The sequence below is a fragment of the Pauljensenia sp. UMB3104 genome (assembly GCF_030217285.1).
Lineage (GTDB): Bacteria > Actinomycetota > Actinomycetes > Actinomycetales > Actinomycetaceae > Pauljensenia.
Genome location: NZ_JASONN010000014.1, coordinates 1 through 50061, shown reverse-complemented (window position 1 = coordinate 50061; position 50061 = coordinate 1). Strand labels below are relative to the sequence as shown.

The following is a 50061-nucleotide window of genomic DNA, read 5'->3' as shown; positions in this document are numbered from 1 at the left end:
GAATACCGGGATCAGGCCCTACAGGAAGCCGCATAACGGCTACCATTAAACGCGTCCAAGTTTCGGGGCGCAGTTCAGGACGAGGTCGGGGCTGAGAAGGCTGCGTGTCTGTCCCTGTGCGGTTGGTGGGAATAACCGCGTTACTTGGCCAGGCGAGCCAGGGCAGGGGTGGTCTGGTCGGTCATGAGCACTCGCATGCGAGCAATCGCGAGCGAGGGGTTGACCTCGAGGCCGGAGAGCATCCACTGTCCCATGTGGGCGGTGGTCGCCAGGGCGAAGTGCTGGGCGACGACGTCGCGCGCTGTGGCCGAGGCGGAGCCGGGCAGGCGGGACTCGATGAGCTCCTGGATGTGAGAGGCCAGGAACGCCCACAGGTCGTTCGGCTCGATGGTCTTCATGGCCGAGGCGGTCTCGTCGCGATGGTTGTGCATCCAGGTCATGGTGGCCTCGATAGCGTCGAGCCATTCTCCCGAACTGGCGGTCAGGCGGGATGTGACTTCCTCGCGGAAAACCCAGGCGTTGAGGTCGCTCAGTGAGTTGAAGTGGTAGTAGAACGCTTGACGGGTGACCCCAGCGGAACGTGTCAGCGCGCTGACAGAGATCTTTGACAGGGGGGTCTGGGTCAGTGCCTGACGCAGTGCAGTGCCAAGCTTTTCGCGGGCATCGATCGGGGGTGCCATCTGTATCCTTCCTTCGACGGTTATGAGTAAACCATAACCAGTTACGAAGAAACTATCTACTCGAAAACTACTTGCCGGCTGTGTAACCGACCACGCTGTCAGTTTCTCATATATTGTTGTCAGCGCCCGTCTGAGGGCTTGTCGGTGGATGTGACAGTGCACTTCACAATTGATTTCGCGCCCTGCGATGGACGCGGGCATCACGTCACTGCGACTGTGCCGACGTGACACAATGTTCGTGTGATGAAGTCCTATCGAGACGAGGCGATCGTCCTGCGCACCCACAAGCTGGGCGAAGCGGATCGCATCATCACGCTCCTCACCGCTGAGCATGGCCAGGTGCGTGCCGTTGCCAAGGGCGTGCGCAAGACGACCTCCAAGTTCGGTGCGCGCGTCGAACCTTTCTCCGTCATCGACGCCCAGCTCCATCGTGGCCGCACCCTCGATACTCTGACCCAGGTTGCGTCCATCGCCCAATACGGTGACGCGATCGCCGCCAACTACGACCTCTACCTCGCGGCCACCGTCATCGTTGAGACCGCCGAACGCCTCACGACGGATGCGCAGGACGGCACGCATTCCCAGTACTTGCTCCTCCTCGGCGCGCTCAACGCCCTCGCGAGGGGACGCCACGACCCGACCCTCGTTCGTACCTCGTACACGCTGCGCGCTCTCGCCCTGGCCGGATGGGCGCCCTCCTGTTTCGACTGTGCCGTGTGCGGCACCCAGGGACCCCACTCCTCGTTCTCCATCCCCGACGGAGGCACCGTCTGTGACACCTGTCGTCCGCCCGGTGCCTCCTCGCCCGCGCCCGACACGGTGGCCCTCCTCGGCCAACTGCTCAGCGGCGACTGGGAGCACGCCGACCGCTGCGAACCCTATGCGCGCACCGAGGCCTCGGGCCTCATCTCCTCGTACACTCAATGGCATCTGGAACGCCGCCTGCGCTCGCTGAGCGTCATCGATAGGAGTCATCCATGACAGATCTGCGCCCCACTCCTATGGACCGCGCCCCGCAAGACCCCACCGCGCCCCTGCTCGGCCCGGGCCAATGGCACCGCGAGGCGCCCGTCTTTCGCAAGGGAGAGGCCCCCGCGCACGTCGCCCTCATCATGGACGGAAACGGGCGTTGGGCCAACAGTCGAGGCTTGGCGCGCACCGAAGGACACCGCGCCGGGGAGTATGCCCTCATGGACACCATCGCCGGTGCGATCGACGCGGGCGTGCGCTACCTGAGCGTCTACACCTTCTCGACCGAAAACTGGAAACGCTCGCCCGCGGAAGTCTCCTTCATCATGAACTACGCCTCCGACGTGCTCGCCCGCCGCACCGACCAACTGGCCCAGTGGGGAGTGCACGTGCGCTGGAGCGGGCGCCGACCCAAGCTGTGGAAGAGCGTCATCAACGCGCTGGAAAAGGCCGACCGCGCGACCTCACACTGCAAGACACTCGACCTCATCATGTGCGTCAACTACGGCGGGCGCGCTGAGCTTGCCGACGCCGCCAGATCCATCGCCGAGGACGTCGCGGCCGGGCGCCTGAGTCCGCGCGGCGTCACCGAAAAGACGCTGTCGCGCCACCTCTACCTGCCAGACGTTCCCGACGTCGACCTCATGATCCGCACGTCGGGCGAACAGCGCCTCTCCAACTATCTGCTGTGGCAGATGGCGTATGCGGAAATGATGTTCGTCGACACGCCCTGGCCGGCCTTCGACCGTGAAGAGCTGTGGGGGTGTCTGGAAGAGTTCGCGGGCCGTGACCGCCGCTTCGGCGGCGCGATCGACCGTGTCGCTAGCTCCTAGCCGTTATCCGCGCTCTCCGCTGCGAGCGCGGCGTTCACTGTGTGGCGCTTGCGGCGGCCCCACGCAATCTTCGCGGCGATCAGCATGGCGATGAGGGCGAGGCCCGCCCACCCCCAGGGGGAGCCTGCAACTGCGCGGATCGCGGCCGCAAAGACCGCGAGTGTGCCCAGGCCATACAGGAGAGCCCAGAGGATGCACCCCGGGATCATCGCGAACGTGTAGGTGCTCCAGCGCATGCGTACGAGTCCTGCGCCCGCGTTGACGGCGGTCTGGATGCCGACCGTCAGGAAGCACAGGGGAATGACGATGATTCCCCACTTGTCCAGGATGGCCGCGCCCTTGCGGGGAATGGGGCCGTCGAACCAGCGTGCGACGGCGCCGACGAAACCCTGACGCCCGTTCGCTCGAACCGCGCCCGAGGCGGCACCTCGCGCCAGCCAATAGGTGAGCTGGGCGCGGAAGAGAACGACCACGAAAAGGAATACGAAGAGCCAGATGCCCTCGCGTGCGAAGGCGGGGACCATGGAGTCGATACCGGCGGCAAACATGACGCTCCCAGAGTGAGGCTCAGCAAACGAAGCCTATCCTAACCTGCGAGGTGGGGTGTAGAAAAGGCCTGGGAGTGTATCCACCTCCCAGGCCTCTTCGTGCATGTATCGCGCCGTTAGCTCTTGGCGCGGCAGGAGCCGCAGACGCCAAACAGCTCGAGCGAGTGCTCAACGTCGCTGAACCCGTGCGCGGTGGCGACGGACTCCACCCACGACTCGATCTGCGACTGCTCGATCTCCTCGGTGAAACCGCATTCGCGGCACACCAGGTGGTGATGATGATCGTGCGTCGTACACGAGCGGTAGAGGGCCTCGCCGTCGGAGGAACGCAGCGTGTCAACCCGTCCGTCCTCCGCGAGGCTCTGGAGCGAGCGGTAGACGGTCGCCAGCCCCACGCGCTGCCCCTGACCGTGCAGATCTTCGAAGATCTGTTGGGCGCTGCGGAAATCGCTGACGCGCGTGAGCTCGTCGAGGACTGCTTGACGCTGCTTCGTCATGCGCTGCATGGTGTTCCCTCCGTCGTCATGCGTCTGCGTGAGCGGTCTGTTCGTGCTCAGGGTGCTGGTTGTGGCCTCGTGCCGCGCGAATCCTGCGCACCCTGCGGACACGATCCACAATAGCCCTGATCCCGAAACCAATCGCGTACAGAGCGATGGCTCCCACAACGATTGTTGCGCCGGGGGAGAGGTCGACGAAGTAGGTCAGGGACAGGCCTGACGTGCAAATGATGACGCCCAGAGCCATCGCGATGCCCATCGTTGAGCGGAATGAACGCGCTCCCAGCTGTGCGATGGCGACCGGGATGACCATGAGGGCGCTGACGAGCAGCGATCCGACGACGCGCATTGCGACGGCGACAGTCAGCGCCGACAGGACTGCGATGAGGAGGGACAGCGTGCGCACGGGCAGACCCGTCGAGCGCGCGAAGTCCTCGTCGTTGGTCACCGAGAAGAGCGCGGGAGCCAGTCCCACGCCGAGGGCCACGATCGCGATCCCGAGGATCGTGATGAGCGTGATGTCGCTCCATCGCACCGTCGAGATTGACCCGAAAAGGTAGGAATTGAGCTGCGCGGAGGTGCCTCCCGCCAGGCCGATCAGCAGGACACCGCCCGCGATGCCGCCGTAGAACAGCATGGCCAGGGCCGTGTCCCCGGACGTACGACCGCTCTGGCGCACCAGCTCAATCGTGATCGCGCCGAGCAGTGAGATGATCACCGCACCCGGGATCGCCCACGAGTCGGCCGGACTCACGTTTGCGAACGTGCCGACCAGCCAGCCGAGCGCGACGCCGGTCAGAGAGATGTGCCCGATGCCGTCTCCGAGCATCGCGAGCCTGCGGTGCACGAGATACGTGCCGATGATTGGGGCGGTGAGGCCCACGATGAGGGCAGCCAGCAGCGAACGCTGCATCATCGGCGAGGACAGGAGGGTCGTCAGTGCGTCAATCATGCGTCGCTCCCGTCTAGATTCCGCTCACGAGGCCGTGGTCGGTCGGCGCGGCCCCGGGTTCGATGGTGGGGTGGCAATGGTCGCCGCCACCGTGGTGTTGTTCGTGGTCGTCCTCGATGTGGGGCGGGCCGTCGTAGGAGACGTGACCCGCGCTGATGTGCAGCTCTCGGTCGAGGAGGGGGCCGAGCTCGCCGAGCTCGTGCAGGACGATGAGGATCGTCGTCCCCTCCGCCTTGGCCTCGGCGACAATCTGCGCGAGGCGTGCGCGCGAGGCCGCGTCAATTCCGGCCATTGGCTCATCCATGATGAGCAGCTCGGGACGGCGAACGAGGGCGCGGGCGATGAGGACGCGCTGCGCCTGTCCGCCCGACAGAATATTCAGGGGGGAGTGAGCGCGGTGAGCCATGCCGACGCGTTCGAGGGCGGCCAACGCCTTCGCGGTGTCGCCCGGAAGCGCCCACAGTCGACGAGGTCCGAGCAGCCCGGAACGAACGACCTCGATCGCGCTGGCGCTGATCGCGCCGCCCGAGGAGATGCGCTGGGGCACGTAGCCGATCCTGTTCCAGGGGACGCGGCGACGGGTGGTGACCGAGTGACCAAAGAGCCGGGCGTCGCCGCTGGTGATGGGCGCCGTGCCGAGCAGGGCCTTGAGGGTCGTGGACTTGCCGGAGCCGTTCGACCCCGTGATCGCGACGGTCTGGCCCGCGGGAATGCTCAGCGAGATGCCATGCAGGATCAGGTCTGTATCCCAGGCCACGTGCAGATTATCGAGACGCACGACGGCGGTCGCCTCCGCGTGGGAGGCTCCCGCCGTCGTGGGAGTGAAAGTCGTTGTCACTGGCAGTCAAGAGCTTTCGTCAGAGCATCAATGTTGGAGTTCATCGTTGCAGCGTAGTCCTTGGATGCGTCGGTCTGGGATTCGATCGGATCCAGGACGGCCGTCGTGATGCCGAGGTCGTCGGCCAGGGTCTGGGCGACCTTGGGGTCGATGAGGGCCTCGGTGAAGATCGTCGTCACGCCCTGGTCCTTTGCGATCTGGGCGATCTCGGCCAGGCGTGCGGGGGAGGGGGAGGACTCGGGGTCGAGGCCGGAGATGCCCACCTGGGTCAGGCCCGTGCGATCCGCGAGGTATCCGAACGCGGTGTGGGCGGTCACGAAGGTCTTGACCTTGCAGGTCGAGGTCCTGGAAACGAGGGTATCGCCCAGCGTGGTCAGTTCCTCGGAGAGGGCCTTCGCGTTGGCCTTGTAGGTGTCCGCGTGGGCGGAGTCAGCCTCGGCGAGCTTGTCGCCCACCAGCGTCGCGGCCTTCGCCATGCGCACGGGGTCCAGCCAGAAGTGCGGGTCCGCGCTCATGTCGTGGTGGTGCTCGTGGCCTTCGTGGTCATGACCTTCGTGGTCGTGGCCTTCCGCCTCGCCGGACTGGGCCTCGTCGGTGCCCTCTTCCTCTTCCTCGGCGGGGTGGTTCGCATCCGTACCGGCTTCAACGAGCTCTGCGGCAGGGGAGACGTCAATGACGGTCTTGGGGGCCTGCTGCTCGATCGCCTCGTCGACCGCACCCTGGAAGCCCGCGAGGTAGACGACCGCGTCCGCGGAGGACAGGGAGTCGACCATCTTGGGGGAGAGCTCAAGGTCGTGAGGCTCTGCGCCGTCCGGGGTCAGCGAGGTCACGGTGACGTGGTCGCCGCCGATCTTCTCGGCTAGGTACTTCAGGGGGTAAAAGGACGCCATGACGGTCAGGGTCTCGTCCTTGGAGGAGCTACCAGAGGATGAGGCCGTGGAGGTACAGGCGGACAGGGCGAGCGCAGTGGCGGCTGCGCAGGCGGCAGCAAGGATTCTCTTCGACATGAGAATCATTCTCTTTGCAATTGAGAATCTTTGTCAAGTCATTCTCGGAGATCGGACCCCGTTGCGAGTGCTAGTGCGCGTGCCCGGTCGATCCTCGCACGATCAAATCGGGCGAGAAGACGTAGTCGGCGTGCGTGGGCACGTAGTCGGGCGTATGCAGGGCTTCGAAGAGGCTGCGCACCGCCGATGAGACGATCGATGGGACGGGCTGATGGATCGTTGTCAGCGCCGGATCCAGGTGACCCATGAGGAACGAATCGTCGAAACCGATCACCGAGATGTCGCCCGGGACTGACAGGCCGAGTGAGGTAATCGTGCGGATTGCGCCGAGGGCCTGGAGGTCAGAGCCGGTGATAATCGCTGTGGCGCCGCGCTCGAGGAGCGCGTGCGTGTGGGCGGCTGCGGCCTCGTACGTGTAGAAGGTTTCTTCGATGATGGGGAAGTGGTCACCGATCAACTCGCCCATCACCTGGGTAAAGGCCTCGGCCTTGCGCAGGGCCGGGACGATGTGTGTGCGTCCCGTCAGGAGTGCGATACGCGTATGTCCCAGCTCGTGCAGGTGCGTCACTGCTGCGCGGATGCCGAGCGCGTCCCCTGTCGAGAAGTCGGGTGCGGGGACCTCCGGTCGGGCGCCATTGATCGTCACGAAAGGGATCTCGCGTGCTGCGGCGTCGTGGTACGGCGCGAGGTCTGAGAGTAGATCTGCGTGTCGGCCTGAGACGAAGATAAGGCCGTTCACGCGGTGTTCGATGAGTGAGGAGAGGTGATCGAACTCGGACGTCGCTCCCGGCGTCTGCGACCGGATGAGGCAGATGCCGCCCGCGCGAGAAATCTCTTCCTGGAGGTGGTGGGCGAAGGACGCGAAGATCGGATTGGTGAGCTCCGGCACGATGACGCCGATCGTTGGTGTGCTCGGTGTGCGCTCGGCGGCGGGGCGATCGTATCCCAGCTCGTCAATCGCGGTCAGGACCCTGCGGCGGGTGTCTTCGGAGACCTGTCCGACGCCGTTGAAAACGCGTGAAACAGTTGCGGTTGAGACGCCCGCGTGCATGGCAATATCGGCCATGCTCGTGCGATTTTTCGTCATCGACTCAACGCTCCTTTGGGTCTTCGCGCGCGGCTGTTTCCTTATAAATGTAACAGCTTGCACACAATTGCGAAAATTGTTGCAGAAACAAAATCGGGGGTATTACAGTGAGTCCTGTAGCTGGTCGCTGATGGTGGCGACCACCTGACCAACACAGGAGTAATAATGCGACGTGGCATCGCAGCACTCGGCGTCATCGCGGCGGCTACCGCCCTGGCCGCCTGCAACAACGGCACGACGTCCTCTTCCTCGTCCTCTGACAACAGCAACGATGCGGCGGCAACGCTGACGATCTGGGCGGATGACACCCGCTTCACGCAGGTTGAGACCATCTCCCAGGACTTCACCGCTAAGACTGGCGTGAAGGTGGATGTCGTTCAGAAGTCCGAGTCGGACATGGACCAGGAGTTCACCACCCAGGTCCCCACCGGCAACGGCCCCGACCTGATCGTCATGGCCCACGACAAGCTGGGTGCGCTCGTCTCTAACGGTGTCGTCGCTCCCGTTGACCTGGGTGAGGCTAAGTCCCAGTTCGCCGACGTGGCGGTCAAGGGCGTGACCTACAACGGCCAGACCTACGGCGTTCCCTACGCCATCGAGTCCGTTGCCCTGGTGCGTAACAACGCGCTCACCAAGGACGAGCCCAAGACCTACGACGACATGATCGCCTCGGGTAAGACTGCCGGCAAGCAGTACCCCTTCGTCATCCAGATGGGCACGGAGGGCGATCCCTACCACTTCTACGGCTTCCAGACCTCCTTCGGCGCCCCGGTTTTCAACACGAACGCTGACGGCGAGTACACCTCCGAGCTGGCTATGGGCGGCTCCGGCGGCACCGATTTCGCCAACTGGCTCAAGGCTCAGGGTGACGCGGGCATCATCGCTCCGTCCATCACCGCCGACATCGCCAAGCAGGCCTTCCTCGACGGCCAGGCCCCCTACACGGTGACCGGCCCCTGGAACGTCGCCGCCTTCCGTGAGGCCGGCATGGACGTGTCCGTCCTGCCGATCCCCTCGGCTGGCTCGCAGGCCGCTCAGCCCTTCGTTGGCGTCCAGATGTTCTACCAGAGCGCCAAGTCCGCCAACCCGGTTGCTGCCAAGCAGTTCTTCAACTACCTGGCCACCCCCGAGGCTCAGACTGAGATGCAGAAGCTCGGCGGTCGCGCCTCCGCGATGCCCTCCGTTGCGCAGGCTTCGGACGATCAGGACATCAAGGACTTCTCGAAGGTCGCCGAGTCCGGTGCTCTCGCTCCCGCGATCCCCGCAATGGGTTCCGTGTGGAACTTCTGGGGCCAGACCGAGGCCAACATCGTGAGCGGCGCCGAGGCTCCTGCCGACGGCTGGGCGACGATGATCACCAACATCAACAACGCGATCGCCTCCAAGTGATCGTGAGCGCCGGGCGCTAGCCGCCCGCGCGCAACGCGCTCGCCTCCGGTGAGCACCGCCTCACACCCGACCGCCTCCCACGCGGCGGGCGGGTGTGAGGCCCTCTGATAGCAGCGCCGCTTAGCGGCGCGCGGCACCACCGGTGCCACCTTCTGTCGCCAGTCGGGGGCAGAACCAAGTCGCAATGACGCGCGAACGCGCACGTGTGGAGGACACGATGTCTGAGCCAGTGAAGGCTGCGGAAAAGAAAAAAGAGGGGCCCAAGACCTCTCATGCAAATGATGTGACCAAGCGTGGTTTCTTCGTCAAGCTCATCCTGATGATGCTGATTGACGCCCTGGGACTCTACGGAGTCTTCACCGCCTACATGGTGAAGTCCTGGATCGTCCTCGGTGTTCTCGCCGCGCTGCTCATTGTCGTGAACTGGATTTACTTCTCCAAGCGGATGATCCCCGCGAAGTACCTGGTTCCCGGCATGGTGTTCCTGCTCATCTACCAGGTGTTCGTCATGGGATACACGGGTTACGTGTCCTTCACGAACTACGGTCAGGGACACAACTCGACCAAGGAAGACGCGATCTCCGCCATCCTGAAAGCCTCCGAGCAGCGCGCCCCCGGTGCGGTTAACGTGACCGCCGCGGTCGTTGAGGATGGCTCCGGCCTCGGCCTCGTCATCGCAGATCCGACCACCGGTGCGCTCAAGGAAGGCAACCCCGACACTCCTCTGCGTGATGTTCAGGGCACTGTCTCCGCCGGCATGATCTCCGACGTCCAGGGCTACAAAGTCCTCAAGGTTGCGGACATTCTCAAGCGCCAGACCGACGTCGCCGGGCTGACTGTTCCCGTCTCCTCCGACCCGAACGACGGATACTACAAGACCGATGATGGTGCGACCGCCTACCTGGCCAAGTCGACCTACGCCTACGATGCCCAGGCTGATACCCTCACTGACACTGCCACCGGAACCGTGTACACGGCCGATAACAAGACCGGTGTCTTCGTCGATTCCGCCGGCAACGAGCTCACCCCCGGCTGGCGCGTCTTCGTCGGCTTCAGTAACTACAAGAACATGGTGACCAGCAATGACCTGGGCGGCCCCTTCCTCAAGGCGCTCGTGTGGTCCTTCGTGTTCGCCGCTGCATCGGTGCTCTCCACCTTCGCGCTTGGCCTCATCCTGGCCCTCGTCTTCTCCGACAAGCGCATCAAGGGCCGCAAGGTCTACCAGTCCCTCATGATCCTGCCCTACGCCTTCCCGGCCTTCCTGGCCACCCTGGTGTGGAAGGGCATGCTCAATACGGACTTTGGCTTCATCAACCAGGTCTTCCTCGGCGGCGCACACATTCCGTGGCTCGATAACGGCCTGCTCGCCAAGGTTTCGATCCTTGGCGTGAACCTGTGGCTGGGCTTCCCCTACATGTTCCTCGTCTGCCTCGGTGCCCTGCAGTCGCTGCCGGGCGACATCGAAGAGGCTGCGAAGATCGACGGCGCCTCCGGCCTGCGCACCGTCTGGTCCATCAAGCTGCCCCTGGTGCTGCAGTCGACCGTGCCGCTGCTGATCGCCTCCTTCGCGTTCAACTTCAACAACTTCTCGCTCATCTACATGCTGACGGGTGGCGGGCCGAACTACCCGGGCCTGTCGGTGCCCGTCGGTGAGTCCGACATCCTGATCTCGATGGTCTACAAGATCGCCATTGACTCCGGATCCCCGAACTACGGCCTCGCCTCGGCCATGTCCATCGTCATCTTCATTGTCGTGGGCGTGATTGCGTGGCTTGGCTTCCGTCAGACGAAGACCCTTGAGGAGCTGTGATGAGCGCTGCAACCGTTTCTAAGAAGCATGATGGAAGCACCCTCAAGGGTGCCCGCTGGTGGGCCGAGGTCGGCTGGCGTCACATCGTCGCCATCCTGACGATCGTCTACTGCGTCGTCCCGCTGCTCTACGTCCTGTCGGTATCCCTGAACCCCGGCGCGACGCTGACCGGTTCGAACTCGCTGTTCTCGAAGTTCTCGCTGGAGAACTTCCAGGCGCTGGGTAGCGGCAAGTACGCCATGTACTGGTCGTGGATTCTCAACTCCCTGATCGTGTCCACCGCGACCGCGATTGGTACGGTCCTCATGGGTGCCGCGGCCGCCTACGCGTTCAGCCGCTTCCGCTTCAAGGGCCGTCGCGCGACCCTGACCGGCCTGCTGCTGGTGCAGATGTTCCCGCAGATGCTGGCCTTCGTGGCCCTGTTCCTGCTGCTCCTGGGCATCCAGGACATCTTCCCGGTGCTGGGTCTGAACTCCAAGCTCGGTCTGATCTGCGTCTACCTGGGTGGCGCGCTTGGTTCGAACACGTTCCTGCTCTACGGCTTCTTCAACTCGATCCCGCGTTCGCTCGATGAGGCGGCCATGATTGACGGCGCGACCCATGCGCAGACTTTCTGGACGATCATCATGCCTCTCGTGCGTCCCGTCCTCGCGGTCGTCGGCCTGCTGAGCTTCATTTCCTCGCTCGGTGACTTCGTTATCGCCCGCGTGGTCCTGCAGGATCAGAGCCAGTTCACGCTGGCGGTCGGCATGTACATGTGGGCTGCCGACTCGCGTACTGCCCCGTGGGGCATCTTCGCCGCTGGCTCCGTGATCGCGGCCATCCCGGTGGTCCTGCTGTTCCAGTACCTGCAGAAGTACATCGTGTCCGGCCTGACCGCCGGCGCGGTCAAGGAGTAAGCGCTCCCGCGCCTTTCGGCCACGCTCACCCCGGCCTCGTCCCCTATCCCCGTGGGACGAGGCCGGGGCTCTTTGTGCGTTCGGGCGCGGGATGCTGCGTTCCTGGGGTGGGGTGGAGTGTGCGCGAGGCGGGGTGCAGTGTTGGTGGGGCGGGGTGCTGCGTTCCTGGGGTGGGGTGCTGCGTTCGGGGGGGTGCTGTGTGGGGTGACCAGGTGACGTGCGGATGTGGACAATACGCGCATCACGGGCATTGCGGGCATTGCGGACATGGTTCCCCAGCAATGTCGCACGTAATTCCCATGTAAATCTTTCAAACATTGAAATCGCATCGTTGGAATTGCAACGTTTGTGGACGATGTTGAAAACTGACCAGGGGGAATTACGTGCGACTTTTTGGGGAGTGGCCTCTTTTGTGCGTTCGGGCGTGGGTGCAGGGAGGGATGGCGTGGGCGCAGGCGTGGGGGAGTGGAGTGTGACCTGAGACTTGTGTGGTGAGAGCGCTTGACAGGTTAGTTGGTTATATGGTTCATTAGTCATGTAATGAACCACTGAAGCTGAAGGGAGGGTACGCATGGCACCCACATTCGTCTCGGGGATCCCGATCTACGTGCAGATCGCCGACGACATCCGCGCGCAGATCCTGCGCGGCGCCCTGCGTGCCGGGGATCAGCTCACCTCCACCACGGAATACTCCGCGACCTACCGCATCAACCCGGCCACCGTCGGCAAGGCCTTCGCAATCCTCGTCGATGAAGGGCTCGTCGAAAAGCGGCGCGGAATCGGCATGTTCGTCGCCGAAGGTGCTCGCGATGTCCTCGTGGCCGACGGACTCGCGTCCTACGTGGAGGAGACCCTGAACCCCGCCGTCGAGGCGGGCCTGGCCCTGGGCCTTGACCTCGACGCCATCATCGACCACGTCCGCGCCTACAGCGCCGACACAACCGCCAAGGACAACTCATGATCACCCTCAACTCCATCAGGCACACGTATCCGGGAGAGAACGTGGCGGCGCTGCGCGACATCTCGCTCACACTCGGAGACGCGACCGTCACCGCCCTCGTCGGCCCCAACGGCTCGGGCAAGACGACGCTCATGCAGATCCTCGGCGGCCTGATGGTCCCCACCGCGGGGAGCATCTCCATCGACGGCAGCCAGGCCAGCGCTGACGACCTGCTCACCGGTTCGATCGTGGCCTCGTCTGCGCGTGACCTCGATGATGCGAACAGTAAGACGCTCGTCGCCTACGCGCGTCTGCGTCCCACGTGGGACGAGCAGCTCTTCGAGCACTACGTCGACCGCTTCGAACTCGCTTTGAGCCGTAAGTCCGTGCGCAAGCTCTCCAGCGGGCAGGCCGCCATTTTCTCCGCCTCGATCGCGCTGGCCTCGGGAGCGCCCCTCACCCTCCTCGACGAGATCCAGGCGCCCCTGGACGTGCCCACGCGCTACGCCCTCTACGAGGAGATTCTCGCTCTGGCGGGGGAGGTCATGGAAGGACAGCGCCCCCAGCGACGCTTCCTCATCTCCTCGCACATGGTCTCCGAACTCGAAAAGGTCGCCGAGGACGTCATCGTCTTGAAGAAGGGCGAGCTCCTCGCTCACGAGAGCGTTGACGACTTCACCGCCCGCGTCACCTCCGTCACGGGCCATGCCTCCGACGTCGAGCGCTTCCTCGGAGAGCGCCCGACCCTCGCTGTCATCGCCAGCCGCGAGCTCGGCTCCACGCGAGAGATCGTCGTGGACCTGCGCGGCGCCTCCATCACCGAGGCCGATCTTGCCACCCATAGCCTCAGCGCAGCGCCCTGCTCCTTCCAGGACGCCTTCGCTTACCTCATCCAGGAGAATGACCAATGAGCACCGCAACCACTGTTTCCTCTCAGCCCTCGATCTGGCGACTTGGAATGGTCGACTGGCGATTCGCTTTCGGAGTGTACGCCGCGGTTGTCGTCGGTCAATTTGCCATTAACTCCACGGTGAGCGCCATCATGTACGCGACCTCGGACGACTTCTCGGGGCACGTCGATCAGTCCGCCATGAACGCCGCCTTCTCGACGGGCATCTACATCCTCATCGCGCAGATCATCACTACGACGACGGACCTGCGGGCAGCGTCTCTGAGCGGCGCGTCGCGCCGCACCCTGGCACTGTCGACCTACGTGCACAGTGCCGTCGTTATCGCCATCGCCAGTGTGATCTGGTGGGTGCTTGCCCTGGCTCAGTCGCACATTTTCTTCCTGGGGAGCCTTGAGTACCCCCTCGGACTGGACTCGTGGCTCTTTGTGGTGGTCGCCTGGATCGCCTGCGACGGGGCTGGACGCCTCATCGGTGCGGCCTCGCGCCATGGTCGGGGCCCGTGGTCGGTCGCCCTCGGCATTATCGTGGCGACTGTGCTGGGCCTAGCCGGCATCGCCGGTCCGGTCACCTGGCTGGTCCTCACGCTTGTTCACAAGTCCGGCTACCTTCCCCCGATGCACCCCGCCTTCTGGTTCCTCGGCCTCATCACTCTCGCAGTCGCCGCCGCCGGATGGCGCCTGACCCTCACGGGCCGTCTGCGCCGCCTCAACTGAACGTCCGTTCCGCCCGGGGAGCATACCCCCGACCCGGCCTCGGCCTCGTCCCCGCTTCATCCAGGGACGAGGCCGGGGCTGTTTTATGCATTCGGGCGTGTTGTGGCAGCTCCACGTGAGTGTCCCGGGGCTGCCAGTTGCTGTGGGGGGGGGATGCTCGGGTGCTGCTGGTTGCTGGGTGTGGCGCTGTAGTTCTGTGCGCGCCCTGCAGTTTCGCATGCAATTCGATGATGGAATGTTCAATCATGTGCTGAAAATGGCGGAATTTCAACGATATTATTTCATCGCATGAAATAGGTAAAGGGGAATTGCCTGCGACTTTTGGGGCGCTGTGCTTGGTGAGCGTGGGTGGTGGCTGTCGGCGCTGTCGGTGCTGGCATGTGCGCATGCGGATAGGTTCGAAGCCGACATGCTTGCCGTCGCCGCAGAGGAGCCTGCCCCCTCCGTATGCGGATAGGTTACGGCGATGTGGATAGGTTATTCACATGCGGATAGGTTAATAAGCTATCCGTATCTTCATAACCTATCCGTATGCCCATAACCTATCCGCGAGCGTGCCGAGCGAAGCGAACAACGGGCTCAGCCAGAGCTCCGGGCGCAATCCCGTGGAGAATTGCGGGGGAGGGCGCTGCAGGGCTCGGCCAGAACGACGGGCGTGTACCTGTGGTGGGATCCATGAGCGCGCAGGGGCCCGGAAGCGCCCGAAACAGTAGTTATCGACTAGTATCGATGGCGACACGACAGCCAGTCGTGCCCCAGATACTCAAGGAGTGACAAGTGGCTAAGGGACCCTCCCGCCTCGACAACGTGATCAGCCTGGCCAAGCGCCGCGGCTTCGTCTTCCCCTGCGGTGACATCTACGGTGGCACCCGCTCCGCGTGGGACTACGGCCCGCTCGGCGTGGAACTGAAGGAAAACATCAAGCGCGCCTGGTGGAACGCCATGGTCCGCCGCCGCGCAGACGTCGTCGGCCTGGACTCCTCCGTCATCCTCCCGCGCGAAGTGTGGGTCGCCTCCGGCCACGTCAAGGCCTTCACCGACCCGCTCATCGAGTGCCTCAACTGCCATAAGCGCGCCCGCGAGGACCAGCTCATCGAAGAGCTCGCCGAAAAGAAGGGCGTCGAAGAGTCCTCCCTGACCACCGCCGACCTCGCCTGCCCGAACTGCGGCGTGCGCGGCCAGTGGACCGAGCCCCGCGCCTTCTCCGGCCTGCTCAAGACCTACCTGGGCCCCGTCGACGACGAGGCCGGCCTGCACTACCTGCGCCCCGAAACCGCCCAGGGCATCTTCATCAACTACGCGAACGTCATGAACGCCGCGCGCAAGAAGCCGCCGTTCGGCATCGGCCAGATCGGCAAGTCCTTCCGTAACGAGATCACGCCCGGTAACTTCATCTTCCGTACCCGCGAGTTCGAGCAGATGGAACTCGAGTTCTTCTGCAAGCCCGGCACCGACGAGGAATGGCACCAGTACTGGATCGACTACCGCAAGGCCTGGTACGTCGACCTCGGCATCGATCCCGAGAACCTGCGCGAGTACGAGCACCCCAAGGAGAAGCTCTCGCACTACTCCAAGCGCACCGTCGACCTGGAATACCGCTTCGGCTTCCAGGGCAGCGAGTGGGGCGAGCTCGAAGGCATCGCCAACCGCACCGACTACGACCTGACCGTCCACTCCGAGGCCTCCGGCGCGAAGCTCGACTACTTCGACCCCAACACCAAGGAACGCTGGACCCCCTACGTCATCGAGCCCTCCGCAGGCCTGACCCGCTCCCTCATGGCCTTCCTCATCGAGGCCTACCACGAGGACGAGGCCCCCAACGCCAAGGGCGGCGTCGACAAGCGCGTCGTGCTCAAGCTGGACCCGCGCCTGGCCCCCGTCAAGGCCGCCGTCCTGCCCCTGTCCCGCAAGCCCGAACTGACCGGTCCCGCCCAGGAGCTGGCCGACGAGCTGCGTGGCATCTGGAACGTCGACTACGACGACGCGGGCGCTGTTGGCCGCCGCTACCGTCGCCAGGATGAGATCGGTACGCCCTTCTGCATCACCTACGACTTCGACTCGATCGAAGACCACGCGGTCACCATCCGTGAGCGTGACACGATGGAGCAGGTGCGCATCCCGCTCGACAAGGTCAAGTCGTACCTGATCGAACGCCTGGGCTGCTGATTTGTCCATAGCCTCAACGTCCGCAGCGGCCCCTCTTCACGTGGGGCCGCTGCGCCTGTGGACACCCGTCGTCCTGGCCCCCATGGCCGGGGTGACGGACGTGCCCTTCCGACGCCTGTGCCGCATCATGGGCGAGTCGGGCCTGCCCGACCACCTGCGACCCACCGGCATCCCCTCCTGGGCGGCCGAGTCGGGGGAGGGGACCACGGCCTCGTCCCCGAAGGCGCCCGACGAAAGCTCCAACGAGCCGCGCCACGTCGCCATCCCGCACGTGGACGCGCCCGCCGGCCTGTACGTCACCGAGATGGTGACCAGCCGCGCCCTCGTCGAGGAAAACGAACGCACCCTGGAGATGGTGCGCCCCGACCCCGCCGAACGCGTGCGCTCCCTGCAGCTGTACGGCGTGGACCCCGCCGTCATGGCCCGCGCTGCGACGATGCTCATCGAGCGCGACCTCACCGACCACATCGACCTGAACTTCGGGTGCCCCGTCCCCAAGGTGACGAAGAAGGGCGGGGGAGCGGCCCTGCCCTGGAAGCGTGACCTGTTCTCCGACCTCGTGGGTGCCGTCGTGCGCGCCTCAAACGAGGCCGGGGAGCGCATCGGGCGCGAAATCCCGGTCACCGTCAAGATCCGCATCGGCATCGACTCCGAGCACGAGACCGCGACGGACGCCGCACTGGCCGCGCAGAAGCTCGGTGCCGCCGCCCTCACCCTGCACGCGCGCACGCAGAACCAGCACTACGCGGGCCAGGCCCACTGGGATGAGATCGCGAGCCTGAAGGACCTGCTCGATATTCCGGTCTTCGGCAACGGTGACGTCTTCGAGGCCGCCGACGCCCTGGCCATGCTCGAGCGCACCGGCTGCGACGGCATCAGCGTCGGGCGCGGCGCCCAAGGACGCCCCTGGATCTTCCGCGACATCGTCGCCGCCTACCACGGCGGGGCCATCCCGCCCGGCCCCAGCCTCGCCGAGGTTGTCTCCGTCATCGAGCGCCACGCCGCATGGTGCGTCGTCGACCAGGGCGACGAGGGGCGTGCGCTGCGCGAAATGCGCAAACACATCGGCTGGTACCTGCGCGGATTCGCCGTCGGCGGCCCCCAGCGTCACGCCCTGTCCATGGTCTCCACCCTCCAGGAGCTGCACGATCGCCTCGGCGACCTCGACCTCGACCAGGCGTTCCCGCCCGCCGCCCGCGGACCGCGAGGACGCGCCGGCGGCGAGAAAACACCCCACCTGCCCGACGGCTGGCTGGACCACCCCTACCTCACGCAGAGCGAACGAGATCGCCTGCACCTGGCAGAAATCGGATACTAAGCGAAGGAATCATGCCTCACTCATCTGCGCCCGACCCCGACCCTGCGCCCGGACTCGTCACCATCGGGCGAGCCGCCAAGAAGGCGACCCTCGGTGGCCACACCCAGGTGATTGTCCCCCTCAGCGGGGATTCGCAGTCCCTCATCGGGCAAGTTCAGGCAATGGCCACGTGCCGCGCGGACATCGTCGAGTGGCGGGCCGACACCTTCCTGTCCTCCCTCGTCGGGGCGCACTTCGTGTCCGCCTCCGACGTCGGGGAAGATCTCGTGAGCATGGCCCGCTACGTCGCGGACTCCTCGCCGCTGCCGGTTTTGGCGACCATCCGCACATCGGTCGAGGGCGGCCAGGCATACCTGGATGACGAGGAGTACTGCGCCCTTGTGCGTCGGCTCGCTTCGTGTGTGGGAGGCGTCGACGTGGAGATTTCGCGCGACGGATCTTCTACCCTCATCGAGGATGCACACGAGGAGGGGGCGATCGTCGTTGCTTCCTTCCACGATTTTGAGGCCACCCCCAGCGATGAACGGCTCGCCGAGGTCCTCGCTGCCATGAACGTTGCCGGCGCGGACGTTCTCAAGTTCGCGTGCATGGCCCACAGTGCCACGGATGCGGCCCGTGTCCTGGCCGCGCAGGCGTGGGCGCGCGAGGCCTACGACCGTCCCATCATCGGCATCTCGATGGGGCAGCACGGCGCGCCCACGCGGCTGGTCGGTTCTGCGCTTGGCTCCGCGGCCACCTTCGCCACCCTGCCCGGCTGGGAGGGGAGCGCCCCCGGACAATTCACCGTCGAGCAGGTGCGTGCCGTCCTGGACATCGTCGACCGGTGAAGTGACAAGGGCGTTAGGTTTATCCGACAAGGTGACACCCTTCCTGAGATACGGGTAACATAGAGCGGTATTGTCATCCGCCGATGAATGAGAGCGTTGCCATGGTCGAATCCCACCGGTGCTGCGGGGAGTCACGATGAATTGGTTCCAAGTCCTCCAGTGGGAGTCCGCGCCACTTGCCGAGCTCGCGCGCGATGCGGAGAGTAAATCGCGCGAGCTTCAGGCGGCAGGTGAAGAGTTGAACGCCCAGCTCAACTCCCTGACGGGCAGCGGAAAGACCGTCACGGCCGTTCAGCAGGCTATTAGCAAGCGCATCTCGGAGATTGACAAGCAGGTCAACTACCTGATCAGCGTCGGCGAAATTGCGAGCGCGGGCGTCGACGGCATCGACGATATTCGCGCCGATATCGAGGACATCCAGCAGACGGTTATGTCGTCGCCGATTCATATCGACACGAGCGGCGTCGTCTCCTTTATTGGTTCACTTGTTGACTCCGTTGAGTCGATCGCGATGCACCCGCTCAACCTGGTGAAAACCGTTGCGGATCGTGTCACCAAGGTTCTTGCGAAGGCCACCGCCCTCGAGGTCAAACTGGTCGCCATGATGGCGGCCCTTGGGCTGGGTATCTTCGATAATCGTGTCAACTACTCGGCGTCTGGCGCCTCGAAACCCTCTCTTCCTCCGGCCGGCGCGAGCGAGCAAGAGGTGGCCTCCTGGTGGTCCCAACAGAGCGACGCGAACAAGAAGTGGCTCATCGAGAATTATCCGGAGAAGATCGGCAACCTGAATGGCGTTGATGCTACGTCGAGGGACAAGGCGAATCGCATCGTCCTCGACCAGAAGCTTAATGATCTGCCGGGACAGATAGACAAGCTGGATGAGGAAGCGGCCAACGCTCCTACTCCGTTCATTCGCGATGCAATCTTGGAAAAGAAAGCGAAGCTTCAGCACGAGCTCGATGAATTGAACGTCGTCAACGATACTCTCAATAAAGGGCCCAACCCGAAGACTGGCACCCAGGGAGACGGCGTCCCGCGTCAGCTGCTGGGCCTCGACTCCTCCGGGCGCAATCTCAAAGCGATCGTTGCGCAGGGGAACGTGGACACGGCCGATCACGTTGGTGTGGTCGTGCCTGGCCTCAACACGAACGTCAAGGATACGCTAGACGACTACGATAACCGGGCATCTGCGATGACCAGAAGCGCGAAAGCTCAAGTCAAACCCGGCGAGAGTGTTGCGATGGTGGAGTATCTGGGATACGACGCTCCGCAGAATAAGCTCGAAGTCATCGGAACTGGTTATGCGAAAGAGGGGGCCGTTGGCCTCGCAGGATTCCTCAACGGTGTGGATGCGTCACGCGAGCATGGTGCGGGGGATGCTCACATCACACTGTTCGGCCACTCGTACGGGTCGACGACGTCGGGCATGGCGGCCACCCTCGTCAACGAGGGTGTCGTGGACGACATCGTGCTGGCCGGGTCCCCGGGTGCGGGCGTACAGAACGTATCCGAATACCACGTTCCGGAGGGACATGCGTGGGTGAGCGCGGCGCCCTACGCGTATGACATGGTGCAGGGAATGGGCACCGACTTTAACTTCGGGAAGAACCCTGACACCATGGGCGGTTTCAATCGCCTGTCGGGAGATGTGGGTCCTTCGCACTCCCTGTTCGATCCCTTCGGGTTGCATATGGCCTACTTCGATGAAGGGACGCAAGCTCAGCGTGAGATTGCCGGTGTGATCGCCGGTGCCGGTAAGAAGTGAGTATGAGGCTTGCGCGTGCCGTCCTGTCAGCAATGTGCGTGGTGCTGCTGTGTGCCGCGTGTGTTCCCCGTTCGGAAGGAGAACAAGGGATGAATCCCGAGCAGAAGTCTGCCGTTGAGGTGGCTGAGCATCTGCATTCCATTGAGGAGTTTCAAAGGGATGTGGAGCCCGCAATCGTTGCGGCACGTAACGAGTTCCTCACTCAGGAGACGATCGTTAGCTTGTACGCGAACGATTTCATCGACGAGATATACCCCGATAGCACACCGCTCTATCGGCTGATGTCTCGCTCGTATACCTTCTCTGAGACTGACGCCGATCATATTCGTGATGTTTACGATGAGAAGCTGAAGCCGTTGGGGTTCACGCTGTCGGAGAAGCGTGACTCGCAGATGGTTCAGCTCTTGTGGACGAACGCGAGTTACGCGGCGTCTGTCGATGTCGTCACCCATGTGGGTATTCAGAGCACGACGTTCTACTCGGCGGGTCCGCTGCGTAGCGACGGTTCCAGTGAGAATCCTTCCGTGTTCTTGCCGCTGGAGGGGCGGGTGCCGGAGTGGCTCACCCCGGAGCTGACGGAGAAATACCGGGAGCAATAGAAGTAGGTGGGGTGCCGGGCGTGAGCCCGGCACCCCACCTACTTCACTGACCTACTTCGCGTGGTAGCGAGGGCTGGTTCCCAGATGAGTGGGATAGGGGTTGTCCTTGTTCGTTGCCTGAGATTCGTCGAGGCCCCGATAGGCGTAGGAGTTGTCATACGCGATCTGAGTGGGATCGACGAGCCCATCGGCATACTGCTGAACCTCTGCGGGAGTCGGGCTCGATCCGCCTCCCTTGTCGGCCAGGGGATTTTCGTCGGGGTACTGGCTCGGATCGGTATTCAGCATTCCGCCGAGATTTGCTGCACCATAACCGCCGTATTGATTCCATCCTTGTTCGTGCCCAACCGCAGTATTGATGAGGAGCTGGAGGAGCTGATTCGAGGTCGCGTTGGGCCACTTGGCATGCGCCTGCGCGAGAGCGCCGGCGACGATAGGGGCTGAAAAAGAGGTGCCCCGAGCGGAGGAAATCTTTCCGCTTTCATCCCACCCAACGATAGGGCCGCCGATAGCAGTCGTGGTAACCCCCTGCCCCCAGGAGGAGTAGGAAGCGAACTTTCCGTCGGTATCAATGGCGGAAACACCAATCACACCCGACCACCACGACAGTGATGTTTCGTTTTCGTCCTCGTGCGCGTTACCCGCAGCAGCAGTGATGAGCACTCCTTCATTCATGGCACGTGCGATCGCCCACTTCAGAGTGTCGTCATGTTTGTTGCTTGAAGCAGACAAGTTGATAACGGATGCCCCATCGTTGATCGCATGATTGATGAGTGACGGCAGATCGCTGAGCGGCATCTTGGAAGCGGGCTTGCAATCGGAACCGACTGTGGATGTTTCCTCGTGGCTTTGATAAGCCAGAAGAGTTGCATCAGGAACAACTCCATAGGCGTGAGAGACGAGCAAAGCGGCAATCGTAGTCCCATGTGCCGCATGCTCTGTGCTTGAATTAACGGTACAGGGGGTCTTATCCGTAATGTTTGCTCCCGCAAGCTCCGGGACAGAGGTATCGACGGAACCGTCGATGATTGCGATGGTGACGCCTGCCCCCGTGTAGCCCTTGGCTCGTGCCGAGTCCAGGTGATAGTAGGAGTAGTAGGGCTGGTCAGCTGCCGTGATCCGGCGGTCGTCGGCCCGTGCGGGGCCAGCCTGGTACCCGGTGGCGATGCCCGTGAGTGCTAGCGTGGCGCACAGGGTACCCGCAACGCGGAGGTTAAAAACCCGGCCGATCGGAGAAAACGCGCGCGTACTCACCACTGGCTGATATCCCATCCGTCGTCCTTGCGTTTCGCAGGACTAATCGTACGATCCGAACCGTAGGTCTGCGAGAGGGGATTGACGTATCCGCGCGGCATGCCGTCGTCCTCCTCGTCCTCAACGTGGAAGGCCTCGTACCTGCGGCGGCGACGCCTCTTCTCCTCCTTGGCTCCCCCAGCACCTGCACCGGAACCGCCCATGAAGCCGCCCTGTTGTCCCGCAGCCCCTCCCGCGCTACGCCCCGACGAACCCGCTCCGGTGGCGGCGCCCGGGGGCGTGTAGGTGCCCATGCCGGTACCGCTGAACGAGCCGGTGCGCAGGGGCGAGGCGCCCGCGGCCCCTCCCATACGGCCCGTGACGCCGGCCCCGAGGGCCCCCGTGCGTCCGAGGCCACTCAACGCGGATCCACCCATGCGCGCTGCCCCGCGCAGGCCCAGGGCGCCAGCCCCGAGCAGTCCCGCGCCGCCGAGGCGCCCAGCAGACTGAGTCTCAGCGGCGCGCGCTGCATTAAGCCCCCAGAGAGGATGATCACGATCAATCGGCGGAGCGGGGGTGTGCCCGCCGATGACCCCATTCGCGTGCCGATCACCGTTGACTCGGGTGTGCAGCAGGTCCAGGTCCATGAGGTCCTGAGGGTCGGTGATGGGGTTCGTCCGCGATCCGAGGTCGCCCTCGGGCAGGTAGCGATTGGGGATACGCGGGGAGTGCATGACACGCTGGTCGATGTCTCCGCCCTCGTCGTATCCAGCCGGGTATAGGCCCGAGTCCGCCCCGCGGAGGCCCGCGTTACCGAAGGCATCCGACCGGGAACGACCGTAGGCGCCGCCCTCGTGGGGTGAGATAACGATGTGGCCCTTCCTGAGGGCGTCGGCGGTGTCCGCGGGGAGCTCAGGGATCGGTGTCCAGTCCCCACGGTTCGTCACAATAGGGTCTGTTGTGATGTGTTCGTTAAGCCTCGCATTCAGGTCGTTCATCGTCGACTCGAAGCGCTCGATGATCTCCGTGGCCTTCGCCTCGCGCTGAGCATTGGCTTGAGCCTCGACACCCTCCACGTAAGCCAGCCCGTCCGCCACTAGGGAATTGACGAATTTGCCGGGCAAGCCGAACTTTGAGGCGATGGGGATGGTCACCTCGCCAGCGTGACGCAGGGATTCCGTCATGGGGTCCAGCAGCGTGGGGGAGAGCTGGCGTGCGTCCTCGGCGGCCAGCATGATCGCGCGCCGTGCCTCAACGTAGTAGGACATGCCGGTCATGTAGTAGTTGGCCTGCTTGTCAAAGCGCTTGATTGCACGTACGGCCTCGTCAGACATAGCCTGGCCGGCCTGGCCCGTGAACCCCTGGTACTCCTTGAAGTGCTCGACCTTGTCGCGCGCCTCTCGAATGGCCTGGACGATGGCGGAATGCTCGTCGTCCCAGCCGTAGAGCTTCTCGTTGTCCGGCGCGCTGTTCGCAAACTCCATGAGCCGGTCGTACATGGGTGATGACACCATAGCGTTTTTCTCTTCCTTGAAAATACTGCTCAGACTTCACTTTGAGCGCCGTAGGAAGGCGTACCCTCGCTATCGCCAGACTCATCGCTAGTCTCCGCAGGGGGATTCTCACTCGTGATCTGCTCAATGCTCTTATCTGAGTACACCCGATGTGCGCTCTCGCCCTGGTTCAGCGCTAGTAGGGCGGTGCCGACTGCCGCCATCGCGGCGCGGGCATCTTCTTCGGTGCCGGTGAAGTCAGAGACGGCCTGGGCGACCTTCGCATCGAGGTCGCCTAAATACTGCGCTTCGTTCTGCATGTTCGTCGAAAAGGACGTGAGGAATGAACGTACGGTATTTCCCATGCTCTGGGCCGCGCTCTCAGTTGTCCAGTGGCCGAAGATCTGTGCTGTGGCAATCATCAGTGCTGATGTTGCGGAGGTGGTGATTTCGCCACCCCCGGCGCTCATGTCGCCACTCACCTGCGCGTGGCGCTCTGAGTCGAATGCAACGTCTGGCATCGCTCCGTTTTCCTTCGATAGGTGGAACCTTGCACTCCTGCGGCAAGGTAACCGAATGGTCAACAGTCTAGTTGCCTCGCTTGCGCTTGTGCAAGAATATGCGCGGTATCAACGAAAGAACTACGGTTACCACCGATGCAACAAAAAATGGTGGGCGAGCCAATTGGCTCGCCCACCACTCTTGTGTCACAGGCTCACTGTGCGGCTTCCTTCGGGGACACCGTCACGACCGTGTCGGTGATACCCACCGGGCCGGGAGCGGCCGGGGCGATCTCGCCGAACTTCTTCTTATTCGTGACGACCATTGGGGTGACCGTGTCGTAGCCCGCCTCACGGATGACGTCCCAATCGACCTCAGCCAGGACATCACCACGGCGAACAATGTCGCCCTTCGCGACGCGCGGCGTGAAGCCTCGGCCCTCCAGTTTCACAGTGTCCATACCGATGTGGATGAGAACCTGGACGCCGGATGCGGACTTAATGCCGTATGCGTGGCCGGTCGGGAAAGCAACCGTCACCTTGCCGTCACACGGGGCAACGACGACGGCGCCGGCGGCGGGGGATAGGGCAACGCCGGGGCCGAGCGCGCCGGCGGCGAAGGCCTCGTCGGCCACGTCAGACAGCGCAACGATCGTGCCCGCCATGGGGGAGGTGAGCGTCAGGTCAGCCTTCGCCTCGTCGCTGAAAGAGGGAGCAGCATCGGCCGCCGGAGCGGCGGCAGGCGCAGCAGCCGACGCAGCGGGGGTAGCTGCCGGGGCAGGCGCGGGGGCGTCGTCTGCGAGGAGCGACTTCTTCGCGCGAGCCTCCGCCTTCTGCTCCTTCGTGCGGTAGTCGAACAGAACGACCATCAGGAACGCGGTGACGAACGCGGCGGCGACGCCCAGGCCGTAGATGGCCATGGGGGTGAAGACGGGGATCGTCAGCAGCGAGGTGAACACGAAGGTATTCGTGGTGGCGCCGCCACCGATGCCGATAACCAGGCCACCGACGACACAGCCGGTGAGCATGAGCGGGTAGATGCGCTTGAAACGCAGGTGAATACCGTACAGGGACGGCTCGGAGATGCCGCCGAAAAGGCCCGCGGCCAGGGCGCCGGAAGCAGTCTGGCGCATGTCGGTGTCGCGGTCGCGGATGGACAGGAAGAGCACGCCGGCGGTGGCGCCGAAGCAGGCGAAGTTCCACGCGCCCATGGGGCCCTGGATGAAGTCCGAACCCGTCGCGGCGATGTTGGCCAGCTGCAGGGCGTTGAGCGGCCAGTGCAGGCCGAGCGGCACCAGGAAGGGGTAGATGATCGGGATGATGATCGAGAAGACAATGGGTGCGTGTCCGTTGAGCCAGGCCAGGCCGCCACCCAGGCCGTTACCGATCCAGATCGACAGGGGGCCAATCAGGAAGGCGGTCAGCGGCATGATGATCATGAAGGAAATGAAGGGGACGAACACCATCTGGACGTTCGCGGGGACAATCTTCTTCAGGCCCTTGTAGACCAGTGCGAGGATCGGCACCATCAGCAGCGGCACGAAGACCTGGCCGCCGTAGTCGGCCAGCTGCAGGGGCAGGGAACCGATCTGGGTGACGCACTGCTCGGATCCGAGCGCGGTCTTCGTGCAGGTTGTCTCGCTGAACGAGGAGACGTTGCTCAGGCCGATGAAGTTGGGGGTGAGCAGCGACAGGATGACAGCCGTGCCGACCCAGGGGTCGATGTCCAGCTTCTTGGACGCGTTGTAGGCGACCATCGCGGGCAGGAAGTAGAAGACCGCGCGCCACATGGAGTTCACGTAGCCCAGCCACGCGGGGATAACATCGGCGCGCGTGTCGACGACGCCGAGAGCGTCGAGGACCGCCAGGAACGCCAGGATCAGAGATGCGCCGAGGAGGACTGGCAGCAGCGGGCGGAACGAGTCTGACAGGTACTCGAAGAAGGCGTCGACGAGGGCGTTCTTGCCGCGGGCCTTCGCGCGGGCGGCTGCCTTGACATCATCGTTCGAGGCCGCGGCGCCCGACTTCATCGACGGCAGGTTATTGATCTCGTTAAAGACGGACTGCACCGCACCGCCGATGACGATCTGGTAGCGATCGCCCGACTGGGGGACGGCGCCGAGGACGCCATCAATGGCCTCGACACGGTCCTTGTCGACGATCGACGCGTCGTTGAGTTCAAAGCGCAGACGCGTCGCGCAGTGGGTGAAGTGGGTGATGTTGCCGGGGCCACCGACCGCATCGAGGATTTCCTGTGCCGTGTTGGACACGGGGGACTCCTTCCGTGGATGAGGATTCGACGCTGAATGCGACACTTGACAATTAGCATGTTTGAACAGGTAGTGACAGAGGCGACGGGCTATCTCACAGTATTTTGTGGGTAATTTGTGCCGCTTTGACGGTCACGAGGCCTGGGCCCGTTCTGCGCAGGCGCTTCCCTAGTAAAATGGCCCCGTGAATGAGTTTTCCCTGGCAATCCCCGGTGTTGATGGTGGCGACGCGCGTCGCCCGTACGCGTCCGCCGATTCCGAGCGTTGGGTGCCCGAGGAGCACAAGTCTTCCGAGCGCACCGAGTTCGAACGCGACCGCGCGCGCATCCTCCACTCCTCCGCGCTGCGTCGCCTCGGCGAGAAGACGCAGGTGCTGGGCCCGATTTCGGATGACTTCGTGCGCACGCGCCTCACTCACTCCCTCGAGGTTGCCCAGGTGGGCCGTGAGCTCGGTAAGGAGCTAGGGGCCGACCCGGATGTCGTGGACGCGGCGTGCCTGTCCCACGACCTCGGGCATCCGCCCTTTGGGCACAATGGCGAGCGCGCGCTGGACGCGGCGGCCGCCTCGATCGGTGGTTTTGAGGGCAACGCCCAGACCCTGCGCGTCGTCACGCGCCTAGAGCCCAAGGTAATCGGCACGGGCGGCGTTCCCGCGGGCCTGAACCTGACGCGGGCGACCCTGGACGCGATCTGCAAGTACCCGTGGGTCAAGGCCGGTGGCCCGGACCTGGCTAAGTCGACGCGCAAGTACTCCGTGTACCCCGACGATGCGCCCGTGTTTGCGTGGATGCGGCAGGGTGCGCCGGCCGGCAGACAGTGTCTGGAGGCGCAGATCATGGACCTGTCGGACGACATCGCCTACTCGGTGCACGACGTCGAGGACGCGGTCGCGACCCGCAAGCTGGACCCCTCCGATCTTTTCGACGACGCGCACTGCTGCGCGGTCGTGGCCTCGACCCTGGACTGGTACGGGGCGTCGGTCGCGCGCTCGGACCTGGAGGAGGCCCTCGAGCGCATCGTGTCCATGCCCGTGTGGCTGCGCTCCTTCGATGGCTCCTATGCCTCCCTCGCGCACCTGAAGGATGCGACGAGTGAGCTGATCGGCCGCTTCTGCTCGGCGACCGTGGCCGCCACGCGCGAAACCTTCGGGGAGGAGCCGCTGGGCCGCTACCGTGCGGACCTCGTCGTGCCGCGGCAGGTGCGCGCCGAGATCCAGATCCTCAAGGGCATGGCCGTCCACTACGTCATGAGCCCGCGCGAGACCGAACCGGTGTACTACCAGCAGCGCACGCTCCTCGCCGACCTCGTCGACGCCCTGTACGAGGCCGGGGCCGACGCTCTCGAGCCGGTGTTCGCCGCGCAGTGGAGGGCTGCCTCCGACGATGGCGTGCGCCTGCGCGCGGTCATCGACCAGGTTGCCTCGCTCACCGACGTGTCAGCCTCCGCGTGGCACGCCCGCTGGTGCGGCATGCTGTCCTCGCAGCTGTGAGCGTGATCGGACGCAGACGTGGGCGGGCATCGGTAAACTGAGGGACATGGCGGGTCTGATTCGCAAGGACGACATCGAAGCGGTACGTAACGCAGTGAAGATCGACGAGATCATCGGCGAGCACGTAGCGCTGCGACCCGCGGGCATCGGCTCCCTGAAGGGCCTGTGCCCATTCCACGACGAGCGCACGCCTTCCTTTAACGTGCGCCCCCACCTGGGCATGTTCCATTGTTTTGGCTGCGGTGAGAGCGGCGACGTCATCTCCTTCGTACAGAAGATGGACCACCTGCCGTTCACCGAGGCCGTGGAAATGCTGGCGGCGAAGGCCGGGATCACCCTCCACTATGAGGAGGGCGGGGCGCGCGTGCGCACCGAGGAGCCGGGCAAGCGCCAGCGCCTCCTGGACGCCCACCGCGTCGCCGAAGAGTTCTACCAGCGCCAGCTTGCCTCCCCCGAGGCGCACAAGGGCCGCACCTTCCTCGCCGAGCGCGGCTTCACCCAGGCAATGTGCGCGCATTTCGGGGTCGGATACGCCCCGGCCTCGTGGGATTCCCTGACGCGCCACCTGCGTTCGAAGGGCTTCACGGACCAGGAGATCCAGATTTCGGGCCTGGGGTCGCAGGGTAGTCGCGGCGTGTACGACCGTTTCCGCGGGCGCCTCGTGTGGCCGATCCGCGACATCACGGGGGCGACGGTGGGCTTTGGCGCGCGTCGCCTGGACGACAGCGACAAGGAATCGCCCAAGTACCTCAACACCCCCGAGACCCCGATCTATAAGAAGTCGCAGCTGCTGTACGGCCTGGACCTGGCGAAGAAGACGATCGCGACGGAGCACAAGGTTGTTATCGTCGAGGGGTACACGGATGTCATGGCTGCGCACGTCGCGGGCGTGACGAACGCCGTGGCCACATGTGGCACCGCCTTTGGTTCCGAACACGTCAAGATCATTCGCCGCCTGCTGGGCGACCACGCGGATCCGGCCGCTGGCGTACTCCTGTCGTCGGGGCGCGCGCACGGCTCCGAAGTCATCTTTACGTTTGACGGTGACAGTGCCGGCCAGAAGGCCGCGCTGCGAGCCTATGGCGAGGATCAGAACTTCGCGGCCCAGACCTTCGTGGCGGTCGCCCCGGGCGGGCAGGACCCCTGTGAGCTGCGCCTGTCTCAGGGCAACCAGGCGATCGTCGACCTGGTGAACTCGCGCATCCCGCTCTTCGAGTTCGCGATCCGCTCGGTCCTGTCCCAGATGGACCTGCGCAGCGCCGAGGGGCGCGTGCAGGGCCTGCGCGCCTCGGCCGGCATCGTCGCGCACATCAAGGATCGCGCGCTGCGCGGCGAGTACACGCGTCAGCTGGCCGGGTGGCTCGGCATGGACATGCGCACGGTCGAGCAGGCGATCCGCGCGGCGGGGCGCGTCGAGGTCATCTCGCACGAGGCCCGCCCTGGAGAAATCGAGATGGCGGGCGCTGGCCGTCCCGCCCCCACGCCCGAGCGCCGCGGCCCCGAGGATCCGGTGAGCCGCGTCGAACGCCAGGCGCTCGAGGCCGTCCTCCAGCACCCGCTCTTCGCCGTGGGCTCCGGCTTCGAGGAGCTCGATGGGCAGTCCTTCACCGTGCCCACGCACCGCGCCGTCCACGACGCGATCCGCGCGGTGGGCGGCCTCGATGCCTTCACGCAGATGATGCGCCAGGCCGAGGCCCACTTCGGCCCGGGCGAGAACGCGACGCTGGCGGCCTCGCGCCACTTCGTCCAGGTGGTCCTCGAGACCGCCGGAGAGATCATTGGCCCCGCCGTCACCCAGCTGGCCGTCGCGCCCCTGCCCGTCGCGGGCGAGGCCGACGTGCGCTCGTACTGCCGCGGCGTGGTGGCCGCAATGGTGCGCATGGACCTGACCCGTAAGCTCGGCGAGGCCCGCGCGGCCCTGTCGCGCATGAACGAGGAAGACCCCAACTACTCCGAGACGTTCCGGGAGCTCATGCGACTGGAGCAACGCCGGCAAAACTACACCGAAAGGGACTAACCGATGGCCGAAGTTGAGAGCTTTACCCTGGACCACACCGCCGTGAAAGCGCCCTACGTGCGCCTCATCAATGTGGAGTCCGGCCCCAAGGGCGACCAGATTTCGAACTTCGACGTGCGCCTCCTCCAGCCCAACGCCGGGGAGATCCCGACCTCGGGCCTGCACACGATCGAGCACCTGCTGGCCTCCCTGCTGCGCGACCGCATCGACGGCGTCATCGACTGCTCGCCGTTCGGCTGCCGCACCGGCTTCCACCTCATCATGTGGGGCACCCCGTCGGTGCGCGAGGTGACCGAGGCTCTGGCCTCCTCCCTGCACGCCATCGCCGAGGATGTCACCTGGGAGGACGTGCCCGGCACCGACGCCTACTCGTGCGGCAACTACCGCGACCACTCGCTCTTCAGCGCGCGCGAGTGGAGCCGCGCGATCCTCGAGCAAGGCTTCTCCCTCGACCCCTTCGAGCGCGTCGACGTCATCCACTGATTCCGGGCGTTCGTCTGAACACGGAAGCGGGACCCATCCGGTGAGGATGGGTCCCGCTGTCGTCTGAGTGCGAGTGAGTGGGCGCGGGTGAGGGGACTGAGGACGCGGGTGAGGGGAGGGTGCCCCGACGGGGATCCCCGGCCTCGTCGATCAGTCGAGACCGACCGCGTCGCGCACGCGTGCCTCCAGGGCATCCGCCTCGCGCTGCCCGTCGGCGTCCAGGGGACCATCGGCCGTCAGGACCGAGAAGAGCCCATTCTCGCCGCGGCGCACCCACGCCGTCACCGTCGTCCCGTTGCCCACCTCCACCTGGGAGTGCAGGACGATCGAGCGGTTCACGAACTCGCTCGTATGACGCATGAAGTCCTCCGGGTCGCCCGTCCCACGTCCCGCCAGGGCCGGGCGGGCCGGGTCCACCCACTCCAGGGCGAAGAGCGAGCCTTCGGCCTCCCAGCGCGCACGCGCCACGTCGGACCAGGGGAACACCTCGGGGGTGGGCGTTCCCTCGTCGTTCGAGGCCTCGGCGCCGAACACGTACAGGCCCGACTTCGCGGCCGCCATCCAGCGCCCGTCCTCCAGCTCCAGTCCGGGGGAGCGGCGCTCGCGGGAGGGCAGGGCCGAGGCAAGGGAGTCAGGCAAAGTCGTCATGCGTTGATCGTATCCTTTCGGCAGAAATCGTGCGCACAGGCCTGTGCGTACGTAAAAGCGTACGTTATGATGGGAGTGGAAAGGAACAATCATGACTGCTGTCAGTGCTACCGCCGCCCGCTCGGACCTGTACCGGCTCATCGACACCGTGAACGAGGAGTCGACCCCCATCACGATCACCGGCCGTCGTGGAAACGCCGTTCTCATTGGCGAGGCAGACTGGTCCGCGATTCAGGAAACCCTCTACCTGCAGGGAATTCCCGGAATGGTGGATAGCCTGAAGGAAGCCGCTCGCGAAGATCTTGACGATGCGCTCGATGACGTGGAGTGGTAGCGATGTGGCGGGTCGTTTTCTCCAAGCAGGCCGCGGAGGATGCGAAGAAGCTCTCCGCCAGCGGACTCAAGGCGAAAGCTCAGAGCCTCATCGAGATCCTGACTGAGGATCCGTTTGCGACGCCTCTCCGCTACGAGCGCCTCGTCGGGGACCTCGCAGGTATGTATTCCCGCAGGATCAACATTCAGCACAGGCTTGTGTACGAGGTCTTCGAAGAAGAGCGCACCGTTCGCGTCCTGCGGATGTGGACCCACTACGAGTGAGTCTTCTTTGGGGTGAGAACGTCCACAGGGGGCGGGGGAGTGGGTCACATGCCGAAATCAATCGGCCACATTGCGGACGGCGGGCATATTCTGGCTTCATCTTTGTGAAAAACCACGACAGGAGACCTCATGGCATCGACGCAGCATACCCCCACGGAACTTGAGGCTGCCGGCGACCAGGTACTTCCCGCCGCTGATGAGCTGGCCGGTCGTTTCCCCCTGACCCCCAACCCGCATCCGGCGACGCCCGAAGAGTACAACGAGATCATGTCGACCCTGGCCTTCGGCAAGAAGTTCACGGATCACATGGCCCACATGCGCTGGACCCGCGAGGGCGGCTGGGGTGACCGCGGCGTCATCCCCTACGGCCCCCTTGAACTGACCCCCGGCGCCTCCGTCTTCCACTACTGCCAGTCCGTCTTCGAAGGCATCAAGGCCTACAAGCGCGCCGACGGCTCCGTGTGGACCTTCCGCCCCGGCTACAACGCCGCGCGCCTGAACCACTCGGCGCGCCGCCTGGCCCTGCCTGAGCTGAGCCGCGAGGAGTTCGTGGCCTCCCTCGTGGACTATGTGCGCGCCGACGTGAAGTGGGTTCCTGACGTTGATGGCTCGTCGCTCTACCTGCGCCCCTTCATGTTTGCCTCCGAGGAGTTCGTGGGCGTCCACCCCGCCGGCGTCGTCGACTACTACGTCATCGGCTCCCCCTCGGGTCCCTATTTCAAGGGCGGGCTGTCGGGCGTGGCCATCTGGGTGGAGCGCGAGTACCACCGCGCTGGCCCCGGCGGCACCGGTAGCGCCAAGGCGGGCGGCAACTACGCGGCCTCCCTGCTGCCTCAGATCCAGGCCGAGGCCAAGGGCTTCTCCCAGGTCTGCTTCCTGGACACCTACGAGGGCAAGTACCTCGAGGAGCTGGGTGGCATGAACATGTTCGTCGTCATGGCGGACGGCACGATCCGTACACCCTCGCTCACCGGTGTCATCCTCGAGGGTGGCACGCGCAGCGCGATCCTGCGCATGCTGCGTGACGAAGGCGTGGACGTGCGCGAGGAGAAGATTGCCCTGTCCGAGGTCGTGGATGGCATCCGCTCTGGTGCGGTCGCCGAGGTCTTCGCCTGTGGCACGGCCGCCGTGGTCACTCCGATCACGCGCCTGGCTGGCGACGACTTCGACGTGGAGATCGAGGTGGGGGAGAAGACCCGCGAGATCCACAAGCGTCTCACCGACATCCAGTGGGGCCGCGCCGAGGATCCCTACGGCTGGACGTACCGCCTGGTCTGAGCTTGATTGCTTGAGGGAGCCACGGCCTCGTCGATTGTCACGAGGCCGTGGCTTCTTTATGTGGTCGCGATGCAAAATTGGTCGTTACCGGTCAGTTCGCGCGATGACGTCCAGGAAGTCCCGTATGTGAGGGGGCGGAGTCGTCCCGGCCCAGATGGCGGTGAGCGGGCGGGTGATCTGGAGATTGTTGATCCGAACTCGCACGAGTCGGCCGGCGCGGGCGTCCTCGGACACGGCGAGGGAGCTCAACGCGCCGGGGGCTATGCCGGCCATAATCGCGCTGCGAACGCCGAGCGTGGTCGTCAGCACGGCTGCGGGCTCGGCTGCGAGGGGAAAGCCCGCCTCGGTGAGGGCGTTCTCGAGCGCTTGTCGGGTGCCGCTGCCGGTCTCGCGGAGCACCAACCCAGTGCCCGCCAGTTCACGGACGGACACCCGGCGGGTCTTCGCCCATCGGTGACCGTGCTGCACAACGACTTCGATGGTGTCGTAAGCGACGGTGACCGACCGGAGGCCGGCGGGAACGACAGGGGTCTCGATGAGCCCGAGGTCTGCGGTTCCCTCGCGTATGGCCTCGACGACCGTGCTGCTGTTGGCGGCTGTGAGTTGAACGACCGGGCCGTCATTGCCGTGAGAGATGCGCCACCGGGCGATCCAATCCGGTAGGAGGTGTTCTGCGATCGTGAGGCTCGCGGCGATGCGCATCATCTTCCCGCGATCCGTGCGGAGCGAGTTGACAGCATCCGAGAACTCGTCGGCCGCTGTCAGCAGCGTTGTTCCCCAGCCAACAACCAGCTCGCCTGTCGGAGTCAGTCGGGAGCCCCGTGCGGAACGCACCAGCAGTCGCATGCGCAGATCTTTTTCCAGGTTCCGGATGCGCAGAGATATCGCCTGCTGACTCACGCCCAACTGCGCGCTTGCCGCCGACATGCTGCCTTCCTTCGCGACGAGCGCCAAGACTCGCAGTGCCTCCAAGTCCGGCTCGTAGTGCATCTTCCGCCTCCCAGCCACAAGCATAACTTGTATAGCGGACCGTATCTGCCTCTACTCGCGCAAGCGAGTCCCAGGAAACAATGGATGCATGACACAGACACAGACACAGAACATTGCGACTGCCCGACCGGAACACACGCTGCTTGCCCGAGTCCGCGCGCTCCTGCCCGGGCTTGTCCTCTGCCTGGCCGCGGCCGGAGCATCGTACGGGGTCAGCCTGCTGCTGCCGGGAGTCAGCCCGCTCATTATCGCGATCGTGCTTGGCGTACTCCTGGCCAACGTCGTCCGGCTGCCAGCAGCGGCCTCCGACGGCATCGACTTCTCCGCGAAAAAGCTCCTGCGCGCCGGCATCGTCTTCCTCGGACTCCAGCTGGTACTGACCGACATCCTCGACCTCGGAGCCCCAATGCTGGTCGTCGTCGTGTGCATTGTCGCAGGCGGTCTGCTCGGCACCGTTCTCCTGGGGAGGCTGCTGCGGGTTCCATCCGGGCTCTCGCTGCTCATTGCCTGCGGATTCTCCATCTGCGGCGCGGCAGCCGTGGCGGGCGCGGCAGGGGTCACCGACCCGGACGACGAGGCCGAGGAAGACACCATCACCGCGGTCGCCCTCGTGGTGATCTTCGGAACGCTGATGATTGCCCTCGTCCCACTGCTCACGAACCTGCTTGGCCTGGGCTCCGAGACGGCCGGGATGTGGGCCGGGGGTTCCATCCATGAAATCGCGCAAGTCGTCGCGGCCGGAGGCATCATCGGCGGCGGAGCGCTCACGGTCGCGGTCATCGTCAAACTCGCCCGAGTGCTGCTGCTCGCCCCGGTCGTGGCCATCCTCAGCATCCGGGAGCGCCGTCTCAGCCGTACGGCAGGCGAACCCAGTCAACAGAGGTCGAGTTCGAAGCTGCCGCCCATCGTCCCGCTGTTCATCATCGGGTTCATCGCCATGGTGCTCCTGCGTTCCTTTATCCCTCTGCCGGACTTCGTGCTGACGACCGGCGGGCTGCTGCAGACAGGGTTGCTGGCTGCAGCGATGTTCGGACTCGGCTGCGGCGTCAAGATTCGGAACCTCATCAAGGTGGGCCTCAAGCCCTTCGCCCTGGCCGCGCTCTCCACCCTCCTCGTCGCCACCATCGCCTATTGCGGAGTCACCCTCGCCGGCTGAACATGGCTCACCAGGGCGTCACTACGCGCCGCAAACGGTCCAAAGTGACACTGGTGTCAGAACCTAACTAAGGCTATCCTTGGTTGTGTACTCGTGTGCGTCATGTCGATAGGAGAACGATGAAACGCGCGATCGTGGTCGTCTGCTCGTGGGCAGCGGCTCTCTGCTTGGCTGCCGCATACCTGGCGATCGGCTGGGGCATCGACAGTGTTGTCAATGGGCATGCCTGGTCGACGTGGTGGATCGCCGTGCTCGGCGCTCTCGGATCGGGCGCGTTCGCGTGGGCGGTCAGTGCACTGGGGGCCTCCCAGATGAACCAGATGGAGCCCGCGCTGCGTCACTCGATGATCCGTCAGGTCTTCGCCCTGGGTCCCTCGCAGCGCACCAACGAGCGTGCGGGCCGCGTCGTCAACTCCGCCACCGACGGCGTCGAGCGCGTCGCCGCCTACAAGGGCACCTTCCTGGCCCCCATGATTGCGTCGCTGACGACCCCGATCCTCGTCGTCATCGTCATCGCCCTCACGATCGACCCGGCCTCGGGTGGATTCCTCGCGATCGCAATCCCGCTGGTCCCGATCTGCGTCATGGGCTTCCGCAAGGCCTTCAAGCCGGTGTCCTCGCGCTACCGGCACTCCTCGCGTCAGCTCGCCGCCAAGGAACTCGACGCCATCCAGGGCCTGGGCGACCTGGCCCTCATGAACGCCGGCAAGGACATGGGTCAGCGCCTTGCCGAGGCCGCCGAGGAAGTCCGCTCAAAGGTCATGAGCTACCTGGCCGGTAACCAGCTGATCCTCCTCGTTATCGACTCCGTCTTTTCCCTCGGCATGATCACCGGCGCGATCGCCCTGGCTCTCATCCGCTACCAGCAGGGCGCGATCAGCGTCGGCGAGGGCATCTCCCTCGTGCTCCTCTCCTCGATCATGCTCGACCCGCTGGACCGCATCGGCCAGTTCTTCTACATCGGCATGGGCGGCATCGCGGCCAACAAGGAGATCAAGAAGTTCATTTCTCAGACTCCTCCCGTCACCGACGCGAAGGGCGTGAAGGTTCCCGCGCTCCCGTCCGCCCCCGGCGAGATCGCCCTGTCTGACGTGTCCTTTTCCTACACCGAGGACACCCCGGTCCTGCAAGGTGCAAACCTGACCCTCACCCAGGGCGAGCACGTCGCGCTCGCGGGCCCCTCGGGTGCCGGAAAGTCCACGATCTCGGCGCTGCTGCAGGGCTTCCTGCGCCCCACGCGCGGCCGCGTGAGCCTCAACGGCGTCGACCTGGCCACCGCGCCCCTGTCGTGGGTGCGCGCCCAGAGCGCGGTCGTCGAGCAGACCACCTACCTGTTCTCCGGCACGCTGCGCGACAACCTGCTCCTGGCCGCCCCCGCTGCCACGGACGACCAGCTGATCGAGGCCCTGCGAGCCGCCCACCTGGGCGAGTTCGTCGACACCCTGCCGGGCGGCCTCGACGCCCGCGTGGGTGCCCGAGGCCTGGCCGTGTCCGGCGGCGAGGCCCAGCGCATCGCGATCGCCCGCGCCTTCCTGAAGAACGCGTCGATCATGATCCTGGACGAGCCCACCGCCCACGTCGACCTGGCCTCCGAGCGCGAGATCCTCGCCTCCCTGGAGACCGTGTGTGCCGGGCGTACGACCCTGACGATCTCTCACCGAGACGCCACCATCAAGGGCGCCGACCGCGTCGCGACCCTGCAGGAAGGAACGATCCGATGACCCGCAGGCAACTGTCTCTTCGACTCCTGTCGATCACGCGGCGCGTCCTGCCGCCACTCGCGGCCTCCATCGCAGCCCGCATCGTCTTCCTGATGATCGGCATCGCCCTGTTCGCCCTGGGCGGCTGGGCCGTCGCCGGCCTCGCGTCGGGGAAGAGCGCGTGGAGTATCGCCCTGATCATTGTCTGCGCCATTGGCCTGAGCTTGCTGAAGGGCCTGGCCCGCTACCTCGAGCAGTTCGCCGGTCACTTCGTGGCCTTCCACTCCCTGGCGATGCTGCGCAACTACTTCTACGACCAGCTTGAGCCCCAGGCTCCCGCGGGTACGGATCGCCTGGATTCGGGCGACATCATGAACCGCGTGACGAAGGACATCGACCGCGTCGAAGTCTTCTTCGCCCACACGCTCGCCCCCGTCACGACGGCCATCATCGTCCCGATTCTGTCGGTCGTGTGGATGGGCAGCGCCGTGTCCTGGACGCTGGCCGCCGTGCTGGCGCCCTTCCTCTTGATCGTCGGCGCGGTCATTCCCTTCCTGGGTTCCGGCTCGACCGCGCGTGCGGCGCGTGAGCTGCGCGAGGCCCGGGGTGCGATCGCTGCCCACGTGACCGACTCGGTGCAGGGCGTGCGTGAGGTCCTCGCCTTTGGGGCCGAGGAACGCCGCGAGGCCGAGATGAGCGCCATCGAAAAGCGCATCTCCTCAGGGCAGGGTACCCAGGGCCGCTGGATCGCGCTGCGACGAGGCCTCAACCAGGCCGCCGTCGCCCTCGGCATCGTCACGGTCGCCATGGTCGCGGGCTCGAACGTGCTCGCCGACACGCTGACGCTGCCCCAGGCGGGCCTCGCCCTCGGCATCGCCATGGGTTCCTTCGGCCCGGTCCTCGCGGTCGAGGAGTTCGCCGCGGACCTCGATCAGGCCTTCGCCTCGGCCGCTCGCGTCTTCGCGATCACCGACCGCGCGCCCGTCGTCGCAGACACGGCCGATCCCAAGCCCCTGACCCCGGGCGATATCGAAATTACCGACGTGACCTTCGCCTACCCGACGAACGAGGACGCGCCCGCGCCCGCCCCCACGGTGTTGGACGGCGTGAGCATCCACATCCCCGCCGGGAAGCGCACCGCCATCGTGGGTGCCTCCGGCTCGGGCAAGTCGACGCTGGCCTCGCTGCTGACCCGCACGTGGGACCCGGCCTCGGGCATCGTCACCATCGGCGGCACGAACGTGGCCGAGGTGTCCCTGCACGACCTGCGCGCCACGGTCGCCTCCGCGCCCCAGCGTCCCTACCTCTTCAACGACACGCTGCGCGCCAACCTGCTGCTCGCCGCACCCGACGCCACCGAGAAGGACCTCGAATCCGCGCTCGCGGCTGTGGACCTCACCGACTGGCTGGCTACGGAAAAGGACGGCCTGGACACGGTCGTCGGCGACATGGGCGAGCGCCTCTCGGGCGGCCAGCGTCAGCGCCTGGCCCTGGCTCGCGCCCTCCTGCGCGACGCCCCGATCTACGTCTTTGACGAGGCCACGAGCCAGGTCGACCCGGCCACCGAGGCGCGCGTGCGTGAGGGGATCGCGCGCGTCGCGCAGGGACGCACCATCGTCGAGATTGCCCACCGCATCAGCGCCGTGCGCGACGCCGACCAGATCATCGTCATGGACGCGGGCCGCGTCGTGGAGACCGGCACCTACGCCGAGCTCCGTGCACGCGGCGGAGCACTCACCGCCCTCGAGGCGCGCGAAACCGCCGATCAACCCAGCTCCTGACACAAGCACGCGCGCGCGGAGGAGGGGCCACGGCCTCGTCCCCCGTGTCTGTGCGCACCCGTTACCGATAGGATTCAACCTATGGAAAGACTGATCGGCTGGACGAAAGCTGACGCGTGGGGCTCCACGAACGCGATCCCCGAGTTCCTGGGGGCCGCCGCCGGGGACGACCCGGTGTCCGAGGTGTGGTTCGGCGCCCACCCGGACGGACCGACGCTGCTGACGGATGGACACACGCTCGCCGAGCACATCGGCGAGGACCCCAAGCGAGCGCTCGGCGGAGGCCTGCTCTACGCCTTCGGGCCGACCCTGCCGTACCTGGCGAAAATCATCGCCCCCGCGCAGACCCTGAGCCTGCAGGTGCATCCGACGAAGGAGATCGCGCGCGAAGGCTACCTGCGCGAGGAGGTCCTGGGGATTGAGCGTACCGACACGCGCCGCGTCTACCGGGACATGAACCACAAGCCCGAGATGATCTACGCGCTCACCGAGTTCAGCGCGCTCGTCGGCTTCCGCGTGCCGCGCAAGGCACGCCAGCTCCTCGTCGGCTTGGAGGGCGAGCTCGCGGACCGCCTGCGTCACCGCCTCAAGCTGTCCACTGTGCGTGGGGGCCTGCGCTCCCTGGCCACGTGGCTGTTCGACGAGGACTCCCCGGCGACCCCCGAACGCGTCGAAGAGTTCGTGGCCGCGTGCCGCTCACGCCTCGCGTCGGGCACGTCCCCATCCCCGCGCACCGACGAGCTCGTGAGCGTCCTGGGGGAGAAGCACCCGGGCGACCCGGGCATCATCGTCGCCTTCCTCATGAACCCGGTGTCCCTGCGCCCGGGCGAGGCCGTCTACATTCCGCCGCGCCAGATTCACGCCTACCAGTCGGGCCTGGGTATCGAGGTCATGGCCTCCTCCGACAACGTCGTGCGCGCGGGCCTGACCGGTAAGTACGTGGACTCCGCCCAGCTCGTGGAGATCACCGAGTTTTCGGCGCTGCCGCCCGTGCGCGTGGCACCCGAGCACCCCTCGGCGACGACGGACCGTTTCCTGGCGCCCGCCCAGGAGTTCGAGCTGTCGGTGACGACGCTGGCCCCCGGAAAGCACACCTCCCGCGTGGACGAGGTCGCCGTGCCCGGGGAGGGCCCGCGCATCGTCATCGCGACCTCCGGGTCGGTCACCCTGCACGTGAGCGAGGAGCAGGGCGGGGACAGCGTGGAACTGAGCCGCGGCCAGGCCGTGTTCATCTCGGCCGCTGAGCGCCGCGTGTGGGCGTACGGCACCGGATCGTTCGTGCAGGTCGCGGCCCCCTGACCGGGTGCGTTGTGCGCCGTGACGAGGCTGTGAATGGGAGCGTTGTCAAGTCGTCCCACGTGGTGGTCTTGGTTCCTGGAAAAGCCTTGTAGCTGCGGCTTTTTCCTCTAAAATAAGAGTCGGGCCTCATCTCCGCTCGCTGCGACGAGGCCCGCTTGTCAATCGCAGTGTGGGTACCGCGTGGGGGTGCCCGCACTGCGATTCTGTTTGCGCCTTAGAAGACGCCGCACACCCAGTCGGCGAGCGTCTTGCATGTGGAGGCCAGCTCGCCCTCGTGGGCGTCGTATCCGGCCACGATGTCCTCGGTGTCGACCCGGTCGTTATTCTCCGCCCACACGGTCGCGGTCTCGCGCGTGACCTCGGGGTGGAACTGGACGCCCAGGGCAGTGCCGTAGGAGAAGATCTGCGTGTACTTGTCCGAGCGCGCCCACTCGCGCGCGCCGCGGGGGAGCTCCACGATGGCGTCACCGTGGTCGGCGAACACCGTGTGGGTCGAGGCCAGGGCCATGCGCAGGGGGACGGCTCCGCCGCCGCCCGCCTGGTCGTTTGTGCCCCACGTCAGGGGAATAACGCCGTATTCGGGGCCCGCTGGGTCTGCCACGCTCACTCGCCCGCCGAAGGTCGCGGCGATCAGCTGGGCACCCAGGCAAATGCCGAGCACACGGATGTTGGCGCGCACGCAGCGGCGCAGCAGCTCGCGTTCGGCCTCCAGCCACGGCCAGGCCTCGTCGTCGTAGGCGTTCGCCCGGCCACCCAGCAGGATGAGGGCATCCGGCAGGGGAGCGGCCGCCAGGTCCTGGAGGCGCTGCGGGTCCTCCCAGGCGCGCACCACCTCGTGACCGCCGAGGAAGGCGGACAGCTGACCCACCGGAACGATCGGGTCGTTTTGAATCACGAGGATGTTCATACACCAATTGTAGGCGCGATCACGCGCCGGTACCTATCGGCCCTTAAAGAACGTGAACAGCTGGCGCTCGCATTGAGGGGCACGACCCCAAACGCGCCGCAGCCCCCAATCCCGGACCCCGACGCGGCGTGCGATCCCCACCGCGGCGAGCCGACCCGGAAGCGGGGGCTGCAACACACAATCCATTGTGTGACGCCAAGCTCAAAGAACTGGGAGCTTTGGCTGAGAAAACCCTGGGAAAAGCGCGCGGGGTGGATCCTCATCCACCCCGCGCGCCCCAAGCCAGCAATCAGGCGATCACTTCGATGCGAGACGAGCGCCCGCGGCAAGAGCCTCCAGCTTCGCCCACGCGATCGACGGGTAGATGCGGCCGCCCAGGCCGCAGTCCGTCGACGCCACGACACGCTCATCGCCCACAATGTCCGCGAACTGGCGGATACGCTGAGCCACCAGCTCCGGGTGCTCCACAACGTTCGTCGAGTGCGACACCACGCCCGGGATCAGGTACTTGCCCTCGGGCAGTTCGATGTCGCGCCAGATCGTCCACTCGTGCGCGTGGCGAGCATTCGCCGCCTCAAACGTCAGGCCATTCGCGTTGACCAGCAGGGCCAGATCCACGATGTCCTTGAACGCAATATCCGTCGTGTGCGGGCCGTGCCACGAACCCCAGCACACGTGGAAACGCACCAGAGACGGGTCAATGCCCTCCAGCGCGTGGTTCAGCGCGTCGATACGCACGCGAGAGAACGCGCGGTAATCCTCGACGGACGGCTCCGGGTTCATCTGATCCCAGCCCTCCGCGATATCCGGCGCGTCAATCTGCACCGTCAGGCCCGCGTCCGTAATGCGCTTGTACTCCTCGCGCAGCACATCCGCGCACGCCCACACCACGGCCTCGTCATCCTCGTAGAACGCGTTAGCCACGCGAGCCGCCGAACCCGGCGAAATCGCCGCCACGAAACCATCCGACACGGGCTTGCCCACAGCCTCCAGCGCGTGCTTCACGCCCGCGATATCGCGCTCCACGGCCTCGGCGCCGATGTAGGTCAGCTCACCCGTAATCGTCGGGAACGCAATCGGGTTGCGGTTCGCAATGTGAATACCCGAATCCGGATCCGCGTACGCGTCCGCGAAACGCTGCCAGTCGCGGCGCTCAGCAAACGACGAGAAAGACAGACGACCATCGCGGCCAGCTGGGGGACGCACATCGAAACGCTGCACGTCCTCAAAGGACAGACCGCCGAAACGCGAGAAGGAATACGTCCACCACGCGCCGTAATCAACCGTGTCGAGCATCGCGTGGCCATACTCGCCGTCGTTGACGATATCCAGGCCAATCTCAGCCTGACGCTTCACAACGCCATCAACCTCGGCCTGCAGCACAGAGGTGAAATCAGCATCGCTCAGGGAACCCTCGCGGTGCGCGGCGTTCGCCTTGAGCAGCTCGGGGGTACGGGGCAGGGAACCAACATGAGTGGTGCGAATGGTCATCGCAGTCCTTTCTCTTCACTGTGCCCTCAGCCTACGTTTCGCGCGTCGAGAACGAGGCCGAATGTCCACACCGTGACCAATGCGATCAACCACTCATCTGGCAAGATGCTAATTCACGCACGCGCCCCTTGCGTTTTCCTCGCATTCGCGCCCGCAAGCGTCCACCCACTGACACGGCACCCCGCTCGCCACAGCCCCCGGAATACCGCGCGAAAACCACCCGACCTGAGCCCCGGCCTCGTCCATGAGACGAAACCCGCACGGAAACGCAGCGCTCACGCTCCTACTGTTGAGTCATTACAAGGCAAAAGAAAGGCACATCATGAGTCGCCCGCTGCGCTCGGCAACATCCACCCAAGGCCGCAACATGGCCGGAGCTCGCGCCCTGTGGCGCGCCACCGGCATGAAGGACGGCGACTTCGGCAAGCCGATCATCGCCATCGCCAACTCCTACACCCAGTTCGTCCCCGGCCACGTGCACCTGAAGAACATGGGCGACCTCGTCGCCGGAGCCATCGAAGCAGCCGGCGGCGTCGCCAAGGAATTCAACACGATCGCCGTCGACGACGGCATCGCCATGGGCCACGACGGCATGCTCTACTCCCTGCCCAGCCGCGACCTCATCGCCGACTGCGTCGAAACCATGGTCAACGCGCACCGCGCCGACGCCCTCGTGTGCATCTCCAACTGCGACAAGATCACCCCCGGCATGCTCCTGGCCGCCATGCGCCTGAACATCCCCACCATCTTCGTCTCGGGCGGCCCCATGGAATCCGGCGCCGCCGTCGAGGGCGTCGTCGAACACCGCCTCGACCTCATCGACGCCATGGTCATGGCCGTCGACGACTCCGTCAGCGACAACCAGCTGGCCAGCATCGAAGCCAACGCGTGCCCCACCTGCGGCTCCTGCGCCGGCATGTTCACCGCGAACTCCATGAACTGCCTCAACGAGGCGATCGGCCTGGCCCTGCCCGGCAACGGCACCACCCTGGCCACCCAGATCGAACGCAAGAAGCTCTTCACCGAGGCCGGCACGCGCATCGTCGACATGTGCCGCGCCTACTACGACAACGAGGACGACTCGGTCCTACCGCGCTCCATCGCCACCAAGGAAGCCTTCGAGAACGCCATGAGCCTGGACGTGGCCATGGGTGGCTCCACCAACACCGTCCTGCACATCCTCGCCATCGCCAACGAGGCCGGCGTCGACTTCACGCTCGACGACATCGACGCGATCTCGCGCCGCGTGCCCTGCCTGTGCAAGGTCGCCCCCAACTCCACGACCTACCACATCGAGCACGTCCATCGTGCCGGCGGCATCCCCGCCCTGCTCGGCGAGCTCGACCGCGCCGGCCTGCTCAACCGCGACGTGCACTCCGTCCACTCCGACAACCTCGCCGACTGGCTGGGCGCGTGGGACGTGCGCAGCGGAACCGCCACCGACGAGGCCAAGCACCGCTTCCTCGCCGCCCCCGGCGGCGTGCGCACCACCCAGGCCTTCTCGACCGCCAACCTGTTCGAGTCCCTCGACACCGACTCTGAGGCCGGCTGCATCCGCTCCGTCGAGCACGCCTACACGAAGGACGGCGGCCTGGCCGTCCTCTACGGCAACATCGCCGCCAACGGCGCGATCATCAAGTCCGCCGGCATCGACGAGTCCCTCTTCCACTTCGTCGGCAAGGCCTTCGTCGTCGAATCCCAGGAGGAAGCCGTCGAGGCCATCCTCAGCAAGCAGGTCAAGGAAGGCGACGTCGTCGTCATCTTGTACGAGGGCCCCAAGGGCGGCCCCGGCATGCAGGAAATGCTCTACCCGACCTCCTACCTCAAGGGCCTGGGCCTGGGCAAGAAGTGCGCGCTCATCACCGACGGCCGCTTCTCCGGCGGCACGTCCGGCATCTCCCTCGGACACATCTCGCCCGAGGCCGCGGCCGGCGGCGCGATCGGCCTCGTGCGCACCGGCGACGAGATCGAAATCGACGTCAACAACCGCATCCTGCGCGCGAACGTGAGCGACGAGGAGCTCGAGCGCCGCCGCGCCGAAAAGGGCGCCGCGCCCTGGAAGCCCTCCAAGCCTCGCCCCCGCCAGGTCTCCGACGCGCTGCGCGTCTACGGCATGCTCGCCGCATCCGCCGACAAGGGCGGCGTGCGCGTCCTGCCCGACTGGGCGTGAGCGAAGCGCCTACAATCGTGGGCATGCATGGAGAGTACAAAGTCCCCGGAGGGAAGCTCGTCGTCGTCGACACCGACGTGGAGGAGGAACGCCTCGCGCGCGTGAGCGTGTCGGGCGACTTCTTCCTCGACCCCGACGACGCGCTCACCCGGATCACCGCGTCCCTCGAAGGGGCCCCGGCCTCCTCGAGCGCGAAGGATCTGGCCGCGCGCGTGGAGGGGGCCCTCCACGAGGGCGACACCCTCATGGGCGTGACCCCCGAGGCCGTCGGCATCGCCGTACGCCGCGCGCTGGGCGCCGCCCTGTCGTGGGACGACATCGACTTCGACGTCATCCACGGCCCCGTCGTCGACCCGATGATCAACGTCGCCATGGACGAAACCCTGGTCGAAGACGTCGCAGCGGGGCGTCGCAAGCCCTTCATGCGCCTGTGGGAGTGGAACGGCCCCCAGGTCGTCATCGGCTCCTTCCAGTCCTACCAGAACGAAATCCAGCAGGACGGCGTGGATCGCTACGGCATCACCGTGTCGCGGCGCGTCACCGGTGGCGGCGCCATGTTCATGGAGCCCGGCAACTGCATCACCTACTCGCTCGTCATCCCCACCGCCCTCGTGGAGGGAATGAGCTTCGAGCAGGCCTACCCCTACCTCGATCAGTGGGTCATGGAGGTCCTCGAAAAGCTGGGCATCAAGGCCAAGTACGTGCCGCTCAACGACATCGCCTCCGAGTTCGGCAAGATTGGCGGCGCCGCGCAGAAGCGCTGGGCCAACGGCTACATGGTCCACCACGTGACCATGGCCTACGACATCGACGCCATCAAGATGAACGAGGTCCTGCGCATCGGCATGGAGAAGATCCGCGACAAGGGCACCCGCAGCGCTGTCAAGCGCGTGGACCCCATGCGCTCCCAGACGGGGCTTCCCCGCGAAGAGATCCTGAAGGTGTTCTTCGACCACTTCAAGGAGAAGTACAACGCAAGCGTCGGCACCATCACCGAGGCGGATCTCGAGGTCGCACGGAAGCGCTGCGAGACGAAGTTCGCGCGCGAGGAGTGGGTGCACCGCATCCCCTGAGCGCTCCCGTTTCTGTGGCTGCCCGCTCCGGAGTCGTTTCGACGAGGCCGGGGCGGGCTTTCGCTTAGAAGAGCTGGAGCGCGCGCACCCCGTGGATGATGAGCTCGACGCCGATAACGAGGATCAGGAAGCCCATGATGCGCACGATCGCGCCGACTCCGGTGGCACCCAGCTTGTCGATCCAAGGCGTGCCGTAGCGCAGTAGCAGCGCGATGACGGCGGCTGTTACCGCGATTCCCAGGACGATGCCGACATGAAAACCGATGGCCGTGTTGCGGGCGGCCAGCGCGATAACCACGCCGATCGAGCCGGGCCCCGCGATGAGGGGGAGTGCCATGGGGGAGAAGGACACGTCCGGCTTGGAGGTCGCGTGCTGCGCCTCCTCGTGGGTGGCACGGCGCTTGTTTTCCAGCATCGAGAAACCCGAGTGCGCGACGACCAAGCCACCCGCGATCTGCAGCGAGGGTAGGTCGAAGCCGAAGAAATGCATGATGAGCGAGCCACTGACCGCGAACACTGTCAGGATGGCGAACACGTAGATGCCTGTCTTCCACGCCTGCGAGCGCACCGCAGCCGGAGTATTGCCGGCGGTGAGTCCTGCGAACGCTGCGAGACCCCCGATCGGATTGGTGATCGGGGCGAGCGCAAGGATCGCGGCGGACATTCCGGCGAGAACAGTCATCATGCGGACAATCCTAGTCGGCGCTGTGCTCGCGCGAACGATCGGTCCGCTCAGGCGCGGCGGGCGCCGAAGATCGCGGTGCCCAGGCGCACGATTGTCGCCCCCTCGGCAATGGCCCACTCCAGATCGCGGCTCATACCCATCGACAGCGCCAGGTCCGACTCTTCGACGCCCAGGCGAGATGCGGCCTCGTCCCTGATCCCGCGCAGCTGCGCGTACGCGGCGCGCACGTCGGCCTCGACGGGGGAGTTCAGGCCCACCGTCATGAAGCCCGCGAGCTGCAGGTGTGCCGAGGCCTCGACCGCGTCGATCAGTACGGCGACGTCGGAGGGGGTGCAGCCGTGCTTTGTGGCCTCGCCCGAGACATTCACCTCGACGAACACGGGGAGCGTGCCGGTCGCGCGCGCGTCGATTTTCGAGGCCAGGGCAGGGGAGTCTAGCGACTCGATCGCGTCCACGCAGGACAGCGCATGGTTGATCTTGTTGGACTGCAGAGGCCCGATCAGGTGGATGTGCGCGCCGGGCACCTCTCGGATCGCCTCCACCGTCGTGCGCGCCTCCTGGACGCGGTTGTGGCCGAGCAGGATCGGCAGGCCCGCCTCGCTCAGGGCGGCGGCGGCCTCGCGGCACTCCTCGGGCGTGCGCGTCTTGACCGCCAGCTCCAGATGCACCGAATCGGTGCGACCGCACGCGGACGTCGCGCGGTCAATGCGGTCGCGGGCAGCGGCGATGGCCTCGGGAATACTCATGCCCTCATGGTACGCGCGGAGAAACTTTCAGGGGCCAATCAGGGGCGACTCAGGGGAACCTGAAACGCGAGGTGTGGCAGACTAGAATGTTCACAGATCAAGGAAAGGACACGCCATGCGTACCCTGCTCAACATCATCTGGTTCCTCTTCGGAGGCCTGCCGCTCTTCCTCGGCTACCTCCTCGCAGGTGTCGTCGCCTGCATCTTCGTCGTCACGATCCCCGCGGGCGTGGCCTGCTTCCGCATCGCCGGATACGTGCTGTGGCCCTTCGGTAAGCGCGTCGTCGACCAGCCCAGTGCGGGTGCCGGATCGGCCCTCATGAATATCGTGTGGTTCCTGGTTGCGGGCCTGTGGCTGGCCATCGGGCACGTGACCACCGCCGCCGCACAGGCCGTGACGATCGTCGGCATCCCGCTGGCCATCGCCAACCTCAAGATGATCCCGATCACCTGCTTCCCCTTCGGCAAGGTCGTCATCGACGACCCGACTGCGTCCATCCTCTGACGCGTCCTACACTGGGGTCATGGCTCGTAAACACAGCAAGGATCACGGCGGTGGCCCCACCCGCGCCATCGAGGCGCTCACAGCGGCCGGCGTTGCTTTTACCGTTCACGAGTACGAGCACGACCCGGCCGCCCGGGCGTTCGGCGAGGAGACCGTCGAGAAGCTGGGGATCGACCCCACCCAGGCCTTTAAGACGCTCATGGTGCGCCTGGAGCCCTCCGGTGAGTTCGTCGTCGGTTGCGTGCCCGCTCTGGCTCACCTGTCCATGAAGCTGATCGCCAAGGCAGCCGGCGCGAAGAGCGCCGCCATGGCTGACCCGGCCGTCGCCCAGCGCCGCACCGGCTACGTCGTGGGCGGCATCAGCCCGCTCGGGCAGACCACCTCGCACCGTCTGTTCATCGACTCGGCGTGCCTGGACCACGAGACCATGATCGTCTCGGGCGGGCGCCGAGGCCTCAGCGTCGAACTGAGTCCCCTCGACCTCGTCGAGCTGACGGACGCCGAGGTCACGGATCTCGCACAGGTCTGACCCGGCCTCGTCTAGCGTGCGTGCGGCCCCGGCTTCGTCCTGTTTCCGTCTTCATCTCAGCCGCCGATACTCCCGCGCCCCAAATTTCGCATGCAATTCCCCGGCTGTTCCTTCAGTGTTTGAAGGAGAGGTATTGAAATCATGCGGTTTCTGGGCTCTCAAGGCCGATCCGAATAACGAATTGCATGCGGGAATAAGGGGGAAGGAGCTGCATGACCGGGTCGTGGGATAATTGCGCCCTTACCGTGACTGCGTTTTCCCGCTGTGTCATCATCAAACACGATGACTATGACTGAACTAAGCCGCCGCGGGCGCGCCGCCTACTGGGTGGTTGCTGCCCTCGCCTGGGTGGGCGTCGCCGCCACTCTTATTATCACGGCCTTTGATGGTTACGCTGCGCCGACCTACGTCGAGGAGGGCCTCTTCGCGGGTGCCCCCCACGGCTGGGCGGGCGCCCCCGAGCGCCTCATCAATTGCCTGTCCTACTTCACCGAGCTGTCCAACATCATGGTTGCGATCATCTCGACCGTTCTCGCGCGCCGGGGCCGTGTGGGTGCGTGGGGGAGGGCCACTCACCTGTGCGCGCTCATGATGATCACGGTGACCGCGATCGTCTACGCGACGCTCATCGGCCCCTACGAGGTGCTCTCCGGCTACGCCCTCGTCACCAACCCGCTCCAGCACATCGTCGTTCCCGCCGCCTTCGTGGGTACGGCTGCGCTCGCGGGACCGAGCGGCGGTATCACGTGGGCGACGCTGGGGCGCGCCCTGCTGATCCCGGTCGCGTGGGTGGCGTACACGCTCGTGCGAGGCTCCTTCACGCACCAGTACCCGTACGGCTTCGTGAACGTGTGGCGCATCGGCTACGCGCAGGTCGCCATCAACATCGTGGCGATCCTGATTGGCGCCCTGCTCTTCATGGCGCTCTTCGCGGGCGCGGACTGGCTGATCCGCAAGGCGGGCTCGAATAGAATTGACACATGAAACTGTAGATAGTTTCGATGATGTAGAGGAAAGCTGAGGGCATATGTTGGACGAGTTGCGAGAGGTATGTGCGCGAGAGGCGCGTCGATCCGATAGTGAGGCTCAATCGCTCTATCAGGATCGCTTACGCGAGCAGCTCGAACGTAAGATGATGCAGCCTTATTGCATGCCGTATGTTGAGGGGGGTAGAAAGCATCTCCGAAAGTGGGTGAATAGCTCGCAAATTTATGTTGACTCCAACTTTACTCCCTATCATCATTCCCCTGAAGAAATTGTTGAGTATGCTGTTGAAAAACGAGCTGACGCTGAATCGCTGTATCGCGAAATGGATCAGCTCTATTTAGATGAATATCCATTTCCTGGGGGACGCAAGGTTTACTTTGTGTCGCAAAATGGACATCATAGGCGCCTTGAGTTTGCGTGCATAGGACTTCCGAAATTGGAAGCGTATGTGCAAGAGGCTCAGGGTGATGTGTGGCGTTATTTCTATAAGTCTTCGAGGCCTGATGTGATTAAGGTGTTCCGCTGGTTTCTTGATGTTGGCCTACTGGACAATGTTGAAATTGATCCTAGGTCTCGATCGATATTGATTAAAGATGGAGGCTCTTTGGGTGCTTGGCTCCTTCCTGATAGTCAGAGATCGATGGGTCTTGGAGGCCTGTTGTCAGAGATTCGATTGCGGGCTGATTCTATTAGTTCGCATGTTGAAATTGATGATAGGATCCTGAATATTCTAAATTCAAAAGTTAGGCGATATCTTGCCGTTCAGGTTGTTGATCTGAAATATAAGGTCCGTTACTTTCTGAAAAACCTTATGATGTCACATCATTCGTTGTAGAAACTGTTGTAACAGTTGCATTTGTCTTTGCTTGGGGTATTGCCGCGCAAGAGTTGTTACGTCAATGCTGGTGAGCGTCAAATCTGTATCAGCTCAAAACATGTACCATCAGTGCATTGTTGAAATGTGCCCTACCGCGCTCCGACCGTGATCGTTGCCAGGGCGACGAGGTTCGCTTCGTCCGAGGCGGGCACGTCCACGAGGGCGACGATGCGCCAGTCCATGTCCTCCTCCGGGTCGAACAGGATCTGCGTGGCCAGCCAGAACGTGCCCGCCGCAGCCTGATCGACCGCGTCCGCGATCGCCTTGATGCGCGCCATCTGGGCGCGCTCGACGTCCGACGACACAGTAGCGGGGGCCAGCTCCGGCACGTCCTCGCGCGCCGGGGCCGTGTGGGTGCGTGGGGGAGGGCCACTCACCTGTGCGCGCTCATGATGATCACGGTGACCGC

47 protein-coding genes are annotated in these 50061 nt (G+C 65.0%); 29 read left to right on the top strand and 18 right to left on the bottom strand.

Features of this window, described 5'->3' with window-relative positions:
* Positions 1 to 140: 140 nt before the first annotated feature.
* Entirely contained in the window at positions 141 to 680 is a 540-nt protein-coding gene (locus tag QP415_RS07785) for a TetR/AcrR family transcriptional regulator (RefSeq protein WP_285099624.1), read from the bottom strand.
* A gap of 243 nt (positions 681 to 923) precedes the next feature.
* On the opposite strand from QP415_RS07785, the gene recO reads away from it, so the two are divergent.
* Together recO and QP415_RS07775 are read left to right on the top strand one after the other, a co-directional pair.
* On the top strand, positions 924 to 1661 hold the full coding sequence (gene recO / locus QP415_RS07780) for a DNA repair protein RecO (protein ID WP_285099623.1): 738 nt from the start codon (positions 924 to 926) through the stop codon (positions 1659 to 1661).
* The gene (locus QP415_RS07775) at positions 1658 to 2482 is read left to right on the top strand and encodes an isoprenyl transferase (protein ID WP_048677137.1); all 825 of its coding nucleotides are present in this window, start codon (positions 1658 to 1660) and stop codon (positions 2480 to 2482) included. Before recO ends, QP415_RS07775 begins: the two co-directional genes overlap by 4 nt.
* Here the strand turns inward: QP415_RS07775 and QP415_RS07770 are convergent.
* The 6 genes from QP415_RS07770 to QP415_RS07745 all read right to left on the bottom strand — a co-directional run bounded on the left by QP415_RS07770 (position 2479) and on the right by QP415_RS07745 (position 7411).
* Positions 2479 to 3030 carry a hypothetical protein gene (locus QP415_RS07770; RefSeq protein ID WP_048677139.1) on the bottom strand — a complete coding sequence of 184 codons (552 nt, stop codon included), beginning with the start codon at positions 3028 to 3030 and terminating at the stop codon, positions 2479 to 2481. The genes QP415_RS07775 and QP415_RS07770 overlap by 4 nt on opposite strands.
* A 116-nt stretch (positions 3031 to 3146) precedes the next feature.
* On the bottom strand, positions 3147 to 3536 hold the full coding sequence (locus QP415_RS07765; RefSeq protein WP_048677141.1) for a Fur family transcriptional regulator: 390 nt from the start codon (positions 3534 to 3536) through the stop codon (positions 3147 to 3149).
* Between the two features lie 16 nt (positions 3537 to 3552).
* Positions 3553 to 4479, bottom strand: a complete 927-nt coding sequence (locus tag QP415_RS07760; RefSeq protein ID WP_016461294.1) for a metal ABC transporter permease — start codon at positions 4477 to 4479, stop codon at positions 3553 to 3555.
* A gap of 13 nt (positions 4480 to 4492) precedes the next feature.
* Positions 4493 to 5317, bottom strand: a complete 825-nt coding sequence (locus QP415_RS07755; protein ID WP_048677143.1) for a metal ABC transporter ATP-binding protein — start codon at positions 5315 to 5317, stop codon at positions 4493 to 4495.
* The gene (locus QP415_RS07750) at positions 5314 to 6333 is read right to left on the bottom strand and encodes a metal ABC transporter substrate-binding protein (RefSeq protein WP_034475306.1); all 1020 of its coding nucleotides are present in this window, start codon (positions 6331 to 6333) and stop codon (positions 5314 to 5316) included. Before QP415_RS07750 ends, QP415_RS07755 begins: the two co-directional genes overlap by 4 nt.
* Before the next feature lie 61 nt (positions 6334 to 6394).
* Positions 6395 to 7411 carry a LacI family DNA-binding transcriptional regulator gene (locus QP415_RS07745; protein ID WP_285099622.1) on the bottom strand — a complete coding sequence of 339 codons (1017 nt, stop codon included), beginning with the start codon at positions 7409 to 7411 and terminating at the stop codon, positions 6395 to 6397.
* Positions 7412 to 7576: 165 nt separating this feature from the next.
* Here QP415_RS07745 and QP415_RS07740 point away from each other — a divergent pair, with 165 nt between their 5' ends.
* The 11 genes from QP415_RS07740 (at position 7577) to QP415_RS07690 (ending at position 20748) form a co-directional block, all read left to right on the top strand.
* Entirely contained in the window at positions 7577 to 8800 is a 1224-nt protein-coding gene (locus QP415_RS07740; RefSeq protein ID WP_016461290.1) for a sugar ABC transporter substrate-binding protein, read from the top strand.
* Positions 8801 to 9017: 217 nt separating this feature from the next.
* The gene (locus tag QP415_RS07735) at positions 9018 to 10610 is read left to right on the top strand and encodes an ABC transporter permease subunit (protein WP_048677149.1); all 1593 of its coding nucleotides are present in this window, start codon (positions 9018 to 9020) and stop codon (positions 10608 to 10610) included.
* The gene (locus tag QP415_RS07730) at positions 10610 to 11509 is read left to right on the top strand and encodes a sugar ABC transporter permease (RefSeq protein ID WP_016461288.1); all 900 of its coding nucleotides are present in this window, start codon (positions 10610 to 10612) and stop codon (positions 11507 to 11509) included. Before QP415_RS07735 ends, QP415_RS07730 begins: the two co-directional genes overlap by 1 nt.
* Before the next feature lie 571 nt (positions 11510 to 12080).
* Complete coding sequence (locus QP415_RS07725; protein ID WP_016461287.1) at positions 12081 to 12470, top strand: GntR family transcriptional regulator; 390 nt, start codon at positions 12081 to 12083, stop codon at positions 12468 to 12470.
* On the top strand, positions 12467 to 13360 hold the full coding sequence (locus tag QP415_RS07720; protein ID WP_048677342.1) for an ATP-binding cassette domain-containing protein: 894 nt from the start codon (positions 12467 to 12469) through the stop codon (positions 13358 to 13360). The genes QP415_RS07725 and QP415_RS07720 overlap by 4 nt, the downstream gene beginning before the upstream one ends.
* Positions 13357 to 14073, top strand: coding sequence for a hypothetical protein (locus tag QP415_RS07715; protein WP_285099621.1), 717 nt, complete (start codon positions 13357 to 13359; stop codon positions 14071 to 14073). Before QP415_RS07720 ends, QP415_RS07715 begins: the two co-directional genes overlap by 4 nt.
* A gap of 777 nt (positions 14074 to 14850) precedes the next feature.
* Positions 14851 to 16239 (top strand): glycine--tRNA ligase, encoded by a 1389-nt coding sequence (locus QP415_RS07710; protein ID WP_285099620.1) that lies wholly within the window; start codon positions 14851 to 14853, stop codon positions 16237 to 16239.
* 40 nt (positions 16240 to 16279) lie between these two features.
* A complete protein-coding gene (gene dusB, locus QP415_RS07705; RefSeq protein ID WP_285099619.1) occupies positions 16280 to 17557 on the top strand; it encodes a tRNA dihydrouridine synthase DusB in 1278 nt (425 codons plus the stop codon).
* A gap of 11 nt (positions 17558 to 17568) precedes the next feature.
* Positions 17569 to 18384, top strand: coding sequence for a type I 3-dehydroquinate dehydratase (gene aroD / locus QP415_RS07700; RefSeq protein ID WP_285099618.1), 816 nt, complete (start codon positions 17569 to 17571; stop codon positions 18382 to 18384).
* A 136-nt stretch (positions 18385 to 18520) separates the two neighbouring features.
* Entirely contained in the window at positions 18521 to 20149 is a 1629-nt protein-coding gene (locus QP415_RS07695; RefSeq protein ID WP_048677380.1) for an alpha/beta hydrolase, read from the top strand.
* 89 nt (positions 20150 to 20238) lie between these two features.
* The gene (locus QP415_RS07690) at positions 20239 to 20748 is read left to right on the top strand and encodes a DUF4853 domain-containing protein (RefSeq protein WP_048677346.1); all 510 of its coding nucleotides are present in this window, start codon (positions 20239 to 20241) and stop codon (positions 20746 to 20748) included.
* A 51-nt stretch (positions 20749 to 20799) separates the two neighbouring features.
* Here QP415_RS07690 and QP415_RS07685 read toward each other — a convergent pair whose 3' ends face one another.
* The 4 genes from QP415_RS07685 to QP415_RS07670 all read right to left on the bottom strand — a co-directional run bounded on the left by QP415_RS07685 (position 20800) and on the right by QP415_RS07670 (position 26244).
* A complete protein-coding gene (locus QP415_RS07685) occupies positions 20800 to 22020 on the bottom strand; it encodes a S8 family peptidase (RefSeq protein WP_285099617.1) in 1221 nt (406 codons plus the stop codon).
* Positions 21999 to 23495, bottom strand: coding sequence for a hypothetical protein (locus QP415_RS07680; RefSeq protein WP_285099616.1), 1497 nt, complete (start codon positions 23493 to 23495; stop codon positions 21999 to 22001). The genes QP415_RS07685 and QP415_RS07680 overlap by 22 nt, the downstream gene beginning before the upstream one ends.
* A gap of 29 nt (positions 23496 to 23524) precedes the next feature.
* Positions 23525 to 23995 (bottom strand): DNA recombination protein RecF, encoded by a 471-nt coding sequence (locus QP415_RS07675; protein ID WP_285099615.1) that lies wholly within the window; start codon positions 23993 to 23995, stop codon positions 23525 to 23527.
* Between the two features lie 194 nt (positions 23996 to 24189).
* On the bottom strand, positions 24190 to 26244 hold the full coding sequence (locus QP415_RS07670) for a glucose PTS transporter subunit IIA (protein ID WP_285099614.1): 2055 nt from the start codon (positions 26242 to 26244) through the stop codon (positions 24190 to 24192).
* 184 nt (positions 26245 to 26428) lie between these two features.
* On the opposite strand from QP415_RS07670, the gene QP415_RS07665 reads away from it, so the two are divergent.
* From QP415_RS07665 to QP415_RS07655, 3 genes are read left to right on the top strand one after another with little or no spacing between them, the layout of a single operon-like run.
* Positions 26429 to 27733, top strand: coding sequence for a deoxyguanosinetriphosphate triphosphohydrolase (locus QP415_RS07665; RefSeq protein WP_285099613.1), 1305 nt, complete (start codon positions 26429 to 26431; stop codon positions 27731 to 27733).
* 46 nt (positions 27734 to 27779) lie between these two features.
* Positions 27780 to 29750: a DNA primase gene (gene dnaG / locus QP415_RS07660; protein ID WP_285099612.1), complete on the top strand. Its 1971-nt coding sequence runs from the start codon at positions 27780 to 27782 to the stop codon at positions 29748 to 29750.
* Between the two features lie 3 nt (positions 29751 to 29753).
* Entirely contained in the window at positions 29754 to 30233 is a 480-nt protein-coding gene (locus QP415_RS07655) for an S-ribosylhomocysteine lyase (RefSeq protein WP_285099611.1), read from the top strand.
* Between the two features lie 150 nt (positions 30234 to 30383).
* On the opposite strand, the gene QP415_RS07650 is transcribed toward QP415_RS07655, so the two are convergent.
* The gene (locus QP415_RS07650) at positions 30384 to 30881 is read right to left on the bottom strand and encodes a hypothetical protein (protein WP_285099610.1); all 498 of its coding nucleotides are present in this window, start codon (positions 30879 to 30881) and stop codon (positions 30384 to 30386) included.
* A 91-nt stretch (positions 30882 to 30972) separates the two neighbouring features.
* Between QP415_RS07650 and QP415_RS07645 the strand changes: the two genes are divergently transcribed.
* From QP415_RS07645 to QP415_RS07635, 3 genes are all read left to right on the top strand, one after another.
* Positions 30973 to 31215 (top strand): type II toxin-antitoxin system Phd/YefM family antitoxin, encoded by a 243-nt coding sequence (locus tag QP415_RS07645; RefSeq protein WP_285099609.1) that lies wholly within the window; start codon positions 30973 to 30975, stop codon positions 31213 to 31215.
* A 2-nt stretch (positions 31216 to 31217) separates the two neighbouring features.
* Positions 31218 to 31478: a Txe/YoeB family addiction module toxin gene (locus QP415_RS07640; protein WP_285099608.1), complete on the top strand. Its 261-nt coding sequence runs from the start codon at positions 31218 to 31220 to the stop codon at positions 31476 to 31478.
* A 129-nt stretch (positions 31479 to 31607) separates the two neighbouring features.
* Positions 31608 to 32756 carry a branched-chain amino acid aminotransferase gene (locus QP415_RS07635; RefSeq protein ID WP_285099607.1) on the top strand — a complete coding sequence of 383 codons (1149 nt, stop codon included), beginning with the start codon at positions 31608 to 31610 and terminating at the stop codon, positions 32754 to 32756.
* Between the two features lie 84 nt (positions 32757 to 32840).
* Here QP415_RS07635 and QP415_RS07630 read toward each other — a convergent pair whose 3' ends face one another.
* Complete coding sequence (locus QP415_RS07630) at positions 32841 to 33746, bottom strand: LysR family transcriptional regulator (protein ID WP_048677356.1); 906 nt, start codon at positions 33744 to 33746, stop codon at positions 32841 to 32843.
* 88 nt (positions 33747 to 33834) lie between these two features.
* On the opposite strand from QP415_RS07630, the gene QP415_RS07625 reads away from it, so the two are divergent.
* The 4 genes from QP415_RS07625 to manA all read left to right on the top strand — a co-directional run bounded on the left by QP415_RS07625 (position 33835) and on the right by manA (position 39682).
* Entirely contained in the window at positions 33835 to 34902 is a 1068-nt protein-coding gene (locus tag QP415_RS07625; protein WP_285099606.1) for a YeiH family protein, read from the top strand.
* A gap of 119 nt (positions 34903 to 35021) precedes the next feature.
* Complete coding sequence (locus QP415_RS07620; RefSeq protein ID WP_285099605.1) at positions 35022 to 36623, top strand: ABC transporter ATP-binding protein/permease; 1602 nt, start codon at positions 35022 to 35024, stop codon at positions 36621 to 36623.
* The gene (gene cydC, locus QP415_RS07615) at positions 36620 to 38383 is read left to right on the top strand and encodes a thiol reductant ABC exporter subunit CydC (RefSeq protein WP_285099604.1); all 1764 of its coding nucleotides are present in this window, start codon (positions 36620 to 36622) and stop codon (positions 38381 to 38383) included. Before QP415_RS07620 ends, cydC begins: the two co-directional genes overlap by 4 nt.
* An 81-nt stretch (positions 38384 to 38464) precedes the next feature.
* Positions 38465 to 39682: a mannose-6-phosphate isomerase, class I gene (gene manA, locus QP415_RS07610; protein ID WP_016461264.1), complete on the top strand. Its 1218-nt coding sequence runs from the start codon at positions 38465 to 38467 to the stop codon at positions 39680 to 39682.
* Positions 39683 to 39896: 214 nt separating this feature from the next.
* On the opposite strand, the gene QP415_RS07605 is transcribed toward manA, so the two are convergent.
* Together QP415_RS07605 and QP415_RS07600 are read right to left on the bottom strand one after the other, a co-directional pair.
* On the bottom strand, positions 39897 to 40589 hold the full coding sequence (locus QP415_RS07605; RefSeq protein WP_048677362.1) for a type 1 glutamine amidotransferase: 693 nt from the start codon (positions 40587 to 40589) through the stop codon (positions 39897 to 39899).
* A gap of 297 nt (positions 40590 to 40886) precedes the next feature.
* Positions 40887 to 42080 carry a cobalamin-independent methionine synthase II family protein gene (locus tag QP415_RS07600; RefSeq protein WP_016461262.1) on the bottom strand — a complete coding sequence of 398 codons (1194 nt, stop codon included), beginning with the start codon at positions 42078 to 42080 and terminating at the stop codon, positions 40887 to 40889.
* Between the two features lie 322 nt (positions 42081 to 42402).
* On the opposite strand from QP415_RS07600, the gene ilvD reads away from it, so the two are divergent.
* Positions 42403 to 44250, top strand: a complete 1848-nt coding sequence (ilvD, locus tag QP415_RS07595) for a dihydroxy-acid dehydratase (protein ID WP_285099603.1) — start codon at positions 42403 to 42405, stop codon at positions 44248 to 44250.
* A gap of 23 nt (positions 44251 to 44273) precedes the next feature.
* Complete coding sequence (locus tag QP415_RS07590) at positions 44274 to 45323, top strand: lipoate--protein ligase family protein (RefSeq protein WP_285099602.1); 1050 nt, start codon at positions 44274 to 44276, stop codon at positions 45321 to 45323.
* Between the two features lie 64 nt (positions 45324 to 45387).
* Here the strand turns inward: QP415_RS07590 and QP415_RS07585 are convergent, their stop codons facing one another.
* Both QP415_RS07585 and QP415_RS07580 read right to left on the bottom strand, forming a co-directional pair.
* Positions 45388 to 46008, bottom strand: a complete 621-nt coding sequence (locus tag QP415_RS07585; protein ID WP_285099601.1) for a MarC family protein — start codon at positions 46006 to 46008, stop codon at positions 45388 to 45390.
* Between the two features lie 47 nt (positions 46009 to 46055).
* The gene (locus QP415_RS07580) at positions 46056 to 46754 is read right to left on the bottom strand and encodes a YggS family pyridoxal phosphate-dependent enzyme (RefSeq protein WP_285099600.1); all 699 of its coding nucleotides are present in this window, start codon (positions 46752 to 46754) and stop codon (positions 46056 to 46058) included.
* Positions 46755 to 46869: 115 nt separating this feature from the next.
* Here QP415_RS07580 and QP415_RS07575 point away from each other — a divergent pair, with 115 nt between their 5' ends.
* The 4 genes from QP415_RS07575 to QP415_RS07560 all read left to right on the top strand — a co-directional run bounded on the left by QP415_RS07575 (position 46870) and on the right by QP415_RS07560 (position 49610).
* The gene (locus tag QP415_RS07575) at positions 46870 to 47259 is read left to right on the top strand and encodes a YccF domain-containing protein (RefSeq protein ID WP_285099599.1); all 390 of its coding nucleotides are present in this window, start codon (positions 46870 to 46872) and stop codon (positions 47257 to 47259) included.
* Positions 47260 to 47278: 19 nt separating this feature from the next.
* Positions 47279 to 47788, top strand: coding sequence for a Cys-tRNA(Pro) deacylase (gene ybaK, locus QP415_RS07570; protein WP_016461256.1), 510 nt, complete (start codon positions 47279 to 47281; stop codon positions 47786 to 47788).
* A 288-nt stretch (positions 47789 to 48076) separates the two neighbouring features.
* Positions 48077 to 48772 (top strand): Pr6Pr family membrane protein, encoded by a 696-nt coding sequence (locus QP415_RS07565; RefSeq protein ID WP_285099598.1) that lies wholly within the window; start codon positions 48077 to 48079, stop codon positions 48770 to 48772.
* Positions 48773 to 48815: 43 nt separating this feature from the next.
* Positions 48816 to 49610 (top strand): hypothetical protein, encoded by a 795-nt coding sequence (locus tag QP415_RS07560; RefSeq protein ID WP_285099597.1) that lies wholly within the window; start codon positions 48816 to 48818, stop codon positions 49608 to 49610.
* A 131-nt stretch (positions 49611 to 49741) separates the two neighbouring features.
* On the opposite strand, the gene QP415_RS07555 is transcribed toward QP415_RS07560, so the two are convergent.
* Positions 49742 to 50061 (bottom strand): DUF3516 domain-containing protein (locus QP415_RS07555; RefSeq protein WP_285099596.1); only part of this gene is annotated, 320 nt, incomplete at its 5' end.

Excerpts from the sequence above, each read along its gene's own strand:
- QP415_RS07785 (WP_285099624.1), bottom strand. The coding sequence starts at position 680 with ATGGCACCCCCGATCGATGCCCGCGAAAAGCTTGGCACTGCACTGCGT.
- recO (WP_285099623.1), top strand. The coding sequence starts at position 924 with ATGAAGTCCTATCGAGACGAGGCGATCGTCCTGCGCACCCACAAGCTG.
- QP415_RS07775 (WP_048677137.1), top strand. The coding sequence starts at position 1,658 with ATGACAGATCTGCGCCCCACTCCTATGGACCGCGCCCCGCAAGACCCC.
- QP415_RS07770 (WP_048677139.1), bottom strand. The coding sequence starts at position 3,030 with ATGTTTGCCGCCGGTATCGACTCCATGGTCCCCGCCTTCGCACGCGAG.
- QP415_RS07765 (WP_048677141.1), bottom strand. The coding sequence starts at position 3,536 with ATGCAGCGCATGACGAAGCAGCGTCAAGCAGTCCTCGACGAGCTCACG.
- QP415_RS07760 (WP_016461294.1), bottom strand. The coding sequence starts at position 4,479 with ATGATTGACGCACTGACGACCCTCCTGTCCTCGCCGATGATGCAGCGT.
- QP415_RS07750 (WP_034475306.1), bottom strand. The coding sequence starts at position 6,333 with ATGATTCTCATGTCGAAGAGAATCCTTGCTGCCGCCTGCGCAGCCGCC.
- QP415_RS07745 (WP_285099622.1), bottom strand. The coding sequence starts at position 7,411 with ATGACGAAAAATCGCACGAGCATGGCCGATATTGCCATGCACGCGGGC.
- QP415_RS07740 (WP_016461290.1), top strand. The coding sequence starts at position 7,577 with ATGCGACGTGGCATCGCAGCACTCGGCGTCATCGCGGCGGCTACCGCC.
- QP415_RS07735 (WP_048677149.1), top strand. The coding sequence starts at position 9,018 with ATGTCTGAGCCAGTGAAGGCTGCGGAAAAGAAAAAAGAGGGGCCCAAG.
- QP415_RS07730 (WP_016461288.1), top strand. The coding sequence starts at position 10,610 with ATGAGCGCTGCAACCGTTTCTAAGAAGCATGATGGAAGCACCCTCAAG.
- QP415_RS07725 (WP_016461287.1), top strand. The coding sequence starts at position 12,081 with ATGGCACCCACATTCGTCTCGGGGATCCCGATCTACGTGCAGATCGCC.
- QP415_RS07720 (WP_048677342.1), top strand. The coding sequence starts at position 12,467 with ATGATCACCCTCAACTCCATCAGGCACACGTATCCGGGAGAGAACGTG.
- QP415_RS07715 (WP_285099621.1), top strand. The coding sequence starts at position 13,357 with ATGAGCACCGCAACCACTGTTTCCTCTCAGCCCTCGATCTGGCGACTT.
- aroD (WP_285099618.1), top strand. The coding sequence starts at position 17,569 with ATGCCTCACTCATCTGCGCCCGACCCCGACCCTGCGCCCGGACTCGTC.
- QP415_RS07695 (WP_048677380.1), top strand. The coding sequence starts at position 18,521 with ATGAATTGGTTCCAAGTCCTCCAGTGGGAGTCCGCGCCACTTGCCGAG.
- QP415_RS07690 (WP_048677346.1), top strand. The coding sequence starts at position 20,239 with ATGAATCCCGAGCAGAAGTCTGCCGTTGAGGTGGCTGAGCATCTGCAT.
- QP415_RS07685 (WP_285099617.1), bottom strand. The coding sequence starts at position 22,020 with ATGGGATATCAGCCAGTGGTGAGTACGCGCGCGTTTTCTCCGATCGGC.
- QP415_RS07680 (WP_285099616.1), bottom strand. The coding sequence starts at position 23,495 with ATGGTGTCATCACCCATGTACGACCGGCTCATGGAGTTTGCGAACAGC.
- QP415_RS07675 (WP_285099615.1), bottom strand. The coding sequence starts at position 23,995 with ATGCCAGACGTTGCATTCGACTCAGAGCGCCACGCGCAGGTGAGTGGC.
- dnaG (WP_285099612.1), top strand. The coding sequence starts at position 27,780 with ATGGCGGGTCTGATTCGCAAGGACGACATCGAAGCGGTACGTAACGCA.
- QP415_RS07655 (WP_285099611.1), top strand. The coding sequence starts at position 29,754 with ATGGCCGAAGTTGAGAGCTTTACCCTGGACCACACCGCCGTGAAAGCG.
- QP415_RS07650 (WP_285099610.1), bottom strand. The coding sequence starts at position 30,881 with ATGACGACTTTGCCTGACTCCCTTGCCTCGGCCCTGCCCTCCCGCGAG.
- QP415_RS07645 (WP_285099609.1), top strand. The coding sequence starts at position 30,973 with ATGACTGCTGTCAGTGCTACCGCCGCCCGCTCGGACCTGTACCGGCTC.
- QP415_RS07640 (WP_285099608.1), top strand. The coding sequence starts at position 31,218 with ATGTGGCGGGTCGTTTTCTCCAAGCAGGCCGCGGAGGATGCGAAGAAG.
- QP415_RS07635 (WP_285099607.1), top strand. The coding sequence starts at position 31,608 with ATGGCATCGACGCAGCATACCCCCACGGAACTTGAGGCTGCCGGCGAC.
- QP415_RS07630 (WP_048677356.1), bottom strand. The coding sequence starts at position 33,746 with ATGCACTACGAGCCGGACTTGGAGGCACTGCGAGTCTTGGCGCTCGTC.
- QP415_RS07625 (WP_285099606.1), top strand. The coding sequence starts at position 33,835 with ATGACACAGACACAGACACAGAACATTGCGACTGCCCGACCGGAACAC.
- QP415_RS07620 (WP_285099605.1), top strand. The coding sequence starts at position 35,022 with ATGAAACGCGCGATCGTGGTCGTCTGCTCGTGGGCAGCGGCTCTCTGC.
- cydC (WP_285099604.1), top strand. The coding sequence starts at position 36,620 with ATGACCCGCAGGCAACTGTCTCTTCGACTCCTGTCGATCACGCGGCGC.
- manA (WP_016461264.1), top strand. The coding sequence starts at position 38,465 with ATGGAAAGACTGATCGGCTGGACGAAAGCTGACGCGTGGGGCTCCACG.
- QP415_RS07605 (WP_048677362.1), bottom strand. The coding sequence starts at position 40,589 with ATGAACATCCTCGTGATTCAAAACGACCCGATCGTTCCGGTGGGTCAG.
- QP415_RS07600 (WP_016461262.1), bottom strand. The coding sequence starts at position 42,080 with ATGACCATTCGCACCACTCATGTTGGTTCCCTGCCCCGTACCCCCGAG.
- ilvD (WP_285099603.1), top strand. The coding sequence starts at position 42,403 with ATGAGTCGCCCGCTGCGCTCGGCAACATCCACCCAAGGCCGCAACATG.
- QP415_RS07590 (WP_285099602.1), top strand. The coding sequence starts at position 44,274 with ATGCATGGAGAGTACAAAGTCCCCGGAGGGAAGCTCGTCGTCGTCGAC.
- QP415_RS07585 (WP_285099601.1), bottom strand. The coding sequence starts at position 46,008 with ATGATGACTGTTCTCGCCGGAATGTCCGCCGCGATCCTTGCGCTCGCC.
- QP415_RS07580 (WP_285099600.1), bottom strand. The coding sequence starts at position 46,754 with ATGAGTATTCCCGAGGCCATCGCCGCTGCCCGCGACCGCATTGACCGC.
- QP415_RS07575 (WP_285099599.1), top strand. The coding sequence starts at position 46,870 with ATGCGTACCCTGCTCAACATCATCTGGTTCCTCTTCGGAGGCCTGCCG.
- ybaK (WP_016461256.1), top strand. The coding sequence starts at position 47,279 with ATGGCTCGTAAACACAGCAAGGATCACGGCGGTGGCCCCACCCGCGCC.
- QP415_RS07565 (WP_285099598.1), top strand. The coding sequence starts at position 48,077 with ATGACTGAACTAAGCCGCCGCGGGCGCGCCGCCTACTGGGTGGTTGCT.
- QP415_RS07560 (WP_285099597.1), top strand. The coding sequence starts at position 48,816 with ATGTTGGACGAGTTGCGAGAGGTATGTGCGCGAGAGGCGCGTCGATCC.